The sequence below is a fragment of the Hyphomicrobiales bacterium genome, from assembly GCA_016125495.1.
Classification (GTDB): domain Bacteria; phylum Pseudomonadota; class Alphaproteobacteria; order Rhizobiales; family RI-29; genus RI-29.
Genome location: WGLQ01000007.1, coordinates 171060 through 228730, shown reverse-complemented (window position 1 = coordinate 228730; position 57671 = coordinate 171060). Strand labels below are relative to the sequence as shown.

The 57671-nt window shown below is 67.0% G+C and carries 41 protein-coding genes, 2 tRNA genes and 2 pseudogenes (2 of these 45 cut by a window edge); 20 read left to right on the top strand and 25 right to left on the bottom strand.

Annotation, left to right across the window (positions count from 1 at the left end):
• Nucleotides 1-1234, bottom strand: the 5' portion of a protein-coding gene (locus tag GC150_06470) for a 2Fe-2S iron-sulfur cluster binding domain-containing protein (GenBank protein ID MBI1384535.1). 479 nt of this gene lie to the left of the window's left edge; the window shows 1234 of its 1713 coding nt (coding positions 1-1234); the start codon lies at nucleotides 1232-1234; the stop codon falls past the left edge of the window.
• Between the two features lie 131 nt (nucleotides 1235-1365).
• On the opposite strand from GC150_06470, the gene GC150_06465 reads away from it, so the two are divergent.
• A complete protein-coding gene (locus tag GC150_06465) occupies nucleotides 1366-3375 on the top strand; it encodes an ATP-grasp domain-containing protein (protein ID MBI1384534.1) in 2010 nt (669 codons plus the stop codon).
• Complete coding sequence (locus tag GC150_06460) at nucleotides 3375-3830, top strand: DUF1489 family protein (protein MBI1384533.1); 456 nt, start codon at nucleotides 3375-3377, stop codon at nucleotides 3828-3830. Before GC150_06465 ends, GC150_06460 begins: the two co-directional genes overlap by 1 nt.
• A gap of 13 nt (nucleotides 3831-3843) precedes the next feature.
• Here the strand turns inward: GC150_06460 and GC150_06455 are convergent, their stop codons facing one another.
• Entirely contained in the window at nucleotides 3844-5871 is a 2028-nt protein-coding gene (locus GC150_06455) for a DUF839 domain-containing protein (GenBank protein MBI1384532.1), read from the bottom strand.
• Between the two features lie 343 nt (nucleotides 5872-6214).
• On the opposite strand from GC150_06455, the gene GC150_06450 reads away from it, so the two are divergent.
• Together GC150_06450 and GC150_06445 are read left to right on the top strand one after the other, a co-directional pair.
• Nucleotides 6215-7648, top strand: a complete 1434-nt coding sequence (locus tag GC150_06450) for an aldehyde dehydrogenase family protein (protein ID MBI1384531.1) — start codon at nucleotides 6215-6217, stop codon at nucleotides 7646-7648.
• Nucleotides 7645-9249 (top strand): AMP-binding protein, encoded by a 1605-nt coding sequence (locus tag GC150_06445; GenBank protein MBI1384530.1) that lies wholly within the window; start codon nucleotides 7645-7647, stop codon nucleotides 9247-9249. The genes GC150_06450 and GC150_06445 overlap by 4 nt, the downstream gene beginning before the upstream one ends.
• 52 nt (nucleotides 9250-9301) lie before the next feature.
• Here the strand turns inward: GC150_06445 and phnE are convergent, their stop codons facing one another.
• The 3 genes and pseudogenes from phnE to GC150_06430 form a co-directional block, all read right to left on the bottom strand.
• A complete protein-coding gene (gene phnE, locus GC150_06440) occupies nucleotides 9302-10093 on the bottom strand; it encodes a phosphonate ABC transporter, permease protein PhnE (protein ID MBI1384529.1) in 792 nt (263 codons plus the stop codon).
• A gap of 16 nt (nucleotides 10094-10109) precedes the next feature.
• A pseudogene (locus GC150_06435) lies at nucleotides 10110-11002 on the bottom strand (ATP-binding cassette domain-containing protein).
• A gap of 73 nt (nucleotides 11003-11075) precedes the next feature.
• The gene (locus GC150_06430) at nucleotides 11076-11876 is read right to left on the bottom strand and encodes a PhnD/SsuA/transferrin family substrate-binding protein (GenBank protein ID MBI1384528.1); all 801 of its coding nucleotides are present in this window, start codon (nucleotides 11874-11876) and stop codon (nucleotides 11076-11078) included.
• Nucleotides 11877-11995: 119 nt separating this feature from the next.
• Between GC150_06430 and GC150_06425 the strand changes: the two genes are divergently transcribed.
• Nucleotides 11996-13147 carry an alpha-D-ribose 1-methylphosphonate 5-triphosphate diphosphatase gene (locus GC150_06425; protein MBI1384527.1) on the top strand — a complete coding sequence of 384 codons (1152 nt, stop codon included), beginning with the start codon at nucleotides 11996-11998 and terminating at the stop codon, nucleotides 13145-13147.
• Between the two features lie 106 nt (nucleotides 13148-13253).
• On the opposite strand, the gene glnA is transcribed toward GC150_06425, so the two are convergent.
• Nucleotides 13254-14660: a type I glutamate--ammonia ligase gene (glnA, locus tag GC150_06420; GenBank protein ID MBI1384526.1), complete on the bottom strand. Its 1407-nt coding sequence runs from the start codon at nucleotides 14658-14660 to the stop codon at nucleotides 13254-13256.
• A 183-nt stretch (nucleotides 14661-14843) separates the two neighbouring features.
• On the bottom strand, nucleotides 14844-15182 hold the full coding sequence (locus GC150_06415; protein ID MBI1384525.1) for a P-II family nitrogen regulator: 339 nt from the start codon (nucleotides 15180-15182) through the stop codon (nucleotides 14844-14846).
• 239 nt (nucleotides 15183-15421) lie between these two features.
• On the opposite strand from GC150_06415, the gene GC150_06410 reads away from it, so the two are divergent.
• Entirely contained in the window at nucleotides 15422-17353 is a 1932-nt protein-coding gene (locus GC150_06410; GenBank protein MBI1384524.1) for an NAD(P)H-hydrate dehydratase, read from the top strand.
• A 30-nt stretch (nucleotides 17354-17383) separates the two neighbouring features.
• On the opposite strand, the gene GC150_06405 is transcribed toward GC150_06410, so the two are convergent.
• On the bottom strand, nucleotides 17384-18184 hold the full coding sequence (locus tag GC150_06405) for a hypothetical protein (GenBank protein MBI1384523.1): 801 nt from the start codon (nucleotides 18182-18184) through the stop codon (nucleotides 17384-17386).
• Here GC150_06405 and GC150_06400 point away from each other — a divergent pair.
• Complete coding sequence (locus tag GC150_06400; protein ID MBI1384522.1) at nucleotides 18117-19184, top strand: tartrate dehydrogenase; 1068 nt, start codon at nucleotides 18117-18119, stop codon at nucleotides 19182-19184. The two genes, GC150_06405 and GC150_06400, sit on opposite strands and share 68 nt — an antisense overlap.
• 19 nt (nucleotides 19185-19203) lie before the next feature.
• Here the strand turns inward: GC150_06400 and GC150_06395 are convergent, their stop codons facing one another.
• On the bottom strand, nucleotides 19204-20550 hold the full coding sequence (locus tag GC150_06395) for a glycoside hydrolase family 3 protein (protein ID MBI1384521.1): 1347 nt from the start codon (nucleotides 20548-20550) through the stop codon (nucleotides 19204-19206).
• A gap of 215 nt (nucleotides 20551-20765) precedes the next feature.
• Here GC150_06395 and GC150_06390 point away from each other — a divergent pair, with 215 nt between their 5' ends.
• From GC150_06390 to GC150_06380, 3 genes are all read left to right on the top strand, one after another.
• Entirely contained in the window at nucleotides 20766-22514 is a 1749-nt protein-coding gene (locus GC150_06390; GenBank protein MBI1384520.1) for a tetratricopeptide repeat protein, read from the top strand.
• A gap of 147 nt (nucleotides 22515-22661) precedes the next feature.
• Entirely contained in the window at nucleotides 22662-24134 is a 1473-nt protein-coding gene (locus tag GC150_06385) for a deoxyribodipyrimidine photo-lyase (GenBank protein ID MBI1384519.1), read from the top strand.
• Between the two features lie 140 nt (nucleotides 24135-24274).
• Complete coding sequence (locus GC150_06380; GenBank protein ID MBI1384518.1) at nucleotides 24275-24991, top strand: GNAT family N-acetyltransferase; 717 nt, start codon at nucleotides 24275-24277, stop codon at nucleotides 24989-24991.
• Nucleotides 24992-25024: 33 nt separating this feature from the next.
• Here the strand turns inward: GC150_06380 and GC150_06375 are convergent, their stop codons facing one another.
• From GC150_06375 to GC150_06365, 3 genes are all read right to left on the bottom strand, one after another.
• Nucleotides 25025-25492: a cyclic nucleotide-binding domain-containing protein gene (locus GC150_06375; protein ID MBI1384517.1), complete on the bottom strand. Its 468-nt coding sequence runs from the start codon at nucleotides 25490-25492 to the stop codon at nucleotides 25025-25027.
• Nucleotides 25493-25548: 56 nt separating this feature from the next.
• Nucleotides 25549-28305, bottom strand: coding sequence for an ABC transporter ATP-binding protein (locus tag GC150_06370; protein ID MBI1384516.1), 2757 nt, complete (start codon nucleotides 28303-28305; stop codon nucleotides 25549-25551).
• Between the two features lie 315 nt (nucleotides 28306-28620).
• On the bottom strand, nucleotides 28621-30345 hold the full coding sequence (locus GC150_06365) for a hypothetical protein (protein MBI1384515.1): 1725 nt from the start codon (nucleotides 30343-30345) through the stop codon (nucleotides 28621-28623).
• 914 nt (nucleotides 30346-31259) lie between these two features.
• Here GC150_06365 and GC150_06360 point away from each other — a divergent pair.
• From GC150_06360 to GC150_06350, 3 genes are all read left to right on the top strand, one after another.
• Nucleotides 31260-33206, top strand: coding sequence for a PrkA family serine protein kinase (locus GC150_06360; GenBank protein MBI1384514.1), 1947 nt, complete (start codon nucleotides 31260-31262; stop codon nucleotides 33204-33206).
• Nucleotides 33207-33308: 102 nt separating this feature from the next.
• Complete coding sequence (locus GC150_06355; protein MBI1384513.1) at nucleotides 33309-34607, top strand: DUF444 family protein; 1299 nt, start codon at nucleotides 33309-33311, stop codon at nucleotides 34605-34607.
• Nucleotides 34604-36169 carry a SpoVR family protein gene (locus GC150_06350; protein ID MBI1384512.1) on the top strand — a complete coding sequence of 522 codons (1566 nt, stop codon included), beginning with the start codon at nucleotides 34604-34606 and terminating at the stop codon, nucleotides 36167-36169. Before GC150_06355 ends, GC150_06350 begins: the two co-directional genes overlap by 4 nt.
• 430 nt (nucleotides 36170-36599) lie before the next feature.
• On the opposite strand, the gene GC150_06345 is transcribed toward GC150_06350, so the two are convergent.
• A tRNA-Asn gene (locus tag GC150_06345) sits at nucleotides 36600-36674 on the bottom strand.
• Between the two features lie 168 nt (nucleotides 36675-36842).
• Nucleotides 36843-36916, bottom strand: a tRNA-Cys gene (locus GC150_06340).
• Nucleotides 36917-37232: 316 nt separating this feature from the next.
• On the opposite strand from GC150_06340, the gene GC150_06335 reads away from it, so the two are divergent.
• Together GC150_06335 and GC150_06330 are read left to right on the top strand one after the other, a co-directional pair.
• Nucleotides 37233-37898 carry a protein-L-isoaspartate O-methyltransferase gene (locus GC150_06335; GenBank protein MBI1384511.1) on the top strand — a complete coding sequence of 222 codons (666 nt, stop codon included), beginning with the start codon at nucleotides 37233-37235 and terminating at the stop codon, nucleotides 37896-37898.
• Nucleotides 37899-38317: 419 nt separating this feature from the next.
• The gene (locus GC150_06330; GenBank protein MBI1384510.1) at nucleotides 38318-39826 is read left to right on the top strand and encodes a TolC family outer membrane protein; all 1509 of its coding nucleotides are present in this window, start codon (nucleotides 38318-38320) and stop codon (nucleotides 39824-39826) included.
• Between the two features lie 192 nt (nucleotides 39827-40018).
• Here GC150_06330 and GC150_06325 read toward each other — a convergent pair whose 3' ends face one another.
• The gene (locus GC150_06325) at nucleotides 40019-41113 is read right to left on the bottom strand and encodes a hypothetical protein (protein MBI1384509.1); all 1095 of its coding nucleotides are present in this window, start codon (nucleotides 41111-41113) and stop codon (nucleotides 40019-40021) included.
• Nucleotides 41091-42815 (bottom strand): dihydroxy-acid dehydratase, encoded by a 1725-nt coding sequence (gene ilvD, locus GC150_06320; GenBank protein MBI1384508.1) that lies wholly within the window; start codon nucleotides 42813-42815, stop codon nucleotides 41091-41093. The genes GC150_06325 and ilvD overlap by 23 nt, the downstream gene beginning before the upstream one ends.
• A 296-nt stretch (nucleotides 42816-43111) precedes the next feature.
• Between ilvD and GC150_06315 the strand changes: the two genes are divergently transcribed.
• The 3 genes from GC150_06315 (at nucleotide 43112) to GC150_06305 (ending at nucleotide 46013) form a co-directional block, all read left to right on the top strand.
• Complete coding sequence (locus tag GC150_06315) at nucleotides 43112-43306, top strand: hypothetical protein (GenBank protein MBI1384507.1); 195 nt, start codon at nucleotides 43112-43114, stop codon at nucleotides 43304-43306.
• Nucleotides 43307-43516: 210 nt separating this feature from the next.
• Nucleotides 43517-44860 (top strand): DUF898 family protein, encoded by a 1344-nt coding sequence (locus tag GC150_06310; protein MBI1384506.1) that lies wholly within the window; start codon nucleotides 43517-43519, stop codon nucleotides 44858-44860.
• A complete protein-coding gene (locus GC150_06305) occupies nucleotides 44847-46013 on the top strand; it encodes a M48 family metalloprotease (protein ID MBI1384505.1) in 1167 nt (388 codons plus the stop codon). The genes GC150_06310 and GC150_06305 overlap by 14 nt, the downstream gene beginning before the upstream one ends.
• 10 nt (nucleotides 46014-46023) lie before the next feature.
• Here the strand turns inward: GC150_06305 and GC150_06300 are convergent, their stop codons facing one another.
• From GC150_06300 to GC150_06260, 9 genes and pseudogenes are all read right to left on the bottom strand, one after another.
• The gene (locus GC150_06300; protein MBI1384504.1) at nucleotides 46024-46962 is read right to left on the bottom strand and encodes a helix-turn-helix domain-containing protein; all 939 of its coding nucleotides are present in this window, start codon (nucleotides 46960-46962) and stop codon (nucleotides 46024-46026) included.
• Between the two features lie 31 nt (nucleotides 46963-46993).
• The gene (locus tag GC150_06295) at nucleotides 46994-47455 is read right to left on the bottom strand and encodes an acyl-CoA thioesterase (GenBank protein MBI1384503.1); all 462 of its coding nucleotides are present in this window, start codon (nucleotides 47453-47455) and stop codon (nucleotides 46994-46996) included.
• 44 nt (nucleotides 47456-47499) lie between these two features.
• On the bottom strand, nucleotides 47500-48708 hold the full coding sequence (gene boxA, locus GC150_06290; protein MBI1384502.1) for a benzoyl-CoA 2,3-epoxidase subunit BoxA: 1209 nt from the start codon (nucleotides 48706-48708) through the stop codon (nucleotides 47500-47502).
• Nucleotides 48709-48800: 92 nt separating this feature from the next.
• A complete protein-coding gene (gene boxB, locus GC150_06285) occupies nucleotides 48801-50252 on the bottom strand; it encodes a benzoyl-CoA 2,3-epoxidase subunit BoxB (protein MBI1384501.1) in 1452 nt (483 codons plus the stop codon).
• A gap of 36 nt (nucleotides 50253-50288) precedes the next feature.
• Nucleotides 50289-50648: pseudogene (locus tag GC150_06280) on the bottom strand (cupin domain-containing protein).
• Nucleotides 50649-50684: 36 nt separating this feature from the next.
• Entirely contained in the window at nucleotides 50685-52340 is a 1656-nt protein-coding gene (locus GC150_06275; protein ID MBI1384500.1) for a benzoyl-CoA-dihydrodiol lyase, read from the bottom strand.
• Nucleotides 52341-52361: 21 nt separating this feature from the next.
• Entirely contained in the window at nucleotides 52362-52898 is a 537-nt protein-coding gene (locus GC150_06270) for a DUF309 domain-containing protein (protein MBI1384499.1), read from the bottom strand.
• Nucleotides 52899-53014: 116 nt separating this feature from the next.
• Nucleotides 53015-53815, bottom strand: a complete 801-nt coding sequence (locus GC150_06265) for an alpha/beta fold hydrolase (GenBank protein ID MBI1384498.1) — start codon at nucleotides 53813-53815, stop codon at nucleotides 53015-53017.
• 56 nt (nucleotides 53816-53871) lie between these two features.
• Nucleotides 53872-55482, bottom strand: a complete 1611-nt coding sequence (locus tag GC150_06260) for a benzoate-CoA ligase family protein (protein MBI1384497.1) — start codon at nucleotides 55480-55482, stop codon at nucleotides 53872-53874.
• A gap of 472 nt (nucleotides 55483-55954) precedes the next feature.
• Between GC150_06260 and GC150_06255 the strand changes: the two genes are divergently transcribed.
• Together GC150_06255 and GC150_06250 are read left to right on the top strand one after the other, a co-directional pair.
• Entirely contained in the window at nucleotides 55955-57076 is a 1122-nt protein-coding gene (locus GC150_06255; GenBank protein MBI1384496.1) for an ABC transporter substrate-binding protein, read from the top strand.
• A 131-nt stretch (nucleotides 57077-57207) separates the two neighbouring features.
• A protein-coding gene (locus tag GC150_06250) for a branched-chain amino acid ABC transporter permease (GenBank protein MBI1384495.1) crosses the window boundary here: on the top strand, nucleotides 57208-57671 show its 5' portion. 409 nt of this gene lie beyond the right edge of the window; the window shows 464 of its 873 coding nt (coding positions 1-464); its start codon is at nucleotides 57208-57210; its stop codon lies off the right edge, out of view.

Genomic DNA, 57671 nt, shown 5'->3' with positions numbered 1-57671 from the left:
CGTTGTGGGCGACGATCGCGCCACCCGCGGAAGAAAACAGTTCGTTCAGCAGATAGACCGTGTCGTAGGGTAGACGCCGTTCGCTCAAGGTCGTGAAGCCGCGCACGTCGAGGAACATCACCGCCAGGGAGCGCTCGACGCCCTGCTCCTCGCGCGACTGGGGTGAACTGGCCGCCCGCAGGCGGCTGCCGGCCGGCAGCAGCCGCGCGACGGTGACGGGTGAGCGCGGCCGGATCTGGCAGGCGAGGCGGACGCGGTCGGGAGAGCCGATGCTGCGCAAGGTCTCGTTCTCGGTCGGGCCGGGCTGGGGGAGCCCATCGAAACCTTCCTCGACCAGGACGCGGCAGGTCGAACAGCGGGCGCGGCCACCACAGACGGAGGCGTGCGGGACGCCGAAGCGCCGGCTGGTCTCGAGCAGCGTCGCCCCGATCGGTGCCTGGACCACCGGGCCGCCGACGTAACGGACCTCGACGCGGGGGCCGAGGAGATGGCGCAGGTAGCGGCCGGCGATGACGACGACGACCGTGAGTACAATGGCGATGCTCGCGAACTGGAAAACCTCGGAAAACCGGCTCAGTTCCCCGAACGCTTCGCCCGATGGCCAGTTCACCTCCTCGCGCAGTTCGGCAAAGCTCTCCTCGTCGTAGATCAGCTCGCGCGCGGCGCGGCCGCCGGCAACGAGACCGGCAAGCGCGCCGACCGGGATTGCGACGGCGACGGCGAGGGCGAACGGAAAGAGTCGCTCGTAGGTCCGTGTCAGGCGGAGCCAGAAATGGATGCCGATCGAGGCGTGTGTCCAGACGACAACGAGCAGTAGCGCCTGCGACCAGGCGACGGCAGGCCAGATCAAGTAGAGCTGGTAGAGATAGGTGGTCGAGACGCCGAACAACTCGTGGGCGACGCGGGAATAGGTCAGATGGGGGGCAACGAGGAAGGGCACGGCCAGGCCGCTCAAGATCTGCAGCAATTCCCAGGCCGGCATGCGCAGCGTGCTGCGGCGTGCCGTCTTGAAGAGGCCGAGGACGACATGGACGAGGGCCGCCGCGCAGAGCACCAGCGTACCGGGGATCGATCGGGTGACGGCGAGACGCCATTCCTGCACGCTCTCGGCCATGCTCAGACCGAAGAGGACCACGGCATGATTGAGCAAATGCATGAACACGAAAGTGAACAGAACGAGACCGGCGGTCAGGCGCAACCGTTGTAGCCATCCACCGCGAGCGAGCACGTACATCGGGGCACCCCACTATCCCATCGACCCGGAGCGTGACAGCATTGCCGCCGGGAGCGCAAGACCGCCCGCGGTCGCAACGACCTGTGGATGGGGCCATTGCCTGCTCGGCCCTGGCCGGAGATAACGCAGCCATGATCGAGAGCTTGCTCATCGCCAACCGCGGCGAGATCGCGGTACGCATCGCACGCACGTGCAAGGCGCTCGGCGTCAGGGTCGTTGCGGTCGTCTCGGATGCCGACCGCCATGCCCTTCATGCCGAACTCGCCGATGCCGTCGCGCACATCGGGCCGGCCGAGGCGAGCGCCAGCTACCTCGACGGTGCCGCGATCATTCGCGCCGCCCGCGAACATGGCGCGGAGGCGGTGCATCCGGGCTATGGCTTTCTTTCCGAGAACGCCGAGTTCGCGGACGCCTGTGCCGCTGCGGGTCTCGTCTTCGTCGGTCCTGACGGGGCGACGATGCGCCGTCTCGGCTTCAAGGACGAGGCCAAGGCGCTGGCGGAGGCGGCCGGCGTGCCCACGGTGCCCGGCTGGAGGGGCGACAGCACGGATGCGGCGGCGATGGCCCGCGCGGCCAAGAAGATCGGCTTTCCGCTGATGGTGAAGGCGGTTGCCGGCGGTGGCGGGCGCGGCATGCGCCTCGTGCGCGAGGCGGGCGAACTCGCCGGGGAGGTCGCGAGCGCGCGGCGCGAGGCTGAAGGGGCGTTCGGTGATGGCCGGCTTATGCTGGAAAGGCTCGTCGTCAGCCCGCGCCACATCGAGGTGCAGGTGTTCGGCGACGGGCGGGGCAACGTCGTCCATCTCTTCGAGCGCGACTGCTCGCTGCAGCGGCGTCACCAGAAGGTGATCGAGGAGGCGCCGGCGCCGGGGCTGTCGCCGGCCATGCGCGCGGCCATGACGGATGCCGCGGTGCGGCTTGCCGCATCGGTTTCGTACCGGGGGGCGGGAACGGTCGAGTTCCTGCTCGAGGAGGATGCCGAGGGTGGCGAACCGCGCTTCTACTTCATCGAAATGAACACGCGGCTCCAGGTCGAGCATCCGGTGACCGAGCTGGTGACGGGCCTCGACCTCGTCGAATGGCAATTGCGCATCGCCTCCGGCGAGGGATTGCCGCTCGCCCAGCAGGATATCCGCCTTTGCGGCCATGCCGTCGAGGCACGCATCTACGCCGAGGACCCGGCCCGGGATTTCGCTCCCCAAAGCGGCCCACTCCATCGGTTCGAACTGGCCGAAGGGGAGGGTATTCGCATCGACACGGGTGTGCGGGCGGGCGACGAGATCACGCCCTACTACGATCCGATGATCGCCAAGCTGATCGCCGGGGGAGGAGATCGGCGGGAGGCCTTCGGGCGGCTCGCGAGCGCGCTCGCGGCGAGCGAAATTCTCGGGCCGCGGGCGAACGCGCGGTTCCTCCTCGCCCTCGCCCGAAACGCGGATGTCCTCGAGGCACGGCTCGATACCGGGCTCATCGCGAGACAACTCGTTGCTCTGACGGCGGCGCCCGATCGAATGGAGGGGATCGCGGCGGGCGTCTCGGCGCTCTTGGCACCGAGGCGCGGGCTGGCGCGGTGCCTTGCCGGGCCCTGGGGCGCCTCGGACGGTTACGTGCCCGGCGCGAACGCCGGCGTGCCCTACACGTTCTCGGTCGACGGAAAGCCGATGCGACTCGAGGTGACGAGCGGTGGGGAGGGCGAACGGGTCCGCGAGGAGGGCGGTGCGTGGGTGCCAGCTCGAGGGGACGGTGTACCTGTCGTGCTGCTCGGACAGCCGCCGCACACCGCGCTGACCTATGCCGGGGCCGGGGTTCCTGTGCAGGTCGAGGTCGCCTTCCCGCGATGGGAGAGGGGGGACGCCCATGCCGGCGGTGACAATATCACGGCGCCGATCAATGGCCGGGTCGTTTCGATCGCCGTCGAAGTCGGGGCGACAGTCGCCAAGGGGGCGACGGTGGCGGTGGTCGAGGCGATGAAGATGGAGCACGTGCTCGTTTCGCCGCGCGACGGGCGGATCGCGAGCGTCGCGGCGGCGGTCGGCGATCAGGTGGGCACAGGGCAACTGCTCGTTGCCCTCGCGCCGCAGGCGGTTGGGGGCCGGGGCGAGGCTGCGGGAGCTGCGGGCGCCCAGCCCGAGGGAGCGGAATGATGGCTCTGCATCTCATCAAGCTCTGCGTCGGGGCGGATTCGATCGAGGATCTCGCGGTCTGGCAGGAAGGGCGGGAAAAGGTCCACCGCGAGGCCGGGCGTGTCGATGCGCAGGGTCGGGGGGAAATCTGGCACACGACGCGGATGTTTCCGCGCCGGCGCGAGGAGGTACTCGCCGGTGGCTCGCTCTACTGGGTGATCAAGCGCGTCGTGCAGGTGCGCCAGCGTATCCTGGATCTGCGTCCGGTCGCCGGCGACGACGGCATCGAGCGCTGCGAGATCGTGCTGGATCACGCGCTCGTGCCAGTTCGCGGCCAGCCGAGGCGCCCGTTCCAGGGCTGGCGCTACCTCAAGGGAGAGGACGCGCCGGCCGACTTGGGGGCGGGAGCCTCGCGAAGTGGGAAGGCCATCCCGCCGGCGATGGCGCGCGAGCTTTCCGAACTCGGGCTCATCTGACGGGGGCCGGCGGTCATCCGCCGACCGGACCCCCGTCCTCGCGCGTGACGACCACGACGGAGGGGCGCGGAGGAAGAGACGGATCGAAATCCGGCCAGCGCGTCACGGGATCGTCGAAGGTCGCGTTGCGCCCGAAACCCGGAAAGTCCTTCGTGCCGTCGACACCCGGGTGCTGAACGGCGAGAAAAAGGCTCGTGCCGTCCGGCGTGAAACACGGGCCGCAGACCTCGGCGCCGACGGGAGCGCGGAAGAAAAGCCGCGAGCGGCCTCGCTCTTCGCCAACCGTCCCTAGCGCATAGAGGCCGTCGGCGTGGCCCGTCGCCTTCCAGTTGCTGCCCTGATCCGTCGAAATCCAGAGGCGGCCCGCTGCATCGAAGGCGCAATTGTCGGGGCTGGCGAACCAGCCGTTCGCGGAGGTCGCGGGGTGCCACTCGGCTCCGACGTCGGCGATCGCGGGATCACCGCAGCGCACCAGCACCTCCCAATCGAAGACGTCGGCGGTATGGTCGCCGCCGGGTGCGCGCATCTCGATGACATGGCCGAAGGCGTTGGCCGGGCGGGGGTTGGCGGGGTCGGTCTCGTCCGGCTTGCGGTCGGCGTTGTTGGTCAGCATGACGTAAACGCGGCCATCGGCGGTCGGCTCGACGTCCTCGGGGCGGTCCATGCGCGTTGCTCCGAGCGCGTCGGCGGCGAGGCGCGCGTCGATGACGACGTCGGCCTGGTCGGCAAAGCCGTTCTCGGGCGTCAGCGGGCCGGTGCCATGGACCAGGGGCAGCCAGTGGACGCGGCCTTGCGCATCGAATCGGGCCACCGAAAGGGTGCCTTCGGTAAGGAGGCGCATATTGTGGGCGCGGTCACCTTCTCGGTAACGCTCGCGCGAGACGAAGCGGTAGACGTAGTCGAAGCGGGCATCGTCGCCGGAATAAACCACCACGCGGCCGTCCGGCGCGACGATGCTCTCGGCACCCTCGTGGCGGAAGCGGCCGAGTGCGGTGTGCTTGACCGGCATCGAGGCCGGGTCGAGCGGGTCGACCTCGACGATCCAGCCGAAGCGGTTGGCCTCGTTCGGCTCCTTGTCGAGGTTGAAACGCTCGTCGTAGCGGCCCCAATCGTACCACATGCCGGGCATGCCATAGCGCTTCCAGCTGCGGGCCTCGGGGCCGCCGAGGTCCTTTGCCGGTTTACCGTTCTCGAGGGTGTCGGTCCAGAAGTAGCCGTGGAAATTCTCCTCCGCCATGAGATAGGTGCCCCATGGCGTGATGCCGCCGGCGCAGTTGTTGAGGGTGCCTGTGACGCGCGTGCCTGAGGGGTCGCGACCGGTGCGCATGCGTGAGCTGCCGGCCGCCGGCCCGTCGATCGACATCTCGGTCTCGAGCGTGCTGATGCGGCGATTGTAACGGCCCGCGGGCACCGTCGCCCAGCGGCCATCGCGCCGTTCGATTTCGATGATGGTGCCGCCGTGCGCCGCCATCTCCACCATCGCCAGTTCCCGCGTCATGCCCTTGAAGCCGGAGCGGTCCTGGCGACCGAGGCCAGGGAACATCATCTCCTCGCTGGTGTACTCGTGATTGACGCAGAGGAGGCCGCGCGTGCCCTCGGCATCGAGCGGAACGAAGCCGACGTAATCACAGTTGTAGCCGAACTGGCGAAGCTGGCTTTCGGCGCTCTGGTTCCGGGGGTCGAAGGGCGGGGCGTCGGCGAAGACGGGATCGCCCCAGCGGATGAGGATGTCGGCGCGGTGGCCGCCGGCGACGTGGTGGCGCTCGTCGATGCCGGCGACGATCTCATCGAAACCAAAGGCCACTGGAGGGTTGGCGGCGGAGGCCTGCGCCATCGCGAGACCATTCTCCCAGAGGGCCGCGATCGCCGCGACGCCGAGCGCTCCTTGGATCACCGCGCGACGCGAATAGCGGGTCTCGATGACCTCGCCGAGCGTTGCCGCACCATCCGGCGAGAGGGGCACGTCGTCGGCTGCCTCGAACGCGGCGGCGCGGTTGGGGTAGGCTTCGAGCGGGACCGGGTAGCGGATGGGGCTCGACATGGCTCGTCTCCTCGGGTGCGGTGGCACGTCTCGGCAATTGGGGCTGGATACTGGCGGGTGGCGATGACTGGGGTGTGACCGGGCATGCGCCGTCTGCCCGGGATCGAGGGGGTTCGAGGGCGTTGCGCCAAGTATATCGACCCAGGTGATACAATCTGTCGATCCTGCGGGCGTCGGGCTGTCCGGGCCTCTAACGGATGTGCCATCATCGCCGGCAATCGGAAGGCTCGCAACTCCTGGTTCGCCATGGTCCGGTTCGCGCTGGTACAAGGATGGGGCCGCTAGGTCGCTCGACCCCGCCGTGAACAGGCGTAGGTGATAACGAGGAAGGGAAATGGCGCGGATGAAGGACGAGGCGGACGTGGATGCGACCGCCGAGGCGCGGGAAAACGTTCGCGTGCTTGTTGCCCGAGCGCGGGCGGCACAGGCCCTTTTCGAGGCGGGCGCCGATCAGTCGCGTTACGACCGGGCGGCGCTGGCGGCGGCCTGGACGCTGATGCAACCGGACCGCAATCGCGAACTCGCCGAGCAGGCGGTGCGCGAGACCGGGCTCGGCAACGTCGCTGACAAGATCACCAAGAACCACAGGAAGACGCTCGGTCTCCTGCGCGACATCCGGGACGTGCGCACCTGCGGCGTGATCGCCGAGCGGGGCGAGGACGGCATCACGGAAATCGCGCGCCCGCTCGGTGTGGTGGCGGCGGTGGTTCCCTCGACGAACCCGGTCGCAACGCCGGTCAACAACATCGTCAACGCGCTGAAATGCGGCAACGCTATCATCCTTTCGCCGTCGCCGGCAGGTGCGGGGGTCTGTGCGCGCCTTCTCGAGTTGATGGGAGAGGAATTCGCGCGTGCGGGCGTCGATCCCGACCTCGTGCAGATGCTCGGCCAGCCCTCCAGCAAGGCCGCGACGCAGGCGCTGATGGAGATGGCCGACGGGCTCGTCGTCACCGGCAGCCAGGACAACGTGCGCCGGGCGTATTCCTCCGGCACGCCGGCGATCGGGGTCGGCGCCGGCAACGTGGTGACGATCGTGGACGAGACGGCGGACGCCGGGGCGGCGGCGCGGCTCATCGCGGCCTCCAAGTGCTTCGACAACGCGACCTCCTGCTCGTCGGAAAACGCGCTCGTGGTGGTCGAGGAGGCCTGGCCCCGGCTCCATGCGGCGCTCGAGGCCGAGGGTGGCCGGCTGCTGACCGGTCCGGATCACGGGAAGCTCGTCGCCGGTCTCTTTCGAGCAGGCAAGCTCAACCGCGAGATGATCGCGCGTGATGCCGCGCGGGTGCTCGCGGTGGCCGGCATCGACCTCGGCGTGCGGGCCGCGGGCGCGCGCTTTCTCATGCTGGAGGCCAGTGGCGTCGGTGTGGACTATCCTCTCAGCGGGGAAAAACTCTCGCCCGTGCTCGCGGTCTACCGGGTTGCCAATTTCTCTGCGGGCGAGGCACTCGCCGGGCGCATCATGGCGCACCAGGGGGCGGGCCATTCCGTCGGCATCCACACGGGGCTCGACGAACGGGCGGTCGGGCTCGGGCTCGGGCTTCCAACCTGCCGTGTCATCGTCAACCAGGCGCACTGCTTTGCGACCGGCGGGTCATTCGACAACGCTATGCCGTTTTCCCTCTCCATGGGATGCGGAAGCTGGGGACGCAATTCCATCGACGACAACGTCCATTGGCGCCATTTCATGAACGTGACCAAGGTGGTGCGCAGGATCGCGCCGCGCGAGCCAGCGATCGAGGAGATCTTCGGCGGCTATTGGCGGGACGTCGGGCAATGAGGTGGGCGGGAGGTGGCACGTCGCAAGCGGAGGTTTTCGGCACGGGCGTTCTCGGCGCAGTCCCGGCGCCGACGGTGCGCGCGGTCATCGAGCACCTTGCCCTGACCGCGCCGGAGCGGCCATTCCTCCTCGATGCGGGTGAGGCAAGCGTGACGACCTTCGCGATGCTCAGGGGGCGGGTCGCCGGGTTGGCCCGCGCGGTCGCGGCCCGGGGTGTCGCAGCGGGCGAGAGCGTCGCCTACGCGATGGGCAACGGACCGCGCGCGGCCGAGGCGATCCTCGCGCTCATGTATGGAGGCTATCGCGCGACGGCCATCAATCTCGTTTCGGGTCCGGCCACGATCGCCCATGTCATGGAGCACTCCGGCTGCCGGCTGATCGTGGCGGACGACGACCAGCGCGGGCTGCTGGAGGCGGCGCTCGGCGAGCGAGTGAGGGGGATGGATATCGTGTCGGCGGAGCAACTGGCGCGATCCGTGGTGGCGCCTCGGGGCGCTGCGGCATCGGCGACCGGGGAGGGGCCGGGTCCGGCGCCCACGCCCGGTGACGATGCGCTCCTGATGTATACCTCCGGCACGACCGGGCTGCCGAAGGGGGTGCTGCTGAGCCATGCCAACGTGCTGGCAGGCGGCGCGAATGTCGTCGCGGCGCACCAGCTGACGCGTGACGACCGGGCGCTCTGCATCCTGCCGCTCTATCACATCAACGGGCTCTGCGTGACGATCATGGGGCCGCTCGTCTCGGGCGGTTCGGTGGTGCTGCCGAAGCGGTTCTCGGCGAGTGGCTTCTGGGGGCAGCTGACGACTGGGGAATGCACCTGGTTCAGTGCGGTGCCGACGCAACTTTCCTATCTCCTTCACGGCGAGGAGCCGGACGAGCGATCGCGGAGTGGGCTCGCGCGCGTGCGCTTTGCCCGCTCGGCATCGGCGCCGCTCGCACCCGAGGTCCAGAGCGCGTTCGAAGCGCGCTTTTCGATCCCTATCATCGAGACCATGGGGCTGACGGAGACGGCGGCACAGATCCTCTCCAATCCACTCCCTCCGGGCGTACGCAAGATCGGCTCGCCGGGGATCGCATACGGCAACGAGGTGACGATTGGGGATGGCGAACAGCGCGAGGTGGCGCGCGGCGCGGAAGGGGAAGTTCTGGTACGTGGCTGCAACGTGATGCGCGGCTACTACCGCAACCGGCAAGAGACCGAAAAGGCGTTGACGGCGGATGGCTGGCTGCGCACCGGCGATCTCGGGCGCATGGACGCGGATGGTTATGTCACGATCACCGGGCGGCTCAAGGAGCTCATCATCAAGGGTGGTGAGAACATCGCGCCGCGTGAGATCGACGAGGCGCTCTATGGTCATCCCGACGTGATCGAGGCGGCGGCGTTCGCGCGCCCCTGTCCGACCTATGGCCAGCGCGTCGAGGCCTGTGTCGCGGTGCGCGAGGCGAGCGTGGTGGACGAGGCGGGGCTGATCGCACTCTGTGCGGCCCGGGTCGGTGCGTTCAAGGCACCGGACCGCGTGCATTTTCTCGCCGAGTTGCCCAAGGGTCCGTCGGGCAAGATCCAGCGGCTGAAACTGGCCGGGATCGTCGACGAAAAATAGCCGGGCGGTGCGCCGGATTGCCGTCGAGCGTCGGGGTGCGAGGCGGTCCGCCTCAACCGATGCGGCGGCGCAACCAGTCTGTCAGTTGTTCCATCAGCAACACAACGGCGAAAATCGCGATCATGATCGTCGCGGCCTTTGGGTACTGGAAGAGTTCGAATGCGGCGGTCAGTTCCTGGCCGATCCCACCCGCGCCGACCAGCCCCAGAACGACCGAGGAGCGCACGGCCTTCTCGAGGGCAAAGAGCGCCGTGTTGATGAAGGAGGGGAGGGCGTCAGGCACGACGCTCGCAAACAGCACGTCGATGCGGCGTGCACCGATGGCCTCGAGTGCCTCCTGGGGACGCTTGTCGGCATCCTCCATCGCCTCGGCAAAGAAGCGTCCGCAAAAGCCGATGGTGTCGACGACGATGGTGAGAGTTCCGGCGACGGCCCCGAGCCCGACGGCGACCACGAAGACGAGTGCCCAGACGAGATCGGGTACGGTGCGAAAAAGGGAAATCAGCACGCGGGGGACGAAGCGGAAAGGACCGAGAGGGGAAAGGCCCTTGGCCGACAGCCAGGCGAGCGGAAAGCTCAGGGTGACGCCGATCACCGTTCCGGCGAGTGCGATCTGGAGCGTTTCGACGAGGCGCAGCGCCATGCGGGAGAGGAATGCGGGATCGAGGTCCGGCGGCCACATGCGATCGAGGAGACGGGTGACGCGCGGTGCGCTCGTCGAGAGCCGCTCGAGGGAGGGTGCGACCTCGGCGATGGAGGAGACAACGAGAGCTAGAACCGCAACGAGGAGGACGAACTGCATGGCCGAGAGCCGTTCGAACCGTGACGGCATGTTCGACGGCATGGCGGACGAGATGCGCTCAGTCACGGTAGATCGGCTCCAGATCGCGGTGAGAAAGGGTCCGCGTCGGGGCGTCGAGGACAACCGAGCCGGCCCTCAACGCGATGACACGGTCGGAGTAGGCGAGGGCATGGGCCATGTTGTGGGTCGTATAGACGATCGCCTGATCGCCGGTGTCCGTCAGCGCCCGGAAAAGCTCCATGACCTCGGTGCCGGCAGCCGGATCGAGGCTTGCGACGGGTTCGTCGGCGATGAGGAGGCGCGGCTTGTGGACGATGGCCCTGGCGATCGCGACGCGCTGGGATTGGCCGCCCGAAAGCTCACCCGCCCGGGTCAATGCACGATCCGCGAGTCCGACCCGGTCGAGCGCCGAGAGGGCCTCGGCCCTCAGCGTCGATGTCGCGAGCGCCTGGTGCCAGGAGCGCGGGCCGCCGCCACGTCCGAGCGCGCCGTGTACGACATTGGAGAGCGCGCTCAGGCGGGAGACGAGGCCGTGGAACTGGAAGACGAAGCCGAGCTGACTTCTGAGACGGCGGCGCTGACCGGCGTTCGGCTGGTGGGAAAACGCTCCCCGAGGATTTCCACCTCGCCCGCACTCAAAGGGAGGAGCCCGACGAGGCAGCGCAGGAGTGTCGATTTTCCTGCCCCATTGGCACCGATGAGGGCGACGGCGCGGTCGCCGGCGATGTCAACGGAGACATTCTCCAGCACCGTGCGGCCACCGGGGAACGACTTGGAGAGTCCGCGTGTCGTGATGATCGAAGAGCCGGGTGCTGTCCCCAAATGGCCGACGCTGCCGATCGCGTCTCCGGTTTCGGGGCAGACGCGCCAGCGCCCGAGGCCGCTGGCGTCGATCCCGTTCAAGGCGAATGGGGAGCCCTCGCGGACTCCCTTCTCCGGTATCCCGGTCATCGCACTGGCGATCTCAGTCGCCGACGAAGGCGGTGAACGTGTCGACGCCGATGTTCTTGTACATGGCGCGGACTTAGTCGTAGTCGCGATCCGCGAGATCGGTGATGAACGTGCCGCCGGTGTACTTCTTGTTATCGTCCCCCTGGAGCACCGCGGCCATCAGCGCGGGGCCCTGCTCGACGAAGGCCTTGCGCACCTTCTCGACGATTTCCTCCGGCACTTCGGCGCGTGCAACGAGGAGATCGTTCGGCAGATCGCGACCGCGGGCGATGACCGAAAAGGCCTCGTCGGGATAGGCCTCGCGGACCTTCTCGAGATGCGTCCTGTTCATGCCGACGCCCGCGATGTCTCCCCGAATGAGAGCCTCGACGGCGACGTTGCGCTTGATGATCTGGGCGGTGTAGTCGACGTTGTACGCGAGGCCGAGGTCGGCGAGCGACTGGGCTGGCCCGAGCTGCTGGGAGGTCGAGCCGATGGAACCGAATGCGACCGTCTTGCCGCGCAAGTCCTCGGGTGAGCGGATCGGGCCTTTCGCCATGACGACGATCTGACCGTAGTAGTCGGGGCGCTGCCAGCCTACCACGATGCGCGACTTGGTGAGTTCACGGATCACGACGTATTCGGCCGGGCCGGTGAGAACGAAATCCGCCTGGCCGGCGGTCATCCCCTCGACGGCTGCGGTGCGGCTGGAGACCGGAAAAAATTCCACCTCGAGGCCAGTGGCGCTCGCGAGCGCGTCACGGAAGGGTCCGAATTCCGTCTGCAGGGCCTCGAGGCCCTCGATGTCCGTGACGGCCAGGGTAATTTTGTCCATGGCCTGCGCCACCGACTGTCCGGTGACAACCGCGATCGCGGTCATGGCGGCGAGCGCCATCCTCCTGAGGAACCTCATGGACCCCCTCCCCCTTCATTCTCGCATGGACCAACGCGGCGTGTCCTGCTAACGACGCCGCGACCTGCAAGTAGGCTCCGAACGTTTCAGGGATGTGACAGATGGTCGAAGAGGAATTCGTGCTGGCGGGTGGTCGGGTCCTCGATGCAGGGGGGGCGTTCGGGGAGGGCGATCTGGCGATCGGTGACGGTCGCATCCTGGAACACGCCGGCTCACGGGCAAAGCGTATCGACGCGCGCGGCATGCTCGTCCTACCGGGCATCGTCGATGTGCATGGCGATGCCTTCGAGCGCGACCTGATGCCGAGGCCGGGCGTCGATGTCGCCGGGCCGGTCGCCCTGCAGGCGATCGATGGCGCGCTGGCGGCGAACGGCATCACCACGGCCTTCCATGGTCTGACCGTCAGCTGGGAGCCGGGGCTTCGAGGCATGGGGAGTGCCGCCGCGTTCATGGAGGCGCTGGCGGCGACGCGGCCGAGGCTGGCGGTCGACCACAGGGTGCAATTGCGCTGGGAGACGTTCGCTATGGATGCGGTGCCGCTCGTCGAGCGCTGGTTCGCGACGGAGCCGCGCCCCGCACTCGCGTTCAATGATCATGTCACCCCGATCGTTCCCAAGCTGACGGTGGGACAACTCCCCAAGCTGCGGCTCTGGGCCGAGCGCGCGGGCGTCTCCAGTGAGGACTATATCGCGCGCGTTGCCGCGATCTGGGAGCGCCGGGGGGAGGTGGAGGCGGGCATCCGGCGCATGGCCGCGTTGGCACGTGATCGGGGTATCGTTCTCCTTTCCCACGACGAGCGCACGCGCGAGGAGCGCGCGTTCTACCGCGACTTCGGAGTTGCGGCCGTCGAGTTTCCGATGGCCGAGGTCGTCGCACGCGAAGCTTCGGGCCGTGGGGAGGATATCATCCTCGGGGCGCCGAACGTCATGCGTGGCGGAAGCCACAATGGCGCTCTCGATGCCACCGCGGCGGTTCTCGACGGCTCCTGTACGGTGCTCGCCTCGGATTATTATTATCCGAGCCTGCTGCAGGCCGCGGCACGGCTGGCGGGGCGCCAAGGTACGGATTTGGCCTCGGTGTGGCCGCTCATCTCGACGAATGCGGCGCGTGCGATGCGGCTCGGCGATCGTGGCCGGCTGGCGCCCGGCGCCAGGGCCGATGTGGTCGTTCTGGATTGGAATGGAGGGGAGAACCCGGCCGTCCGGATGACGGTCGCGGGCGGGCGGATCGCGTACTGGCGGCCCTGGAAGTAACGGATGGCGTCAGCTGGTGCGCTTGGTGTCGGCTGCCGGCGAACGCCCGAGCAGAAACGAGAAAGGGAGCCGAAGCTCCCTTTCCGAGGTTGCGGTCCGGCCGATTTCAGGCCGAGTAGTACATGTCGTACTCGATCGGGTGCGGCGACATCTCGTAGCGCTCGCACTCCTCCATCTTCAGCTCGATGTAGCCATCGATCTGGTCGTCGGTGAAGACGTTGCCGGCCTTGAGATACTCGCGGTCCGCATCGACGCTCTCGCAGGCTTCGCGCAGCGTGCGGCAGACGGTCGGGATCTCCTGCAGTTCCTCCGGCGGCAGATCGTAGAGGTTCTTGTCCATCGCGTCGCCCGGATGGATCTTGTTCACAATGCCGTCGAGGCCCGCCATCAGCATGGCGGAAAATGCAAGGTATGGGTTCGCCGTCGGGTCGGGGAAGCGCACTTCGACGCGCTTGCCCTTCGGAGAGGCGACGAACGGGATGCGGCACGAGGCCGAGCGGTTCCTGGAGGAATATGCCAGCAGCACCGGCGCCTCGTAGCCCGGAACCAGACGCTTGAAGGAGTTGGTCGAGGGGTTGGTGAAGGCGTTGAGCGACTTGGCGTGCTTCAGGATGCCGCCGATGTAGTAGAGCGCCGTCTCCGAGAGATCGGCGTACTGCGAGCCGGCGAACATTGGCTGACCGTTCTTGAAGATCGACTGGTGGACGTGCATGCCGCTGCCGTTGTCGCCGAACACGGGCTTGGGCATGAAAGTCGCCGTCTTGCCCCAGGCGTGCGCCACGTTGTGGACCACGTACTTGTAGATCTGCATGTGGTCGGCCATCGTGACCATGTGGCCGAACTTGACGCCGAGCTCATGCTGGGCGGAGGCGACCTCGTGGTGGTGCTTCTCGACGACGACGCCCATCTCGGACATCACCGTCAGCATCTCGGAGCGCATGTCCTGGCAGCTGTCGACCGGCGGGACCGGGAAATATCCACCCTTGATGCGCGGGCGGTGGGCAAGGTTGCCCATCTCGTATTCGGTGTCGGAGTTGGAGGGCAACTCGCTCGAGTCGACACGGAAGGAGGAATTGTAGGTGTCGACGCGGAAGCGCACGTCGTCGAAGATGAAGAACTCGGCCTCGGGACCGAAATATGCGGTGTCGCCGATGCCGGTCGAGCGCAGGTAGGCCGCGGCGCGCTCTGCCGTGCTGCGCGGGTCGCGCTCATAGGCCTCGCCCGTCGTCGGCTCCACCACGTTGCAGAAGATCGCCATGGTGGTGTCGGCAAAGAAGGGGTCGATGTGAGCGGTGTCCGGCTGGGGAATGAGCGCCATGTCCGACTGCGAGATGTCCTTCCAGCCAGCGATGGACGAGCCATCGAACATGATGCCGTCCGTGAACACGCTCTCGTCGATGGTCGAGATGTCCTGCGTCACGTGGTGCATCTTGCCACGCGGATCGGTGAAACGCATGTCGACGAAGGCGACGTTGTCGTCCTTCAGCTTCTTGAGAAGTTCGTTGGCATCCATGGAAGACCCCTCTCTTTGACTGTCAAACCTGGTTCCGATATTTCATTCCTCGCGGACCGCCCGGGAAGAGCTCATTGGGCCCGGACAGGCCGGTAGGTTCACATGCTTGCGGCCGCGTCGGCTCGCGGGCGGAACCTGCCGCCATCGAGCCGCGAGCCATGGCCGCTCGTCATTCGTCGTTGCTCAGATCGCGTCGTTGCCCGTCTCGCCCGTCCTGATGCGGATTGCGTCCTCGACGTTCAGGATGAAGATCTTGCCATCGCCGATACGGCCGGTCTGGGCGGCGCCCTTGATCGCCTCGATGGCCTTCTCCACCATCTCGTCGGCGAGGACAACCTCGACTTTCACCTTGGGAAGGAAATCCACCACGTACTCAGCGCCCCGGTAGAGCTCGGTATGGCCCTTCTGGCGGCCGAAACCCTTGGCCTCGGTCACGGTGATGCCCTGCAGGCCGATCTCCTGGAGCGCCTCCTTCACCTCGTCGAGCTTGAAAGGCTTAATGATCGCCTCGATCTTCTTCATCACCATCCCTTTCTGGCCGGCTTGCGGCTATCGTTGCCGGACCATTAAGCATGATGCGTGCCAATTCGAGTCACGCGTGTGCGATATCGGGATCTGTTGGCAGATTCGTCGCGGCGGGCCGTGGGCCGGGCCTCGGAATATGTGGAATTGCTCGAATCTTGGGCGTCGTGCCTAATTCGTGAGCAGAAAATGGGCGGTTCGACCCGTGTCGCGACCGGTCGAGGGCGCAGCGGAGGCACATGATGGCAATCGAACGCCTGGACCACCTCGTGCTCACGGTGGCCTCCATCGAAGCGACGGTGGCGTTCTACGAGCACGCCATCGGCATGCGCGCGGAAGTCTTCGGCGCGGGGCGCCGCGCACTCACCTTCGGGGCCGGCCGGACACGCCAGAAGATCAACCTGCATGCCGCGGACCGCACGTTCGAGCCCAAGGCCGATCGGCCGACCCCGGGCTCGGGCGATCTCTGCTTCGTGGTTGACGACCTCGCGGCGGCCATGGCCCGTCTCGAGGCCGCTGGCGTGGCGATCATCGAAGGGCCGGTCGCACGCACCGGTGCGGCGGGGCCGATCCGCTCGGTTTATTGTCGCGATCCGGACGGCAATCTGATCGAGCTTTCACAGTATCCGGATGCGGGCGATGGAGCGCTCGTCGAGCGCCGCCCCGGCGAGACGGCCAACGAACTGCTGACCCCGGGCGAAATGGCGGCGGCGGACCGCGCGACGATCGCGGGCGGCACGTCGGGTTACGATCTCATGCTGAAGGCGGGCGCGGCGGTCGCGGCGCTCGCGCGCCTCCATGTCATGCCCGGCGGGCGGATCGTGGTGCTCGCCGGGCCCGGCAACAACGGCGGCGACGGCTTCGTAGCGGCCGCGAGGCTCGCGGAGGCGGGCTACCAGGTGTCGGTGCATCTGCTCGGCGAGCGATCGGCGCTCGTCGGGGATGCGGCGCGGGCAGCGAGTGACTGGAGCGGGCGGGTCGTTCCGATCGCGGCCGGGGATGCCGATCGCATGAGACCGCCGGAAGCCGACCTCTACATCGATGCCCTCTTCGGCGCCGGTCTCACGCGTGATCTTGCGCCGGGGCTCGTCGGGCTCGCCGATGCCATTGCCGCGACCGGGGTGCCGGTCATCGCGGTCGATGTGCCGAGTGGGCTCGACGGTGAGACAGGCCGCGTGCGTGGCGGCGCTTTCCGCGCGACGGCGACAGCGACGTTCTTTCGCCTGAAGCCGGGCCATCTGCTGATGCCGGGACGTGCCCTCTGCGGGCGGGTGCACTGCTTCGACATCTCCATTGCGGGCGACGTTCTGGCGGCGATCGGCCCACGGGTTTGGCGCAATGGGCCGGAGCTCTGGCGGCACGTTCTGCCCCCACCGCGCTCGGAGGCGCACAAATATGCGCGCGGCCATGCGGTCGTCGTCTCGGGTGGCGCGCTCTCGACGGGGGCGGCGCGTCTTGCTGCCGCCGGCGCCGCCCGGCTCGCCGGTCTCGTGACCGTCGCGAGCCCCCCGGATGCGGCCTTCGTCAACGCCGCGCACCTCACGGGCATCATGGTGCGCAAGGTGGCCGGCTGGGCCGGGCTGGCAGACATGCTCGCCGACCGCCGCCTCAATGCGGTGCTGGTCGGCCCTGGCGCCGGGGTCGGGGCCGAGACCCGCGGGATGGTGGCCGCCGCGCTCGCTGCAGGGCCCGCCGCCGTCCTCGATGCCGATGCCCTCACCAGTCACGCGGCGAACCTCGAAGCTCTCACACGCGCCATCCGCTCGACGGGCACCGGACCCGTGGTTCTGACGCCGCATGCCGGCGAGTTCTCCCGGCTCTGGCCCGAGATCGCGGCCGAGGCCGACATGGGCCGCCTGGAGCAGGCCCGCGCGGCGGCCCGCCAGTGCGGTGCGGTGGTCGTACTGAAAGGACCCGATACCGTCGTTGCGGCGCCGGACGGGCGCGCGTCGATCGCCGACAATGCTCCGCCGTGGCTCGCGACGGCGGGAAGCGGGGACGTGCTCGCCGGCCTCGTGCTCGGGTTGCTCGCGAACGGGTTGCCGGCGTTCGAGGCGGCCTCGGCGGCGGTCTGGCTGCACGGGGAGGCGGGAGCGCGGCTCGGTCCGGGGCTCATCGCCGATGAACTCGCCGGGGCACTGCCGGCGGTCCTCGCGGGTCTCTGGGAGTGATCGGGCTGAGCCCGCCCGAGCCCTTCGCCGTCAGGTGTCGCCACGCTGACCGGAGGCGGGTCTGATCTCGTCCTGGCGCGCGCGGGCGTGGTCTCGCAGCGCGTTGGCGCCCGCCGCGATGGTCTCGAGAGCCTCGTTGCGGGGTGGATGGTCGACGTCGACCCCGACGATGCGGATCAGTTCCTCGATTGCCACCATCCGTCGGGCGGCGCGATCGTAGATGCCGGTGGTCGCGATGGCGAGGCAGGCGAGTTCGCCCGCGCGAGGGCCGCGGTCGATGACGATGGCGTGCTCCATCTGCATGCTGGTCGCGTCCCAGCCGACGATGCGCGTCTCGAGGCGGATGCGGGTCCCGAGACGCAGTTCGCGGCGGTAGCGCACGGTGATGTTGGTGACCGTCGGCGTCCAGCGCGCGGCCCGCATCGCCTTCCAGATGCCGGAGCGCACCATGAGGTCGAGCCGGCCGAAGTCCATGAGGGCCAGATAGCGACCGTTGTTGACATGACCGAAGATGTCGAGGTCGAGCGGCCAGACGAGGAACCTCAGAACCGAGGCATCGAGCGGGTGGGCGAGCGGTGGACGACGCCAGTTGGTGAGCGCATAGAAGATGAGGCGGACCCAGAGGTTCATGTTCGGAACGGGCCTCGCCCGCCTCCCCTTGGATTGGCGAGCACGCAATGACACGCGGCCGGGGCGTGGTCCAGACGGGACTTTGTCGTGAGCTTCGTCCGGGCTATCAGTGAGCCGCAAATGGAGGGGCGTCATGACGACATACAGGATCGCGACGATCGCCGGGGACGGCATCGGCAACGAGGTGGTGCCGGAGGGCATCCGGGTTATGGAGGCGGTCGCCGCGCGGCACGGGTTTTCGCTTGCATGGGATGAATTCGATTGGAGCTGCGAGCGGTTCCACCGGACGGGCGCGATGATGCCGGCGGACGGTCTCGAGCAGATCCGCGGCCACGACGCCATCTTCCTCGGCGCCGTCGGCTATCCGGGCGTGCCGGACCACGTCTCGCTCTGGGGGCTCCTCATTCCGATACGCCGCACCTTCCAGCAGTACATCAATCTGCGGCCGGTGCGCCTATTCGAGGGGCTCGCCTCGCCTCTCGCCGGACGCAAACCGGGCGACATCGACTACGTGATCGTGCGCGAGAACAACGAGGGGGAATATTCCTCGATCGGTGGACGGATGTACGAGGGAACGGAATACGAGGCGGCGATCCAGCAGGCGGTGTTCACGCGGCGCGGCTGCGACAGGGTGATGCGCTATGCCTTCGAGCTGGCCATGAAGCGGCCACGACGGGAGGTGGTCTCGGCGACCAAGTCGAACGGCATCTCGATCTCGATGCCCTACTGGGACGAGCGCTTCGCGGCGATGGCAAAGCGCTATCCCGACATCAAGACGAGCCAGTTCCACATCGACATCCTCACCGCGCATCTGGTGCGCAATCCCCATTGGTTCGACGTCATCGTCGGATCGAACCTCTTCGGCGACATCCTCTCCGATCTCGGGCCGGCGACGACGGGGACGATCGCGATCGCGCCAGGCGGCAACATCAATCCGGAGCGTGAATTTCCCTCCATGTTCGAGCCGGTGCACGGCTCGGCGCCGGACATCGCTGGCAAGGGGATCGCAAATCCGATCGGTCAGATCTGGTCGGGCGCGATGATGCTGGAGCATCTCGGACAGCAGGCGGCGGCGACCGCGATCGTCGGGGCCATCGAGACGGTCATCCGCGAGCGCATCGCGCTGACGCCGGACATGGGGGGCAAGGCGACGACGGGCGAACTCGGCCGGGCGATCGCCGAGGCGGCGAGCGCGGCTTAGGCGTGAGCCGCGCGGCGCTTCAGCGGGCAGCCGCGAGGGCGCGCGCGGCGAGCCGCTCCTTCAGCCGGGCGATGCGACGGGCCGAGGCCTCGATGCGGGCAGCGCTCAGTCGTCCGCTGGCGAGTGCCCGCATGATGAGGGCATGGAGCCGCTCGCCGAGCCTGGGGTCGTTGGTCGAGCCGTTCGAAGCGAGCACGATGTCGGCCCCGGCTTCGATGGCGGCGAGCACGCTCTCGTCCAGCGTGCGCGAACGGCGGATCGCCGCCATCTCGAGGTCATCGGTGATCACCACGCCGGAAAAGCCGAGGTCCTGGCGCAGCCGGCCCTCGATCGCGCGCGCCGAGAGCGATGCCGGCTGGCGGCCCTCGGTCGCGAACTCCGGATGATAGAGATGGCCGATCATCACGCTGTCGACGAGGCCGGCGGCGATGAGCGCGCGGTAGGGCTCGAGTTCCTCCTCGTGCCAGCTGTCCGTGAGGTCGACGAGTTGCTCGTGGCTGTCCGTCCAACTCGAGCCGTGTCCAGGGAAATGCTTGAGTGAGGTCGCAACGCCCGCGGAGCGGTGGGCGCGCACGAAGGCGGCGGCATAGGCGGTGACGCGATCGGGGGCGGCGCCGTAGCTGCGCCTGCGAGCCGCGATGATGGGGTTGCGCCGGTTGCGGGCGAGGTCGACCACGGGGCCGAGGTTGAAGTTGATGCCGTGGCTGGCGAGGCCGCGTGCAAGGCGTGCATAGACCGTCTCGGCGTCCTCGGGCTTGGTGCGCGCGGCGACGGCGGCGGCCGAGGGATAGCGGCGATAGCCCGCAGCCGGTGCCAGTCGCTGCACCTCACCGCCCTCCTGATCGACCGCGATCAGCAACGTTCCATCACCGGCGGCCGCATGCAAACGCGCCGTCAGGGCGGCGAGTTCGTCGCTCGGGGCGATGTTGTGGCCCATCAGGATGACGCCGCCCACCTTGCCGTCGGCAATGGCCGAGGCAAGGCGGCGCACGCCCGGCGCGTTCTCAGTACGGCCACGAAAGCCGACCATGATCATACTGGCGACGGCCTTCGAGAGCGATGTGTCGGGCGTGGCGAGAGGTGTCGGTGTCGGGACGGCAGGTGTCGTGACCGGTGCCGGCGTGATGCGTGCGACCGTTCTGGCGGGCGGCGCGGCTGGTTTGCGTACGGGCGGGGCGACCGGTCCCATTCGGTTTTCGTAAACGGGCGCGTTGGTCGCGGGGTCGGAGAGGGCGGCGGCGGTCCGAGGTGGCAAGAACTCGGACTTTTCGGCGCGAACGGGCAGAGGCGCGGAAAGGACGATGGCCGCCAGGGTCAGCACGACCGGCAATCCGATGCGCACGTGACGTCTCGGCGGCTTCGGCATCGGGCTCCGGTCCAGTAGCGCGCCGCATGCCGTGGGTGGCGTCAGCGCTTTGCGATCGGGCGAGGAAACGTGCAGAATGTGGCGAACGCGTGTGATCGATTGACCCAAGTGCCTGATTCGCGCAACCTTTCGTGGCTCGAGGCCCGGTTCGAATCAGGGTGCCGTCCGATGGCGGCGCGATTTTCGGCGACGCGTACGGGCCAAGGAGGTTGGCGATGACGAAGGCAAGCGCACTCCTCGGTGTGGCCGTATCGGCCTTTCTCGTCCTCGGGGCCGAGGGTGCGATCGCCGCGAGCAAGGACGCAACGGCCAACGCGCGTGAGGCCAGCCTCTTGATGGCGCGCAAGGATTTCGGCGCCGCCATCAAGGTGCTCGACCTCGCGCTCGGTGACAGTGAACTCGAGAGCGAGCGGCGCGCGCTGCTGCTCAGCGACCGAGGTGTCGCGCATTGGCGGCTCGGTCAGGCGGCGGCGGCGATCAAGGATTTCAACGAGGCGATCACGCTCTTTCCGGAAAACGCGGCGTTCTACAACAACCGTGGCAACGTGCTCTATGCCATCGGGATGATGGACGAGGCGCTGAAGGATTTCGACCGGGCGCTGCTGCTCGCCCCTCGCAGCGCCGCGACATTCTCGAACCGGGCCGCCGTGCGGCTCGCGCTCGGCCAGACGGACGAGGGCATCGCCGACTTCAGCCGGGCGATCGCGGCCTCTCCAGAACTTCCAGTCGCCCACAACGGGCGCGGGCAGGCGCATCTCGATGCCGGTCGCCCCTATGCGGCGTTGCGGGATCTGTCACGCACCATCGATCTCGATCCCCAGTACGCAACGGGCTATCGCAACAGGGCGAAGGTGCGCATCAGCCTTGGCCAGTTCGACGAGGCGGTCGGCGATCTGACGCGGGCGGTCGAGCTGATGCCGGACGATCCGGCGATCTACATCACGCGGGCGCGGGCCTATCTCGATGCCGGCAACGCGCGTGCGGCGGTCAAGGACCTCGGCAAGGCCATCGCGCTGGCGCCCGACCTTTCGGAAGCCTACAGCGCCCGCGGCATGGCCTATGCCAGCGCCAAGGTGCACGAGCAGGCGCTCGCCGACTTTGCCGCCGCGCTCGAGCGCGATCCGCGTAACGTCGAGGCCTACGTCGGGCGGGCGCAGGCACACCATGACAAGGGCGTCGATGCGCTCTCGCTTCCCGACATCGAACGGGCGCTGCGGATCGATCCGAACCATGTGGCGGCCCTGAGGTTGCGTGGGCGCATCCTGGAGGCTGCCGGCCAGGCGGAGGGTGCCATAGCGGACTATCGCCAGGTCGCGCGCAACGATCCGAACGACAAGGTCGCGAGCGAGGCGCTGCTGCGGCTGACTGGCGAGGTGGTGGATGCCGGCGAGGCGCAATTGCAGAGCGGGCTCGCGGACTGGTCGCTCGTGCGCGAGCGCTCTGGACGGATCATTGCGACATACGCGCGCCAAAAGAACGTCACCGTGCCACTCGAGACATATGGCGGCAGCGTGCCGAAGCTCGTTGCCTGGGAGATCAAGGACGGGCTCTTCGAGGGCGTTGGCGTGCTCACATTCGAGGCCGGCGAGGCACCCGGTATCGACGGCGCGGCGCAGTTGACCATGGGCGCCATCGTCGATCTCTATCAGCGCAATGTTCCGGGTATCGAGCCCATCCGGCACGGCAGCAACGAGGCGCGCTGGGTCTGGCGTGAGGATGGCGTGGTCGCCGTGGCGGGCAGCGACGGTGTCGAGCGGACCTACAAGCTGCGCACACCGCGGGCCGCCGCACCGCCGCGCACCGCCAGGGTCGACGAGCGGCGAACCCGCCGGCCGGTCAATCATTGGGAATCGTTCTTCGGCAACGACGACCGCAGGTATACCCGGCGACAGGCGACGACGCGCCAGGGCCAGCGCCAGCGGCGACAGAAGCCCAAGAGCCTCTTCGAGTTGCTCTTCCAGTAGGGCTGTTTCTGGCGACCGACGAAACGCGATCCACCGCCTCGAGGGAGCGAGCGGGCCGCGTCGGCGATCCGCCGGGGCGAGCGGCACGTTCAGCCATCCAGAGCGGATCGTCGCGGTGGCGATCGCCGAGGCATGGGTGGGGGCGGAATGGCGGACAACGTAGCGATCCATTGGTTCCGCCGCGACTTGCGTCTCACCGACAACACGGCGCTGCTGGCCGCCGCAGATGGCGGGCGTGCTGTCGTTGCGGTCTACGTGCTCGAGCATGGTGCCGAAGGGGCGCGAACCGGTGGGCCGCGCGCCTTGGGTGGTGCGGCGCGCTGGTGGCTGCATCGAAGTCTCGGGTTGCTTGCCGGCGAACTGGAGGCGCTCGGGAGCAGACTGGTTCTGCGCCGTGGCAACGCCGCTGACCAGCTTGCCGAGGTCGCCAAGGCAACCGGTGCGCGGTGCGTGACTTTGACGCGCGGCCATTCTGCGGGGGAACGCGAGAGCGAGCGTGCCGTGCAGGCACGCCTCGCGGCGGAAGGCATCGAGGTGCGACGCTTCGGCGGCGCTCTCCTCAGGGAGCCCGAGACCGTCGCAACGCGCCAAGGTGATCCCTACAAGGTTTTCACGCCCTTCTATCGGGCGCACCTTGCCGGCGAGCCGCTGCGCCAGCCGCGTGCGGCGCCGAGCCGCCTTGCCGGACCGGAACGCTGGCCGGCCAGCCTCTGCCTCGACGAGCTGGATCTCGAGCCGCGCAGGCCCGACTGGGCGGGCGGTCTTCGCGCGGCCTGGTCGCCCGGGGCAAGGGCCGCCCGCCGGCAGCTCGATGAATTCCTGCGAGCGGCGGTCGCCAGCTATCCGGAGGGCCGCGACCGTCCGGACATCGCCGGCACTTCTCGCCTCTCGCCGCATCTCCACTGGGGGGAACTGAGTCCGTTCGAGGTCTGGCATGCCGCCATGGCGGTCCAGGCATCCGCGAAGGGCCGTGACGCCGGCGTCGAGGCGTTCCTGCGAGAATTGATCTGGCGCGAATTCAGCCATCACCTCCTCTTTCACTGGCCGGACCTGGCGACATCGCCATTCCGCCCCGAATTCGAGCGCTTTGCCTGGCGCGAGGATGCAGAGCTCCTGGCGGCCTGGCAGCGGGGGGGAACCGGCTATCCGCTGGTCGATGCCGGCATGCGCGAACTCTGGCGGACGGGGTGGATGCACAACCGTGTGCGCATGGTGGTGGCCTCGTTCCTCGTCAAGCATCTCCTGGTGCCGTGGCAGAAGGGAGAGGAATGGTTCTGGGACACCCTGGTCGATGCCGACGAGGCGAACAATGCGGCGAGCTGGCAGTGGGTGGCGGGCTCAGGGGCCGATGCCGCGCCCTATTTCCGGATTTTCAATCCGGTCTCACAGGGGCGCAAGTTCGATGCGGCGGGCAACTACGTGCGCCGCTACGTGCCGGAGGTCGGGAGGCTGCCCGACGAGCACCTCCACGCCCCCTGGCTCGCACCGCGCGAGGTTCTGGAGCACGCGGGACTGCGGCTCGGGTTCGATTATCCCTTGCCGGTCGTCGATCACGCGATGGCCAGGGAGCGGGCGCTCTCGGCCTATGCGGAGCTGAAGGCGGCCAGCCGGAGCGCCTGATCCGATGCCCGAACGACCTATGATCGGGACTGTCGGACGTGATCGTTTCGTGGCAATGGAGGCGAATAAGCGTGCGAAGGCGACGCGTCGCAAGGGTGTTCAGGACGGCCCCTGTGGTGCGAGGTGGAAAGGTTCCGGTCATGGCGATCACGACGAACGGACTGCCGGTCGGTGAGCCCATCGAAGGCTGGACGCCGCGTCCTCGCCCACCGCGCACGGCGATCGAAGGACGGTATTGCCGCATCGAGCCGCTCGATCCCGTTCGACATACGGGGGAGCTGCATCGCGCGAACATGGCGGATCGGGAGGGTGTCATCTGGACCTATCTGCCCTATGGCCCGTTCGCCAGCGAACGGGACTACGGGGCTTGGGTGGAAAAGGTGGCGGGCGCTGACGATCCGCTCTTTCATGCCATCATCGATCTGACCACAGGCCTGCCGGGCGGCGTTGCGAGCCTCATGCGCATCACACCCGAGGCCGGGACGATCGAGGTCGGCCACATCTGCTATTCGCCGTCACTCCAGGGGACGCGGGCGGCGAGCGAGGCGATGTTCCTCCTCATGCGGCGGGCTTTTCAGGAACTCGGCTATCGGCGCTACGAATGGAAGTGCGATGCGCTCAATCGTCCCTCACGGGTGGCGGCCGAACGGCTCGGCTTCTCGTTCGAGGGAATTTTCCGGCAGTCGACGGTGGTCAAGGGCCGCAACCGGGACACGGCCTGGTATGCGATGATCGACAAGGAATGGCCGCGCATCGAAGAGGCGTTCGAGAGTTATCTCGATCCCGCCAATTTCGATGCGGCCGGTCGCCAGCGTCGCGCGCTTTCGGCCCTCACTTGGGCGGCGCTCAAGGGCTGAGAGCGGGGCGCTCGCGCACCCCGGCCGGAGCCCTCATGCCGCGCCCAATTCGCGCAGGCGGTTACGGGCATTCGTCAGTTCGGCCGTGGTATCGGCGAGGCGCTGGGCCAGCTCACGCATGACGCCGCGCGCGGTCGAGGGCGATTCCTCGAGCAGCTTGAGAAAATGCTCCTTGGAGATTTTCAGCACCGTGAGCGGTTCGCGGGCCGTGATCGTCGCTGTGCGCCCGACATCGCAGAGCAGGCCTATCTCACCGACGAGGGCATTGCGCTGGATCATGGCGACGGTGACCGGACCGGCTGGTGTTTCGACGATGACGTCGGCCGAGCCATCGACCACGACGTAGGCGTGATCGGCTTCCTCACCCTGGCGAAAGAGCGACTGGCCGACCGAGTACTGCAGCCGTTCGGAGGAGAAGGCGAGCAGCTTCAGCTTGCCGGTGTCGATCTGCGCGAAGAGGGGGATGCGGCGCAGCATCGAAACGTCGTCCAGGATGCTCATCGCGGTGCTCCTTCGGTGTGCTTGTCGTTATGCCACAATGCTGCGGCCCCTCCCTGTCATGCCAGCATCTTGGCATAACGGCTCTCCTTGCGCGACTTGAGCTCCTGCGGCGTGCCCTGCTCGAGTACGCGACCTTCCCCGAACAGCAGAACCCGGTCGAAAGCCTCCGTCAGGCTCGGGTTGGACAGCACCCAGAAGGTCGAAAAGCCGCTCGCGGGCTCATCCGGGCCGGTGGCCCCGTCGGGCGCTGGTGGTCCGCTCGCGCGCCCGAGCGCGACAACGCGATCCGCGATCTGGCGCTGGCCGGCGACGCTGAAGGAGGCAAAGGCACGGTTGACGATCAGCAGATCGGGCCGCTTCAGGAGTGCGCGGGCAAGGGCGAGCTTCTGGCGCTGCTGCTGGGTGAGACGTTTGCCGCCGCTGCCGACTTCGAACGACAGCCCGGCATCGAACACGACGTCGCGCATCCCCAGCTCGTCCAGGATCTCGGCGATCGCTTGACGCACGCGCCGCGGCCCTTCCGCAATGCCGTAGCGAACGCGGCCGAAGAGGATGTTGTCCTCGAGCGAGGCGCCGATGTTGTAGGCTTCGGGATCGTAGAAAGCGACGTTGCGCCCGGGAAGGGCGGCGAGCCGATCGCGGATGTCGCCGCGCGCCTCGATGATTTCGCGCTCGAGCTGGGCGTCGAGGAGGCCAAGGCGATGGCGCGGCTCGATGTAGGCGAGCGCGAGATGGCGCAGGCGCGCGCGCCGGGATTGCGATACGTCGCGGTACTCGAGTGGCTGCACCCGCTGGAGAAGTGAAGCGTAAGCCGGGATATCGTCGGCCGTCATGAAGGTGAGCTGCTCGAAGAACGGCGTCCCGGGCGGGAGGTCGGCGAACAGTTCGACGACGGTCTCGGCGATGTTGCGGCCGACGAGGTAGAGCCGTTCGTCGAGGCCGTGTGCCTCGAGGATCGCGAGCAGGGTCTGATTGGCGGACAACTCGGCGGGTGCGAAGGAATTGGAGAGCGCTGTGCCGAACAGCAGGTTCTCGCCGATTGTCGCTTCCTTGGAGTAACTTGCGGGATCGAAGGGCTCGACGAGGTCGGCCATATCGGACGAGGCGAGGCGGCGTGCGAGGGCTGCCCGCGCCGCGAGGACGCGGGGCGAAGCGTGTTCGGCGGCTTTGGCCGTCAGTTGGCCGCGCAGCCCGAGGTCGAAGACGTCCTGCCCGAGATCGGCGGTGGCGAGAACCTCGAGGAGGCGATCGCGGATGGCCTCGGGTCCCGCGATGCCGGCGGCTTCGTAGTCGATCCAATCGGCTTCGACGTCGAGGTCGATATTGCCGGCGCGGCGACTCTCGGCGGCGGCTGCGGCATGAGTAGCGGCCTCGCTTTCGCTTCGCACGTGCGGGACGATCGGGACATGGCGCAGTCCGTAGAGGAGGGCGCTTTCGAGCGAGGTGTTGGGCAGATAGGTTTCCGGCCCGAGATAGGCGATGCGGCGCCCGGTCAGGGCTTCCGGCAAATCGTCCAGCCGCTTGTCGGCGATGCGGATGCGACCCGAGGTGAGCGGGACCAGGCGCGCGAGGGCTTCGGCGGTGGTCTCGGCCCCCGCGTTGACGTCGCCGAGAGCCGCGACCTGTTCACCCGGTGCGAACGTGAAGGTCACACCTTCGAGCAATTTGGCGCCTGTGTCGTCGCTGATCGCGACCGCGTTCGCTTCGACGGGGCCCTTCAGGCGCAGCGGCGGCGTGGCGATCGGGGCCTGGAGTTCCGGCGCCATGGTGTTCTGGACGTCGAACTGGTCGATCACCTGGATGTACTTGACCTGCACGTCGATGCGCTGCTGGTCCCAGTCGATCAATTCCTTGATGGGGCTCGGAAGGTCCTTGTAGGCGGCGATCACGGCGACGAGCTGGCCGATGTCGAGTTGGCCGCGCAGGGCGAAATAGCCGCCGACGAGGTAGAAGAGGAAGGGGGTGATCTGGGCGAGGAAGTTGTTCAGGAACTTGATGAAGAACTTGCGCTGGTAGAGCTCGAAGCGGATCGCGAATATGCGGCCGAGCAGGCTGGAGATCTGCGCCCGCTCGTAGTTGGAGGTGTCGTTGGTGCGCACCTCCGTGATGCCGTCCACGACCTCGCCGACGCGGCCGGCGAGCATGCGGGCGGTGAGCTGACGCTGCTTGCCGAGTTCGATCAGGCGGCGCCGCAGGCGCGGGATGAGGAACGCCTGAACGAGGACGATGAAGGCCGCCATCATGCCCAACCAGAAGCTCTGGACGATGATGAACAGCATGGCGGTGATCGCCTGACCGCCGAGGAAGATCGGCTGGACGAAGGCATCGCCGATGAAGCCGCCGAGCGGCTCGACCTCGTCCTTGATCATGGTGGCGACTTCCGGCGGCTTCACACGCCGGAAATGGGGAAGCGGAAAGCGGAGCAGGCGGTCGAGCAGTTCGAAGCGCAGACGGCGCAGCATCCGCTCTCCGAGGCGACCCTTGAAGGTGTTGATGTAGAACTTGAAAAGTCCATTGACGCAGACGAGGGACAGGAACATCAGGCTGAGCGCGACGAGCATCTCGAGGCGTGTCAGCTGGAAGCCCCCGAACAATTCGAAGCCGCCGAGCCAGTCCGGCAGCTCGATGCGCAGCCAAGTCTGGGTGGTGTCGTACGAGTCGAAGCCGGCGCCCTGGATCGGTCCGTTGACGATCCGCTTTGGCAGATCGAGCGAGAGGAAATAGACGGGCATGGCCAGCAGCACGACCGCCAGGATCCAGAGTTGCTCGCGCCGCGTGTTCGTCCAGACGTAGCGAAATAGATTGCGTTCCATGGCAAGCCGTCCCCCAACCGCATCCGCCGCAATGCTGCGGCGGATCGCACGGCCAACCGTCAGAGCCCGATCCAACGCCCCTGCCTCAGGGCGACGGTCGGTTGCGGTTCTGACGCCGGGGAAACTCTATCGCCTCGGAAGGAAGCTGTTAAGTCGCGGTGTGGGGCGATGCGTGTCCGGGGTTGGCCAGCACACGGCGTCGAGCGGTGAGGCCGTTGCCGTAAGGCTGCCCTCAAGTCACGTGCTGGCGGTCGGGTGCTCCGAGCGCGCGGGTTGCGATGGCCAAACTTCGAGCAGGTTCGGTCTGTCGGCCTTTCACCGATCGCCCCTGGGTGTGAAGACGCGGGTCACCCAGGCCCTGCGGGCCCGAACGCGCTTGGCGCGCTGCGTCTGGTTGGCGCGGACGGCGCGCACGGCGCCGAGCCCATAGCGCTGACCCCAGGCGCGCTTGCGGGCCTCGCGTGCGGCGATGGCCTTGCGCACGGCCGCGATCCGGCGCGCCTCGCCTTCGCTGATGTTCGAGCGCCGGGCGGCCGGTCGCGAAACGGGCTGCTCGGCATCGGCCAGGAGGGAGCGGGCCGCCTCACCGGTGCGCCGATCGACCGTCGCTGCCGGAGCGCTCTGCCAGTCGTCGCCGGAGCCGGCTCTTCGCAGAGCGGCGGCTATGCGCCGCTCCTCGGCTGCCGCGCGCTGGCGGCGGATTTGCTCCCATTCGTGGAGGCGGCGCGTATTCTCCTCGTCGAATTCACGCAAGGGGCCGCGAGAACCGGGGCCTTGCAGGCCGCGCGCGTCATCGCCATCGGCAAAGAGGAACGCCTCTTCCTCATCGCCATAGGCACCATCGTCCGGCAAATCATCGGCTGCGGGTTCGCCCAGGAGCGCCAACTGGTGGCGATGCTCGGCCGCGGGCACAGGCAAATGGGCGAGCGGCAGGCGAACCAGGGTGTCCTCCGTCTCAAGAGCCTTGGCCAGGGTGGTGGTCCCGGCGGCAGGTTCTCGCCTCGATCCGCCGTCCGCTCGAAGGACGACCTGCCCACCGGTCGCGCGTGCCAAGCGAATGCGGTTCTGAGAGGGCAGCGGCATGGCGCCCGTGGCCTCGGTTTCGGCCAGCACGGTCCCTTCGGCGGCACGGCGGCGGGCCGCCTCTGTCTGACGCCGGATGAGTTCGGCAATCGGGTCCTCGTTCGGCGTGCGCGTCGGGACTTCGACGGTCGTCTCGAGGCTCGGCTGTCGCGGGGAGCTCGAGGCAACGGCCGCAGGGGTGGGCGGGGGCGGCACCGCGGACTCCACGACGTCCCGCGCCCGCGCCACCTCGGTGGCGGAACCTCGGGTCGTGGTGTCGGCGCTTTCTCCCTCGGCCACCGCATTGGAACGATCCGTGCCCTGCCCGCCGATCGGCCCCTCGCGGCGCGTGGAATCGGCATCATCGCCGGGGGCGGCACCGGTCAGACCGCTCTCGAACCAAGAAAGCAGCCCGGCCAACGTGAAGCGACCTTCATCCGCGGGTGGTGGCGCCGGCGTCGACAACTGACCGGCGGCCGTCGTGGTGACGTGTCCCCGAGCATCGCCGGCGCCTGTGGCATGGTCTGTCGTGGCATGCGCGAGACCGGTGGCGTCATCGAGCGCTTCGGACTGGACCTCGGCCTCGTCGATCGCTGCCTTGCGCGTTTCGCCATCGGCGGCCGCCAAGCCTCGGGACTGACGGGCTGCCGCGCCGTCCGCACCGGATGGCGCCGGAGCGAAGGTTTCCTGCGCCAAGTCGGACCGCTCCGAGCCCTTCGAGGGCGCGCGGGCGGGCAGTGGCGGCGGTTCTACGGGTTCGGGCGCGGGGCCAGCAAAGAGGGGGGCGTTGCCCGAGAACGCTCGCGGCGCACGCAGCGCCGCGTCAATCTCGTCGGCGACGGTTGCCAAGCTATCGCCACCACTCGAGCCGCTGCCGGCCGAGGGTTCGCCGACATCAGGGGCCAGCCAACTCGTGGCCAGCTGATAGCCGGTGAGGGCGAGCCCTGAAACCAGCAGCAGGCGGAACAGCCAACCCATGACTCGTACTCCAACCACGCTGCAACCCACAATTGCGGGCATTGTGCCGCAATCGGCCGCCGCGTGCAAATCCCGAGGGTTGAAATGCGCCCCTGCGGGTGATCGGGCAAGCCGCCTGTCACGTTGCTACAACACGCGTTCAGGCGCGAAATACATGTTCCGGATCAGAGGCAAGCCGAAGCAGGGTGCGATCTACGGCCATCATGTGAGGACATGGCGACCATGAGGGTGCGCGACAAGGTCTCACTTCAACGTATTGTGACATCGTGCGAGACGGTGTGGCGATGTGGCGGCGGCGCGCATGGCGAATCGCCGTGGAGCCGCATGACTCGGCGCGGTGAATTGCCGTGCGTGGGGCGGTAATCGTGCCCATCGACCACGATAGCAAGGCAAATTGCCACCCCACTGCGACATTGATGCCACTCTCGAGCATCACCATATCGAGCGCGTGGAGCAACGGATGTGGTTTCCCACCGGGAACCCCTTTACACTCCATCGGGACGCGCCCTCGCTGGAAGGGGCAGGCTGTTCGATGCTTCGGACGGCAACGGCTAGTATATGTCAGATTTCACAGCCACTTCCAGATTTTTCACCATTCCGGTCATAAGTTGACCACAGTGGTTCGCAAGTATTCTTCCTGACTGGTTGATTGACCGATAGGTTGTCCGCGCGAGATGTTGCTCGCATATGCTGGGTGTGCCCCCGGCGGTGGTTTCGAGACCAAGTGGAAGGGCACGCAACTCGCTGTTTTCGGATGTATCGGTCGTTCGGTGGAGGTGGAGGACGAGATGGCGTGGGCAGGCGATCACCCCAGGGCGGGGGCCTCGCCCGGGCGCAGAGGACGTCAGGCGGCGTAGCGGTCCGGAGCCTGGTCTCCGGCGGCTTGGCCGAAGCAGGGAGCTGACAGGTGAGCCATGACTGACCAAAAGGATGTCTTCGACCTCTTCACGGAAGCCTACGACCGCGAAAAGAAGGTCGCTTACTCGCTGAAGGACTATCTCGAGGCGTGCAGGGAGGATCCATCCTTCTATGCGAGCGCGGCAGAGCGGATGGTGCGCGCGATCGGCGAGCCCGAATTCGTCGATACCGCCAAGGACCCGCGTCTCGGTCGGATCTTCATGAACCGCACGGTCAAGGTCTATCCGACTTTCAGCGACTTCTTCGGCCTCGAGGAGACGATCGAACGGGTCGTCGGTTATTTCCGCCATGCCGCGCAGGGGCTCGAGGAGCGCAAGCAGATCCTCTACCTCCTCGGACCGGTCGGTGGCGGCAAATCGTCACTCGCCGAGCGACTGAAGGAGCTGATGCAGCGCCACCCGGTCTATGTGCTGGCGGCCGGCGACGAGGTGAGCCCGATCTTCGAGAGCCCGCTCGGGCTGTTCGACCGCCAGACCATGGCGCCGATGCTGCAGGAGCGTTACGGCATCCCGCTGCGAGCGCTGCCGGGCCACATGTCGCCTTGGGCGGTCAAACGGCTCGACGAGTTCGGGGGAGATATCTCCAAATTCTCGGTGGTTCGCGTCGTGCCGTCGAAGCTGCGTCAGGTGTGCATCGCAAAGACCGAGCCGGGCGACGAGAACAACCAGGACATTTCCGCTCTCGTCGGAAAGGTCGACATCCGCAAGCTGGAGTTTTTCGGCCAAGACGATGCCGATGCGTATTCCTACTCGGGCGGGCTCAATCGCACGACGCAGGGGCTCCTGGAATTCGTCGAGATGTTCAAGGCGCCGATCAAGATGCTGCATCCGCTCCTTACGGCGACGCAAGACGGAAATTACGTCGGCACGGAGAACGTCGGCGCGATGCCCTACAACGGCATCATCATCGCCCACTCCAACGAGAGCGAGTGGCAGAGCTTCAAGTCGAACCGCACGAACGAGGCCTTCCTCGACCGCATTTGCGTGGTCAAGGTGCCCTATTGCCTGCGGGTGAGTGAGGAGACGCAGATCTACCGAAAGCTGCTGAGGAACAGCGAGCTGACGGATGCGCCCTGCGCACCGGACACGCTCGGAATGCTGGCCCGGTTTTCCGTCCTGACGCGCCTCAAGGAGCACGAGAATTCCTCGCTCTATTCCAAGATGCGGGTCTACGACGGCGAGAGCCTCAAGGACACCGACCCGCATGCCAAGAGCATCCAGGAGTATCGCGACACCGCCGGCGTGACGGAGGGAATGGACGGAATCTCGACGCGCTTCGCCTTCAAGATCCTGTCGGAGACGTTCAACTTCGACAGCAGCGAGGTGGCGGCAGACCCGGTGCATCTCATGTACGTGCTCGAGCAGGCCGTCAAACGCGAGCAGCTTTCGGAGGAGATGGAGCAGCGCTATCTCGAGTTCATCAAGGAGGAATTGGCGCCGCGCTATGCCGAGTTCGTCGGCAACGAGGTGCAGAAGGCCTACCTCGAGAGCTACCACAACTATGGCCAGAACCTCTTCGACCGCTACGTCGCCTATGCCGATGCCTGGATCGAGGATCAGGATTTCAAGGACCCCGACACCGGTCAGCTGATGAGCCGCGACGTGCTGGCCGACGAACTCGCCAAGATCGAGCGTGCGGCATCGATCGCGAACCCGAAGGACTTCCGCTACGAGGTGGTCAAGTTCGCGCTCCGGGCACGGGCCAAGAACAACGGGCGCAACCCGTCGTGGACGTCCTATGAGAAAATCCGCGACGTCATCGAGAAGCGGATGTTCAGTCAGGTGGAAGATCTCCTGCCGGTCATCAGCTTCGGCGCCAAGGCCGACAGCGACGCGGAGCAAAAGCACGGCGAATTCGTCTCGCGCATGGTGGCGCGCGGCTACACCGAACGTCAGGTCCGCAGGCTGGTGGAGTGGTACATGCGGGTCAGCAAGGCCGGTTGACGGGGCGGCGGGCTCGACCCGCCGCATCCGGGCGCCGGAACATTCGGCCGTGGGCCGGGCGGCAACCTCGGCTGCCGCTCCCGACAAGGAAAGAAACAGGCGATGCACATCGTCGACCGGCGCCTCAATCCGAAATCCAAGAGCCTCGGCAATCGGCAACGGTTCATGCGCCGGGCCAAGGCTCACATCCGCGAGGCGGTGCACGAGGCGCTGAAGCGGCGCAAGATCTCCGATGTCGAAGGCGCCGAGCAGATTTCCATCTCCGGGCGCGACGTACGAGAACCGGCCTTCAATCACGATCGTGGAACGGGAAAGCGCGAGCACGTGCTGCCCGGCAACAGCGATTTCCGTCCCGGTGACCACATCAGGAAGCCGCCGCGCGGCGAGGGCAAGTCGGGTCGCGAAGGCTCGCCCGATGGGGAAGGCGAGGACGCATTCGCCTTCACGCTGACGCGCGAGGAATTCCTCGACATCTTCTTCGAGGACCTGGCGCTGCCCAATCTCGCCAAGCAGAAGCTGAAGAAGGAGGCCTCACCGCTGCGGGCCCGGGCGGGTTTTTCCACGGAGGGCTCGCCGGTCAGGCTGAACAAGGTCGAGACGATGCGGCGCAGCCTTGCCCGGCGCATCGCGCTGGCGCGGCCGCGCGGACACCAGATGGCAAGACTCGAGGCCGAGATCAAGGAGGCGGAGGCGCGTGGCGACGAGGCGGTCGTCACGGCCCTGCGCGCCGAGCTCGAGCGGATGCGCATTCGCATGCGCGCGGTCGCCTATCTCGATCCGATCGACATCCGCTACAACCGCTTCGATCGCAAGCCCCGGCCGACGGCGCAGGCGGTGATGTTCTGCCTGATGGACGCCTCGGCCTCGATGACGCAGGACCTCAAGGACCTCGCCAAGCGCTTCTTCATGCTCCTGCACGTCTTTCTCGCGCGGCACTACCGCGAGGTCGATGTCGTTTTCATCCGCCACACGACGAGCGCGCAAGAGGTCGACGAGGAGACCTTCTTTCATGGTCGGGCAACGGGTGGCACCGTTGTCTCGAGCGCGCTCGAGGAGATGATCCGGATCGTTCAGCAACGCTACCCGGTCGACGACTGGAACATCTACGCTGCGCAGGCCTCTGACGGTCACAATTTCACCGACGACATGGCGCGCTGCACGGAAATGATCGAGAACGAGATCATGGGCATGGTGCAGTATTTCGCCTACATCGAGGTCGGCGACTCGACATTCGCCTCGGTCCCATCCGACAGCGTTCTGTGGACCGGTTACCAGCGGCTGCTCGCGCGTCAGCGCCACTTCGCAATGCGCCAGGTGATGCGACCGGAGGATATCTATCCGGTGTTCCGCGAACTGTTCACGTCCGCCGAGGCCAGCGAGCGCAAGGGAGGGGCGAAATGACGGCGAAGGCGGGGCCGGCCGGCGGCCGGGGCGCGGGCCTCCTCTTCGAGGGGGCGGAGTGGAATTTCGACCTCCTGCGACGGGTGCACGACGGCATCGAGGAGGTCGCGCTCGGCGAACTCGGGCTCGACGTCTATCGCAACCAGATCGAGGTGATCACGGCCGAGCAGATGCTGGACGCCTATGCTTCCGTCGGCATGCCGCTGATGTACCGGCACTGGTCGTTCGGCAAGCATTTCGTGCGAGAGGAGACGCTTTATCGCAAGGGAGCGCAGGCTCTCGCCTACGAACTCGTCATCAACTCCAACCCTTGTGTCTGCTACGTGATGGAAGAGAACACCATCACCATGCAGGCGCTGGTGATCGCGCACGCCGCCTTCGGCCACAACCACTTCTTCAAGAACAACTACCTCTTCAAGCAGTGGACCGATGCCGACACCGTGCTCGACGAACTCGCGCACGCCAAGCGCTTCGTGCAACACTGCGAGGACCGCTACGGCATCGATGCGGTGGAGTCGGTTCTGGACGCGGCGCACGCGCTGATGCGCCATGGCGTCAGCCGCTATGCGCCGAGCCGCCAGCGCGACGAACGCGATGCCGCCGGCAAGGCCCGTGCACGCGCCGTGCACGAGGAGGCGACATACAACGATCTTTGGCGGACGGTGCCCAAGAAGCCGTCCGGCGAGCCGGTCGAGGAGGCCGATTCCGAGAACGGGGGAGACGGGCCGGAACTCGGACTTCCGGAGGAAAACCTCTTGCTGTTCCTCGAGCGCTTTGCGCCCAAGCTCGAGAACTGGCAGCGCGAACTCATCGCGATCGTGCGGCGCAACGCCCAGTATTTCTATCCGCAGCGCCAGACCAAGCTGATGAACGAGGGGTGCGCGACGTTCGTGCACTACGAGATCCTCAACCGGCTCTACGAGGCCGGGCGGATCGGGGAAGGCTCGATCCTCGAATTCCTGCACTCGCATTCCTCGGTCGTCACGCAGCCCGATTTCGACGACCGGCGTTTTTCCGGCATAAACCCCTATGCTCTCGGCTTTGCCATGATGCGCGACATCCAGCGCATCTGCGAGGAGCCGACGGCGGAGGACCGCGACTGGTTCCCGGGCATCGCCGGCAACGGGGACGCGCTCGCAACGCTGCGTAGTGCGTGGGCGGACTATCGTGACGAGAGCTTCGTGCTGCAGTACCTCAGCCCGAAGGTGATCCGCGACTTCCGCATGTTCGCGCTCTCGGACGACACGACCAGCACCTTCATGCGGGTCGATGCGATCCACGAAGAAGAGGGCTATCGCGATGTCCGCCGGGCACTGGCGCGCCAGTACGATCCCGGCCACCAGGACCCGGACATCCAGGTCGTGGAAGCCAACCTCAAAGGCAGTCGCCGGCTGGTGCTGAAGCACGTCGTTCGCGATGGCAAACGCCTCGAGCGCAAGGAGGCCGAGCGTGTACTGGCGCACGTGGCGCGGCTCTGGGGTTACCGTGTGCGGTTGATCGAGGTCGATGCCGAAACCGGCACCACGTACGAGGGCCTCGAGGCACTGGCAATGCCCTGGTAGGGCACTCGGCACGAAGCCGCCTCCCGGCCGGCGCAATGGCGTTGCCGGCCGAGCCTGCCGATTTCAACGAAAAAAAGCCCCGACGCCGATCGCTCGGGCCGGGGCCAGTTGGAATGGGAGGAAACGCCATGTGACGTTTCGAGAGCCAATTTCGACCCGCCGCCGTCCGACAGCAAGGGGTTTTGTTGCGTCGCACAATCTTTGTGCGTTGCGCCATGCCGGGAGGCACTAAGTGTTGCCGCCTTGGGCAAGTGGCGCATGCGGAGAGGCCGAGCTGGGGGCCAATTCGACGGTTCGGGCGCGTCGGGAGGCCGCCAAATGGTGGCAATCGATGGGGTGAGCGTCGCGATTGGCCTGCCCAGCGGGAACCATGTGTCCCGCAGCGGGAGCCAGGGTGCGGTCCGCCGTGCTGTGCCGCCTTGCGAAGTGGTGGCTCCCCGGGCCGGATTCGAACCAGCGACCAATCGGTTAACAGCCGATTGCTCTACCACTGAGCTACCGGGGAATACGGTGTGCCGCAGTGCGCCGCAGCAAGGGCGAGCCCGGCTTATAGGTGATGGCCGATCGGAAATCCAGCCCCTTTGCGCCGGGCTGTGGCGATCTCGGAGCAGTCGCGCCCTGAGCCAACGCGCCGGGCGCTGTCGGTCGGCAAACGACCATCGGTTGGAAGTCGTGGAGGCCACGCCCGGAATCGAACCGGGGTATACGGATTTGCAGTCCGCTGCGTCACCACTCCGCCACGTGGCCTTCCGCGCGCCGCGCCAGCCGCGCGCCAGGGCTGCGGCCGGAAGGTGATGCACGGCGGACCCTCATAAAGGACGTCCCCCCGGCGATGTCAACGGTGATCGCTGGCATGGTGCGCATGTCATGAACGGCTGGTCGCATCGTTCGGTGCGCTCGACGCACCGGCGAGCGATGCGGTCGAATGCGGTGTTCGGCTGTGGGCGACAATCGTCAGGGTTGCCGCAGGGGGTGGCTTGGGGCTATCGCCGTGGCGTTGGATGACGCTTCCTGCCAAGCCGGCGGGATAGCGAACGGGGCCGCCCGGATACGAGGGACCACGATGATCGACAGTGCCGTGCAGCGCGAGAACATGGTCGAATCTCAGGTGCGGACTTACGACGTCACCGACCGGCGGGTCATCCGCGCGATGCAGGAGGTGGCTCGCGAGCAGTTCGTGCCGGCGGCGATGAAGTCGCTGGCCTACATGGACGAGGAACTGGTGGTGGCGGGCAGCGGCTCGTCCGCGAGGGCGCTGCCGAGGCCGATGGTGCATGCTCGCCTCATCCAACTCGCCGGTGTGGAGGCGGACGATCTGGTGCTCGAGGTCGGTACGCTCACCGGCTACGGGGCGGCATTGCTCGCTCGAATCGCGGGCGGGGTCGTCAGTCTCGAGGTGGATGCCGAGCTATCGGCCACGGCGAACGAGGCTCTGGCGCGGATCGGGGCGCTCTCGGTCTCCACGGTCACCGGGCCGTTGGAGGACGGCTATGCGGCCGGCGGGCCGTACGATGCCATTATTTTCAATGGCTGCGTGGAGTTCGTGCCGGAAACCTTCGCCGCGCAGCTCAAGCCCGGCGCACGGCTTGTTGCCATCGTCGGCGAGGGTGGGGCCGGTCGCGCGACGGTATTCGAGGCAGCCGGCGGGCGATTGAGCGGACGGGCCGTGTTTTCCTGTTCGGGGCCTGTGTTGCCGGGCTTTCGCAGGCCGCGCGGGTTCGTTTTCTAAATCCGTTTCCGAAGGGCGGCCGGGCGTCGATGCACGCGGTCCGGTCCTGCGCTGCTCCAGCCGTGCCCCGTATCGATACTCTCGATCAGTGATCGACCGCCCGCCCGGCGTTCGCTGCGGCCCTCTCGGCTGGGCTCGGCACGCGCGCTCGCTCGCTCGTGCACCATGCCGTCCCGCGATGGAGCATGGGTTCACGATCTCTTAACCGGTTCACCCCACCCTGACGGTATCGGCGCCATAGCGGGCCCGCCGTTGGGCTCCAACAGCTGTTGCTGGATTGCGCTAGGGCGCGATGAACGGGGGGAGGTCGCCGCCCCCCTGTTGATAATGGCACTCAACCATGGCTTCCATGGATGGGCGAGCTGTTGGATTCGCTAACAAAACGCTGTTCCGAGCAAAACGACAGGACGCGACAAGGCATGTGGAAAGCACCGGCGACGATCGACCCCAGGAGGGGGCGCTGGACGACTGCTCGGTGCAGCCGCGTCTTCAGAGCCGCGCTGCTCGCAGGCGTCGCGGTGGTGTCTTCGTTGCCGCTCGCGGTAGGGTCGGCCGAGGCCGTCACCCTCAAGGAGGCGCTTTCGGCCGCCTATTCCAACAACCCGATCCTCAAGGGCGAGCGCGCCCGACTGCGCGGCACGGACGAGGAGGTGGCAAGGGCCCGCTCCGGCTATCGCCCGACCGTTTCGGCGAACGGCGAGATCGAGTGGCAGTGGACCGATACCAATCCCTCGTCGCCGAGCGACGGCACGATCAATCCGAAGTCGTACTCGCTGACGGTGACGCAACCGATCTTCCGGGGCTACCGCACGGTGAACGCGGTGCGGGAGGCGGAACTCACCGTGAAGGCCGCTCGCGAGCGCCTCAGGCTGACCGAGCAGGACCTGCTCTTGTCGGCGGTCACGGTCTACATGAACGTTCTGCGCGACCAGGCTATCGTGCAGTTGCGCGAGAACAACGTGGTGGTGCTGCGGCGCGAGGAGGCGGCAACGCAGGACCGCTTCGCGGTCGGCGAAGTGACCCGCACAGACGTTTCGCAGGCCAAAGCGCGCGCGGCCCTCGCCCGCTCGCAGCTCGAGCTCGCGAACGCCAATCTGAAGTCGAGCCGCGCCGCCTTCGAGCGGGTCGTCGGCTTCCCGCCTGGCAACCTCAGGGCCGCAACGCCGATCGAAAGCCTCATTCCGCACAGTCTCGACGAGGCCGTCGAGATCGCCATGGGCGAGAGCCCGACGGTCACGTCCGCGGTGTTCGTCGAGCAGGCGGCGCAGCGCACCGTCGACCGCATCTATGGTGAGTTTCTGCCGGAGGTGAACCTCGAGGCCAACTACTCGCAGACGTTCGATCCCTCCAGGACGATCAACGACCGAGAGGTGGCGACGCTGACCGGCCGTGTCCGGGTGCCGATCTATCAGGCGGGCGAGGTTTCGGCACGGGTGAGGCAGGCGCGCCAGAATGCCGACGGGCGCTTCATGGACATCGAGCAGGCGCGTCTCTTGGCGCGCTCGGAAGTCATCGCGGCGTGGTCGCAATTGCAGTCGTTCCGGGCCCAGCTCGAATCGGATCTGATCCGCGTCGAGGCGAACCAGACAGCGCTCACGGGCGTGCGGGAAGAGCAGAGGGTCGGCCAGCGGACGCTCCTCGACGTGCTCGACGCCGAGCAGGAACTGCTCGATGCACAAGTGGCGATCGTCGGGACACGCCGGGATCTGGTGGTGTCCTCCTACGCGCTGCTGGCTGCCATAGGACGGCTTTCGGCAGCCGATCTCTCGCTCGGTGTGCAACTCCACGACAGCGAGGAATACCTCGAGCTGGTGCGCGAGAAGTGGTGGGGCACGACGGTGGTCGAAGAGGTCGTCGTGGACGATACAGGAGCCGTGCCGACCGGCAGCGGCGGCTGGACCGTGGAGATCGAGACGCGCTCGGAGTGATATCGAAGGGGGTGGGGGCGAGCGCCTTGGAGGGCGCTCGACGATGACCCTGACCGGCTCGGTGCCGACAGCCCGACCTTCGGGGCGAGCCTTGCGACATCGCGACGCGCCACACGGCGCCCGAGCCGCGCGCCGTACGCCAGCCCTCACAATGCTCGGGGCATGCACTGCCGAGTGTGAGGCGATCGCTGGCTAGTCGCCACCGCCGATATAGCCATCCAGCGAGGGAATGAAACCACGCAGCGGCGAGCGCTGCGGCGAAGCCGGTTCCAGGTTCGTTTCGCCCTCGCTCGTCAGGCCCATCAACGGCGGCAGTGGGCGCGCCGGAACCACACCCTCGCTCGAGGATGGCACATGGCTGCCAGGCACGCTGCCGGCGGGGGGGCCGGCAACCCGCGAGCCGTCGTCACAAAAGCGCACGAAATGGCCGACGACGAAGCCATCGTCGTCCTTGCGGCTCGAAAGGGGCAGACGGCGGCGGTAGCGCTCGCGCCAGGCGAGCACGCGCTTGCTGGCGGCCGCGCGCGCTTCGGGCGCCATGCTGCAGAAAATCTGGTGGTGCCGCTCACTGAGCCAAACCGTGTCGGCACTCCCGGCATTGTCGAGCGCAATGGTGATCAACATCAGCGCGCCGACCGGGTTCGCGGAGGTATGCTCACCGCGCCAGAGCAGGTCGGCGAGATGAGCCTGAGCCTCGATGAATCCGTCGCGCGAGAGCTGCTTGAGCCAAGAGAGGCCGGCTTGAACATCGCCCTGCCCGCCCTGACCGGCGAGCAGCATCTTGGCCAGCTCGAATTGGGCGTAGGGATCGCCAAAGACCGTGGCGCCACGCTCGAACATGAAGCGCGCGGTGACAGGGTCCGACTCGAGACGGCCCGAAGGAATGCCGTCGCGCATGTAAAGGGCCGCCCGGAACAGGGCGCGAGCGACCAGCGGGATGCGGTCGTCGTTGCTCCAGACATCGATATCGGAGAACAGCGCAGCGATCTCGGAATAGAACTGGAACGCGCGGGGATGGTCGACATGCGGGCCGACGCCTGTCCCGAGGACGTGCGCCAGCAGGTACTTGGCGCGAAGGTGGCCGCGCCCGGCGGCGAACTCCAGGGCCGGGATCGCGAGATCCGGCTCCCGGTGGTCGACGGCGCTCGCGCCGGCGCGGAACGCGATCTCGGCGTTCGGGAACACCAGGCCGTCACCCAGACTCTGGGCAACGGCCGGGGCCGCAAAGAACAGGCTGGTGGCGGCGCAGAGCGCCGCCAGGGCCTTAGATGTCCGCGTAGCACTCAACTTCCGCCTGGCCTCCGCCATGGGTGACCGCGCCATAACGGGCGGGGCCGACCTGCTCGGCGTACTTGCGAAGCACGCCGCTCTGATAGGGATTGGCGGGGGCCTTCCAGGCCTTCCGCCGTTTTTCGAGTTCCGCCGCATCGAGCGCCACGTCGATGGTGCCCGCCTCGGCGTCGATGGTGATGGTGTCGCCGTCGCGCAGCAGGCCGATCGGCCCGCCCACGGCCGCTTCCGGACCGACGTGGCCGATACAGAAGCCGCGTGTTGCGCCGGAAAAACGTCCGTCCGTCACGAGCGCCACCTTGTCGCCCATGCCGCGACCGTAGAGTGCGGCCGTCGTCGAGAGCATTTCGCGCATGCCGGGGCCGCCCCTGGGCCCTTCGTAGCGGATCACGATGACCTCGCCGGCCTTGATCCGGTCCGCTTCGACCGCCGCGAACGCGTCCTCCTCGCAGTTGAAGCAGCGCGCGGGACCGCTGAAGCGCAGGTTCTTCATGCCCGCGACCTTGACGATCGCACCTTCCGGCGCGAGCGAGCCGCGAAGCCCGACAACGCCGCCCGTCGGCGACAGCGCCTTGGAGACCGGATAGATGACATCCTGGTCGTGGTTGAAGGCGACGTCGGCGATGTTCTCCTTGATCGTCTTGCCGCTGACCGTGATGCAATCCTCGTGCAGATAGCCGCCATCGAGCAATGCGCGCAGGATCATGGAGACGCCACCGGCCTCGAAGACGTCCTTGGCGACGTACTTTCCGCCGGGTTTGAGGTCGGCGATGTAGGGCGTGCGCTTGAAGATCTCCGCGACGTCGAAGAGATCGAAAACGATGCCCGCCTCGTGCGCGATCGCCGGCAGGTGGAGAGCAGCGTTCGTCGAGCCGCCGGTGGCGGCAACGATGGTCGCGGCATTCTCGAGCGCCTTGCGCGTGACGATGTCGCGCGGGCGGATGCCGCTGGCGAGCAGTCGCATCACCGCCTTGCCGCTCTCGAGGGCGTATTCGTCGCGGCTCTCGTAGGGTGCGGGCGCGCCGGCCGAGCCGGGCAGCGCAAGACCGATCGCCTCGGAAACGCAGGCCATGGTGTTGGCGGTGAATTGGCCGCCACAAGCCCCGGCACTCGGGCAGGCGATACACTCGAGTTCGTGGAGATCGGCGTCGGAATACTCGCCCGACGAGTGCTTGCCGACGGCCTCGAAGACGTCGACCACGGTGACGTCACGGCCGCGGAAGCGGCCCGGCAGGATCGAGCCGCCATACATGAAGACCGACGGCACGTTGAGGCGCACCATGCTCATCATGATGCCCGGCAGCGACTTGTCGCAGCCCGCAAGGCCAACCATGGCGTCGTAGCAGTGGCCACGCATGGTCAATTCGACGGAATCGGCGATGACATCGCGCGAGACGAGCGACGACTTCATGCCCTGGTGGCCCATGGCGATACCGTCGGTCACGGTGATGGTGCAGAACTCGCGCGGGGTGCCGCCACTCTCGGCGACGCCCGCCTTGACCGACTGCGCCTGCCGCATCAACGCGATATTGCACGGGGCGGCCTCGTTCCAGCAGGAAACGACGCCGACGAACGGCTGGTGGATTTGCTGTTCGGTGAGCCCCATCGCGTAATAGTAGGAGCGGTGTGGCGCACGCTCGGGTCCCTCCGTGACGTGGCGGCTCGGCAGCTTCGACTTGTCGAACGTCCTGGCGTTCATAATATCCCTCGGTCGGCGTTGTCATGATGTCGGACGACGGCGCAGTGCCGCCTCGCCCACTCTATGACCGGACCGATCCAAATTCTCAATGTTGCCGGGCAATTGCCGTGCCGCACCCCGCAGCACCGGCGAGTCGCGAGGCCGCACCCGATAGCTGCTGCAACTGTTGAACCGGTTTATGGCGCAAAAGCGGCGTTGGTCCCGTGGTTTGTGACGGACCCGCAACAGATTGCCAATCTGCAACAGTGCCGCCCCGCAGTGTCACGAGAACGCCGGTATGGGCAGTCCGAGGCGCTGTGCGACATAGGCGCCGGCGCCGACCAGCACGAGCAGCCCGGCGGCGGCGATGCCCTGCCAGCCAACGAGCCGGCAGGCCCGCTCGACCACCATGCTCGCCATGTAAACGAGGGCGGGCGCCAGAAGGGCCGCGATCACCGCGCCCGACTGGCCGAGGACGACGAGATTCTGCCGGACGTGTTCGGCATCATTGAGATTGGCAGCACCGATCGTCGTGACGACGAAGCCGGTGCCAAGGACGATGAACATCATTCCCAAGAGCAGTCGCATGGGGTACCCAACCGCTGGAATTGCAACACTTCGTTTCAGCCAGGATGGGATATTCGGGGAAGCGGGCTGGCACTTGGCGGTGATGGGGCAATTTCCTGGCGGCGAGTGGAGATCGCCGGGCCTCGGGCGAATGGATGCCGCAGCGCGTGCATTGCGGCCTCTCGGGGTTCCAGAATACGGGTAGCTGTTTCAGCACATGCCGGCGCTGGCCGGGGCCTGGGCATCCGGCTCGGGCGGATCGCTCGGAAAAGGCGAAGGAGGAGTCGATGGGGGATCCGTCGCTCGAGACGATCGGACCTTGGAACAGGGAACGTGACGGTCAACCGGCAGCGCCGGCCGGCGTTGCGACCTCCGAGGGCGCCGGTGCGGGTTCCGGCCCGACCGAGGCGGAGCGCGGCGAACCGGTCGTCTTCACCTGGCGCGGCAAGTCGAGCGATCTCATCGTCCTCAGCCTCCTCAATTTCGCGCTCATGGTGCTGACGGTGGGCATCTACTATTTCTGGGGCAAGGCCGAGGTGCGGCGGCGCATCTGGGCGTCGGTGCGCATCAACGATGAACCGCTCGTCTATACCGGGACGGGGCGCGAGCTCTTCTACGGCATGCTCATCGTCATCGGACTTTTTTTCCTGCCTGTCGCGCTGGCGATGTTCGGGCTGCAGATCTACCTCGGGCCGAACTCGCCCTGGGTGATCCTCGCCACCGTCGTCCTCTACATCGTCATTTTCTTCCTGATCGGCGTCGCCGTCTATCGCGCCCGGCGCTACCGGCTGTCGCGCACCATGTTCCGCGGCATCCGGGGAACCATGGAGGGCTCGGCGCTCACCTATGGGCTGTCGCAATTCTGGTCGACGCTGGCGATGCCGTTCACCATGGGTTGGCTGGTGCCCTGGCAGACCAACTACCTCAATCGGATCCTGACCAACGAAATGGTCTTCGGGGACAAGCGCTTCACCTACACGGGCAAGGCCGGGCCGCTCTATCCGCGCTTCACGGTCCTCTGGATCGGGGTGATCGTGCTCTACTTCGTCGCGATCGCGGCCTTCGCGGGGATGGCGGCTTTCCTGGCGCAAGGTGATCCCGAGCGCATGGAAAAGACGTTCGAGGCTCCCGACGGGATCGCGATCGGCGCATTCATCGCGATCGGGCTTTTCATCTATCTCTGCTATGCGATCCTCAGCGCCCTCTACAATGCCAAGGTTTTCCGCTATTTCGCGGAACAGACGACGTTCATGGGCGCAAAATTGCGGCTGGACGTGCACGCCCTCGGGCTGGTCTGGATCGTGGTCAGCAATTTCCTGCTCGTCGTGTTCTCGCTGACGATCCTGAGGCCCGTCGCGCAGGCGCGATTGATGCGCTACTTCGTCGAGCGGTTCAGCGTCGAGGGGCCGATCGACTTTTCATCCATCGTACAGAACAAGCGTGTCCTCGACCGGACAGGCGAGGGACTGGCGGAGGCATTCGACATTGACCCGTTCTGATCTCAAGACCTACACGGCCCGTCTCAGCGACGGCAAGACGGCCGCCAGCTATCAGGCGCGTGTCAGTTTTGCCGCGAACGGCATCCGGGTGGCGCGTGGCGATACCGGTCGCGAGGAAGTCTGGCCGATCGATTCGGTCTGGACCTCGGCGCCGGTGCGGCGCCACCACCTCGACGTGTTGTTGCATTCCAGGACATCTCCGGGCACCGCGCTTTTCATCGAGGACGACGATTTCGCCGAGGCCCTTCTCGCGCGGATGCCGCACGTCGGGCGCAAGGCTCACCTCTGGCGGTTTGCGCGGCCGGGGCTGGCGGTGGCTGCCGGGGTCGCGGTCGTCGCGGGTGTCTTCTGGGCCTTCGATCTTTCACCGGCGCGCGCGCTCGCCAACCTGATGCCGTCGAGTTTTCGGGAGAAGGCGGGTGAGAGCGTGTTCCTGGCGGTGGCGAGCGAGCGAAAGATCTGTGACACGACGGAGGGAAACGCGGCCGTCGAGCGCCTCGTCTCGCGTCTGACCGAGAACGCCGGGCCGATGCAGCGTTTCGACGTGGACGTTGTCGACTGGAACATCAACAATGCCTTCGCGCTGCCCGGCGGACGCGTGGTGCTGACCAAGGGCCTCGTGACGAACGCGCAGTCGCCGGACGAAGTGGCCGGTGTTCTCGCCCACGAGATCGGACATGCGGTTCATCTGCACCCCGAGACCGCCATGGTGCGCGCGCTCGGGCTGACCGTCGCGGCCAAGATCGTCTTTGCGGGCGGCTCGGACACCTTGGCTTCGGCCGGGGCGCTGCTCCTACAACTGCGCTACTCGCGCGATGCCGAGCGTGAGGCGGACGAGGAGGGCCTTCGTCTCCTCAGGGCGGCGGGTATCTCACCGGCACCGCTCGGCGATTTCTTCGAGCGCATCACGAAGGACACCGGGGAGGCCGGAAACTCAACGCTCGCGAGCGGGCTCGAACTGTTGAGCACGCATCCGGCGGTTGCCGAACGCATTGTCGCGATCCGCGATCAGGGGGCCTACGAGGCGCGTCCCGCACTCGAGGAGGCGGATTGGAAGGCGCTGAGGGCGATCTGTGGGGTTGCCGACCTCGATGATGGTGCCGGCCAGGGAAAGGGGTTGAAATCCTCGCGCGGCAAGGGGGGCAAGAACTGAAACGGACCGCTCAACGCGGTCCGGAGATGCCGAGCGCCGAGATCACGTCGAGGGTGTCCGCCAGGGTCCGCTCGACGGTGCGGCCGCTGGTCTCGACGACGGCGCGCGCGCGCGCATAGAGCGCCTCGCGGCTGCGCAGGATGTCCTGGAGTTCGGCGAGGGGAGCCGCGCTCTCGGCCATCGGGCGCTCGTCGCCCTGGCCGCGGACCCGCTCGAGATGGTCGGTCGGGGCGGCGCGCAGCCAGATGGCATGGAAATTCTTCAAGAGGAAATCGAAGGTTTCGGGCTCGGAGACGATGCCTCCCGCAACCGCCAGGACGACGCGGTCGTGGGTCGCCGCGATCTGCTCGATCGCCTGGCGCTCGAGGCGCCGGTAGCCCTCCTGTCCGTAGAGGGCGAAAATCTCCTGAACCGGCATGCCGCCGACCAGTTCGATCTCGGCGTTGAGTTCGTGAAACGGTGCATCGAGGCGGGCGGCACAGAGCTGTCCGATCGTCGATTTTCCCGCTCCCCTCAAGCCGATGAAGGCGATGCGGCGGGCCCGGGGATCACCGGCGAGGGCCGGATCGAGAATCTGCTGGACCTTGCGCCTCTGGGCGGGGCTCGCATGACGGTAGAGGGCGAGGATGGCGTGGGTGTCCGAGAGCCAGGGATCCTCCTCGGCGAGCAGCCACTCGATCGGCACGTCGAGTGCCAGTGAGATGCGCCTCAGGAGGGAAATCGAGATGTTACCGGCGCCTGCCTCGAGTTGGGCGAGGTAGCGCTCGGAGACGGCCGACTTCTGGGAGAGCGTGCGCCGGGAAAGGCCCTTTCGCGTCCGGCACGCATGGACGCGCTCGCCGACCGCGGTGAGGAAGGCGCCGACGCCGTCGTCCGCCCCGCCATCCTCGCCGGTCTCGTCCCGTGCGACGCCATGGAGGTTCAAGACGTTTGCCCTTGGCCTGCCCATCTCAGAACTCCATGCCTCTCCAAACTCGCGGTCAGTCCAGCCGGCCGGTGATGGGGGAGGGGGCGGCGCACGTGGCGGCGATCCTCTCCCTCAGGCGCGGCGGGATGGCGATCTTCGTGAAGGTGCCCGCTTCGACAAAGGCCGAGACGAGGCGCGCTTGAAAGCAAGGGGCTTGCGCCTGTCGGCCGGTCACATCGTATGTCACGGAGGAATTGCCGATCCGCGCAACGCCGACGATGCACTCGAGCGGGTGGCGGGGCGTTACGGGTGAGCGAAAGTCGAAGCTCATGTGGACGAAGGGCGTGCCGATGCCATACTCGAGGTTGAGGCGGTAGAAATCGGCGCCCGTGACGGCGGTCCACCATGCGTCGATCGCGGTGATCGCGAGGCGGGGCATCGTGCCGGTGTAGACGATCTGGGCGACGTCGCATTCCGCCCATCCGATGGTCTGGACGTGGCGCCAAGGGCCGACCGGGGGAGGTTCGGCGGGCATCGGAAAGTCGCCGGCCGGCGGTGGCATGCGCATGCCCTTGGCCATCAATAGGTCTCCACATGGTAGCGGCCCTGACGGCGCATCGCGGCTTTGAGATCGCCCCAGTCCCGGCCGGCGGCCTGGGCAACGCCCGAGAGGGCGGCGTCGACGCCCGCCTCCATGGCCTTGAGGCCGCAGATGTAGATGTGCGTTCCGGGATCGGCAAGCAGCGGGCCGAGCCGTCCGGCCTCACGCGCGATGCGATCCTGGACGTATTCCTTCTCATGCCCCGGAACGCGCGAGAAAACCAGGTGGCGATCCATGACGTCGGCGGGAATCTTGTTGAGGGGACCGAAATAGGGCAGGCTCTCGGGGGTGCGGGCGCCGAAGTAGAGATGGAGGCGACCGCGCGCGTCCGGCTGCGTGCGGCGGTGGCGCATGGTGAAGGCGCGCATCGGGGCCGAACCAGTCCCGGTACAGATCATGACGAGGCGGGCGGCTGGGTCGTCTGGCATCAGGAAGGTTGCGCCAAATGGCCCTGTCAGGCGGACCTCGTCGCCCTTGGCGAGGTCGCAGAGGAAGTTCGAGCAGACCCCGCCCGGCTCGCGCTTCACCGTCAGGGAGAGATTGTTGGTGTTCGGCCGTTCGCCGTCGCGTGGGCTCGAGACGGAATAGAGGCGGATGCGATGCGGCTCGCCATTGCCATCGAGACCCGGCGCGAGCACGCCGACGCTCTGGCCCTCGAGGACGGGAAAGACCTGCTGGCCGAGGTCGAGAATGATGTGGCGGACGTCACTGTCGGCGGCCTCACCGGTGAGGCGATAATTTCCCTGGACGACGGCTATGGCGGGGTGGGTGCGGCTGTAAAGGTTGACCGTGGCCTTGGAGGCGGACGCAGGGGCGCGTGCCGGCCCGCCCGCGCCGGCGTGAGCTTCGGAGAGGAGCCGCTCGATTTCCCCTTCGAGCGCTTCGATCGTGCCCGGAGCGTCGCCGCTGCCATCGGGGGCGGCGAGCGTTTCCTGGGCCGGCAACTCGCTCCACGAGAGCTGCTCTTCGAGCGAATAGGGGGAGAGGACGACGCGCCAGTTGTCGATCGATCCGGTCGGGCACGGCGCGATGCACGCCATGCAGTACTCGCACTTGGTGGCGTCGACGACGACGTTCTGGTCGTCGTGCGTGATGGCGCCAACCGGGCACGCCTCCTCACAGGTGTGGCAGCGGATGCAAATCTCGGGGTCGATCAGGTGCTGTTTGATGGGGCTGTGCGTCGTCATCGTCCCGTTTCAATCCCTTTGCGTCATGCCAGGCAGGGGGGCGGCGCCCCAGCATCCGACCGCAGGGGTGGACGCCGGGGCAGAGGTGCCAATCAGGCCATGTGGAGCTTCACGTACTCGAAATCGCCGGGCTTGTTGTCGATGCCGACGCGGGGTGGGGCGATCCAACCGGCATACTTGCCGGGCTCCCATTGCGGCTTCATGAGCGACTGGATGAAGTCGCCGTCGGCCTTGGAGGGAAGCCACTCGTCGCGCCGCGCATTCCACTCCTCGGTTCCGAGAACCGTACCCTCGGGGGTGATCGGCGCGCGCGTAAAGGCGCCGATCTGCCGGTGAAAGCCCTCGTGCGGCAATTTGAGCTCGAAGGCGATGCCGGACTTTTCGATGATCTGGTTCCAGCGCTTGACGCCGCCGCCGGCATCGCGGCTGTAGTCGTCGCGCAGCCGCATATTGATCGCCGAGAGCGCGGGCATGTCCTCGGCGATGATCGCGCCATCCTTCAAGAGGCGCACGGGATAGGTCGCACCGGAGAGCCGATGATCGTCGTCGAGACGCGCCTCCTGGTAGCGGCCCTTGATGCCGGCGTTGAAGGCGTTTGCCGCATTCGTCGAGACCTCCGAGCCGAAGAGGTCGAGGGAAAGAGTATAGTGCAGGTTCGCCTTTTTCTGGATGGTGGGCAGGTCGATGACGCCGAGAGCGCGAACGGCCGCGATGTCGTAGGGGTCCTCGATGCCGGCCTCATTCATCGCCTCGCAGGTCCGCTGGATGGTGCGCCCGACGCCCGTCTCTCCGACGAACATGTGATGCGCCTCCTCGGTCAGCATGAAGCGGCAGGTGCGCGAGAGGGGATCGAAACCCGACTGGGCGAGGGCCTCGAGCTGCATCTTGCCGTCGCGGTCGGTGAAATAGGTGAACATGAAGAAGGAGAGCCAATCGGGCGTCTCCTCGTTGAAGGCCCCGAGCATGCGGGGCGCTTCGGCCGAGCCGGACTGGCGGCGCAGCAACTCATCGGCCTCTTCGCGTCCGTCGGCACCGAAGTACTTGTGGAGGAGGTAAACCATGGCCCAGAGGTGACGGCCCTCCTCGACGTTCACCTGGAAGAGATTGCGCATGTCGTAGAGGGAGGGAGCGGTCTTGCCGAGATGGCGCTGCTGCTCGACGGAGGCGGGCTCGGTGTCGCCCTGGATGACGATGAGCCGGCGCAGCATGGCGCGATATTCTCCCGGCACCTCCTGCCAGGCGGGCTCGCCGAGGTGCTCGCCGCAAGGCACGCGCCGGTCCTCGACCTGCGGTGCCAGCAGCACGCCCCAGCGGTACTCGGGCATGCGGACATAATCGAACTTCGCCCAGCCCTTGGGGTCGACACTGACGGCCGTGCGCAAATAGACGAGGCTCTCCTGGAAGCCTTCGGGGCCCATGTCGTTCCACCAGTTGATGTAACCGGGGTGCCACTTCTCCAGCGCTTTCAGAACCCGCCGGTCGCTCGAGAGGCTGACGTTGTTCGGGATCAGCGTGTCGTAACTGACGTTGATGAGGTCATGCATCGCTCGTTCCTCTCTCGTTCGGCCGGCGGGCGGCACTCAGATACGCGTCTTGACGGCAGCCGCACGCTCGGTGCTGTCGCCAGTGTTGGGTTCTCCCGCGATCTCGATCAGCAGCACGTGCGCCTCCTCGTCGGCGACCGGGCGGTGGCGGACACCCCTGGGGACAACGTAGAGTCCTCCCTTCTCGAGGTGTACGTCACCCGCCTCCGTCTCGATGCGCATGCGGCCCTCGAGAACGAGGAAAAAATCATCGGTGTTCTCGTGGGCATGCCAGACGTATTCGCCCTTCAGCTTGACGACCATGATGTCGTGGCCATTGAAGGCCGAGACGATCTTCGGGGACTAGTGTTCGCTGAATGAGGCGAGCTTTGCTGCAAGATCGATGGCCTCGGGCATTCCTCTCCTCCGTGGTTTCGTCGCGGCCTCGACTTCTCAGACCCGGCGCATGTCGTATTCGCCGCGAACGCCCGTTCCGTAGCGCTTCAGTGCGCCCTTCTCTCCGACGGCGTTGGGGCGCTGGAAGACCCAGTTCTGCCAGGCGGTGAGGCGGCCGAAGATTCGCGTTTCCATGGTCTCGGGGCCGGCAAAGCGCAAATTCGCCTCCATCGCCGTCATGGCGTCGGGGGAAAAGCTGGCGCGTTCCTCGAGGAAAATGCGCGTCTCGTCGGCCCAGTCGATGTCGTCGAAGGCGAAGGTGACGAGGCCGGCCTCGCGGGCCGCATCGCCATCGAGGGTATCGCCCATCGCCTTTCGCGCGGCCTCGATGCGCTCGGGCTCGCCGAGGAAGCGCGTCTCGAGGCGCGAGAGGCCGTTCGACATCGGGAAGGGACCGAAATTAGCCGGCGAGAGTGTGAGCGTCGCTGCCGGCCGGTTGTCGCCCTCGAATTCGCCACTCGCCATGTAGCTGCGGTCGGCGGCGAAGGTGAGTTCGGCGAGCACGCCCGCAAAGCAGGAGCCCGGCTCGATGAACGTCGCGATCGAGCGCGCGGTGAGATCGACGCGCTTCAGGACCCGCCGCCAGAGGTGGCGCACCTCGTTGGCCAACCAATGCTCGGGATGGCCGAGGACGACGGCTTCGTGAGCGAGGACGGCGGCCGGATCGCCGACGGTGCGGATGACGAGGAGGCCGATCTCGAGCTCGTTGAGGCGCAAGTGCAGGATTGCGTCGTCGAGTTCGCGCGCGGCGCGGATGATCCAGCTGCCGGCGCCCTCCTCGGCGAGCGCGTCGGGTGAGGCGGGGGCTGCATCGATGGGGCCATGTATCGTGAGGCTGGCGCGGCGGGCCGCCCGATCGATGGCGACTTCTACGCTCGAATAGGTGATCGTATCGGCGCCGATGGTGCGCTCGAGCGGGGTGAGGGCAACGCCCTTCGCGCCGGCCGGGCGGCTCGAGCGGGTGGCGAACTCGCGTGCCCGTTCGGCGACGATCTCCTCGAAGCGTGAGTTCGGGACGATTTCATCGACGAGGCGCCATTCCACCGCGCGGCGCCCCTTGATGCCCTCCTCGATGGAACAGAAAACATCCGCGAGGTCACGGCGCACCTTGCGCTTGTCGGTGACGCGGGTGAGGCCGCCCGTGCCGGGCAGGACGGCGAGCAGCGGGACCTCCGGGAGTGCCACGGACGAGGCGCCGTCGTCGGCGAGGATGATGTGGTCACACGCGAGGGCGAGTTCGTAGCCGCCGCCCGCGCACGCGCCCCTGATGGCTGCAATGTAGGTCTGGCCCGAGGCCGACCCGTTCTCCTCGAGCGCGATGCGCGTCTCGTTGGTGAACTTGCAGAAGTTGACCTTGTGGGCGTGGTCGGCGGCCGCCAGCATGCGGATGTTGGCGCCAGCACAGAAGACGCGCTCCTTGCCCGAGCGGATGACGACGCAGCGCACCTGTGGATACTCGAAGCGCAAGCGCTGCACCGCGTCCGCCAGTTCGATGTCGACGCCGAGGTCGTACGAATTGAGCTTCAACTCGTAGCCGCCGAGCAACCCGCCATCTTCGGCGACGTCCATGACGAGATGGGCGACGTCGCCATCCAGCTCGATGCGCCAGTGGCGGTAGCGTGAGGGATCGGTCTGGAAGTCGATGAAGGTCACGCGGGCTCTCCCTCTGTCGGATCAGGTATTATAATGCAGTTGCTGTGCGGGTGGCAACGCGATCTGCGCGGTTACCTCGTGCAGGGCGGCGTCAACTTGTGCGCTATTGTGCATTATAATGCAAGTCAACTCGTCATGGAGCGCCTGGAGAATCTGCCCTGCGTCGGCTGCGGTTTCGGTCGTGCCGGAGCCTTGGGAGGCGATCCGCGCGGCCAGCGAGGCGAGTTCCTTGGAGATCGGTCCGACCAGAACTCCGAGAAGGGGCTCTTTCGATCCGGACGGGTCGGCATCGCGAAAGCGGTCGGCCGCGAGCAGGGCGAGGCGCTTGCCGGCGCCGAGGCGACCCATGGACAATTTGAGTGCGGCGTTGGCCACCTGGATGAGGCCCTGCACGAGGGCGCGCTCGCGGCTGTTCGGCCGGCTCGCCATCCAGACGGCTTCCCAGACTTCGTGCGCCTCCCAATGGAAGCCGGCGCGCAGCAGGGCGTGGCCGTAGAGGTAGGGGTGGTTGCTGCTCCAGTCGGCTTCGGTCGGGGCCGACGTGACGCGCCGCGCCATGCGGCTGGCCGGGTGGTCGGCGTCGGGACGGGCGGTCGAGCCCGGCCGGTGCGGTGTGTTGGGGAGGGCCGGCCAGGGTAGCGGTCCACCGAGCCCTGTACCGGTTCGCGCGCGCGTCATGGCTTCGACTCGCGATGGGTTGCCACCAACGGGCGTGCGCCTTGGCCGGCGAAGCGTTCGGCGAAGCCCGCGACCAAGGTCATCAACCGCTCGGGCTGCTCGATGTGGCAGGCGTGGCGGCAATCCTCCAGCACCGCGAGTTCGACCGGGCCACGCGCCAGCTCGCGGACGATCTCGATCTGGGCGAGGGTGCCGTACTGGTCCCCTCGTCCCTGGATGGCGAGGACGGGGCGGTCGATGCGCGAGAGCGGTTCGGTGATTTGCCAGGAGGCGAAATCGGGGTGAAGCCAGACGTCGTTCCAGCCGCGAAAGGCGGCATCGACATGGTCGTGGTAGCGGGCGAGGCGGGTGCGCAGGTCACCGTGGTCGAATGCCTGCCGGGCCTTCGCGATCTCGGCGAGGCCCATCGGCTCGGTGAAGAAATGCGGGGCGATTAGAACGATGCCCGTCACTCGGGGATCGGCAACGGTTCCGGCATGGATGGCGGCGATCGAGGCGCCGTCGCTGTGCCCGACGATGAGGCCGCGCCGAAAGCCGATCGCATCGAGCACCCGGGGCAGGACGTCGACCGCCTCGTGCGTCATGAAATCGAGCGGGCGGGGGAGCGCGCAGGCGTCCGAGCGGCCATAGCCCAAGCGGGAAAAGGCGAACACGCCGTGCCCGGTCGCCTCGGCCAGACGGTTCGGGAAGTCCCGCCAGAGCGCCATGGAGCCGAGTCCTTCGTGCAGGAGCACGATGGTCGGAGCCTCGTGCGGCGGCGGGCCCCAAGCCCTGCATTCGAGTCGGGCACCGTCCATGTCGAGTGTCGGCGCTTCGATCGATCGCCAGTTCTGCCAGCTCACGCCCTGCCCGTTCACTTGGGGCGCTCCTCGAGCTCGCGCAGCTTGAAGCGTTGGATCTTGCCTGTCGCCGTCTTCGGCAATTCGGAGACGAATTCGATCCAGCGCGGATATTTCCATTTGCCGACGGCGGCCTGGACGTGTGCCTTCAGTTCCTCGGCGAGGTCGCGCGAGCTTTCGCCCGCCTTGAGGACGACGAATGCCTTGGGCTTCAACAGGTGCTCGGCGTCTTCGCTGGCGATGACGGCGGCTTCGAGCACGCTGGGGTGGGAGATCAGCGCTTGCTCGACCTCGAAGGGCGAGACCCAGATGCCCCCGACCTTGAACATGTCGTCGGTGCGACCGCAATAGACGTAGCGTCCATCCGCACGGCGTTCGTATTTGTCGCCGGTGCGGGTCCAGTGTCCCTCGAAGGTGCTGCGGCTCTTGGCGCGCTGATTCCAATAACCCTCCGATGCCGAAGGACCCTTGACCAGCAATTCGCCGACCTCACCGTCCGCGACGTCCTCGTTCGCCTCGTCGACGAGCCTCAGGTCATAGCCGGGGACCGCAATTCCGGAAGTGCCGTAGACGACGTTGCCGGGTGCGTTCGAGAGGAAAATGTGGAGCATCTCGGTCGAACCGACACCGTCGAGGATGTCGGCTCCGGTCAGCGCCTTCCAGCGCTTGCCGATGTCCTCCGGCAGCGCCTCGCCGGCCGAGGCGCAGAGGCGCAAGCGCTCGAGGCCCGCGGGCCGCGCGCCGCCAGCCGCCGCCAGGAGAGCGGCATAGAGGGTCGGTACGCCGAAGAATATGGTCGGCCGATAGCGCGCGAAGGTGGCAAAGACGCTGTCGGGTGTCGGGCGGGTGGGCAGCAGCGCCGTGGTGGCGCCGACCGACATCGGGAACGTCATGCTGTTGCCGAGACCATAGGCAAAGAACAGCTTGGCTGCCGAATAGACGGTGTCGTCCTTGCGGATGGCGAGCACCTGGGCGCCATACGTGTCGGCAGTGGCCGCGAGGCTCTCGTGAACGTGGCGCACGCCCTTCGGCCAACCCGTCGAGCCGGAGGAGTAGAGCCAGAAGGCGCAGTCGTCGGGGGACGCCTCGACCATCGTGCCGGGGGTGGCACGGGCGAGTTCGCTCGCAAAGTCGAGGTGGCCGTCGGCGCGCGCGGTGGCTTGAGTGCCGCGCCCCCAGAAGCTTCGACGGGCCGGTGCGCTGGGGCCGGGGCCGGCGGCGATGACGAACACCTGTTCGAGATCGGCGAGGCGGCCGAGGATGGGGGCGACCGTCGCCAGCAGGGCCTCGGAAACGAAGAGCGCGCGGGCGCGGCTGTCCTGCAAGATGAACTCGTAATAGTCGCGCGAGAGCAGCGTGTTGAGCGGCACCGGCACGACCCCGGCCTTGATCGCGCCCCAGAAGATGACGGGAAACTCGATGGTGTCGAGCACCAGCATGGCGACCCGCTGCTCGCGACGAATGCCGTGCCGGGCGAGCAGCCCCACCATGAGGTCGCTCTGGCGGGCGAGGTCCCCGTAACTCAGCGTGCGCTCGCCTTCGAGGAATGCAGACCTGTCGCCGCGCCCTTCGCTCACGTGGCGGTCGACGAAATATCGTGCCGCATTGCCGTTCGTGTCATTCAACTTGGCGTCCTCCCTGACACGGGGCACGGCACGGCAATCAGCCGTCGATGCCCGCAAACCCTGCTCTTGCCGCCGCGGCGGCTGGCGAGTGGCCTGGAGCCGGGGCGCGACGACGGCAGGTTGATATGCACTATATTGCATCATCCTCCGAGGTCAGCAAGAGGCTTCGATGGTGATCCTGGCGTCCCGTGGCAGGGTCATCACGGTGGGTTCGGTGCCGGGGCTGGGTGTCACGAGACGGGTGTGGTTGACGGTCCGATCCGGGAGTGCTGCCTGTCGGAGCGTGCGTCGGTTCGATGGGGGCGCCCACCATGGATCATGAATTATAATGCTTGATTTGCGGCGAGCGCTGTCCTAGCGTCGCGCGAACGTGGCCCATCAGGATCGCGCCAACCATCAACGAGTTGGGAGGAAACGTATGAGGAAGTCATTGCAGGCGCTGGCGGCCGGGCTGCTGGTGGCGACCACGGCGATGGCCGTGGTTCCCGCGGAGGCCAAGAGCGTCAAGGTCGGGCTGCTGCTGCCCTATTCGAGCGTCTTTGCCGCGCTCGGCAAGGAGATCGACGAGGGCTTCGCGCTCGCGCTCGAGCGGCATGGTGCGGAGGCCGGCGCGACCTTCGAGATCGTGCGCGAAGACACCGAGGTCAAGCCGCCGGTCGGGCTCGCCAAGGCCAAGAAGATGGTGCTCGAGGACAAGGTCGACGTGATGGTCGGCATCGTCTCGTCCGGCGTGCTGGCGGCGATCCGTGACTTCATCGACCAGTCCAAAATGCCGCTGATTGTCGCCAATGCCGGCAACGACGACGCCACGGGTGAGAACTGCAGCCGCTATATCGTGCGCGTTTCCTTCTCAAACGGTCAGGTCAACCGGCCGATGGGCTCCTGGCTCTACAGCCAGGGCGTGCGTAAGATCTACACGCTCGCGGCCGACTACGCCGCCGGTCACCAGATGATCGAAACGTTCAGCAAGGAGTTCACCAAAGTCGGCGGCGAGATCGTCGGCAGTGACTGGACCCCGTTCCGCCAGACCAAGGATTTCGGGCCCTACCTGACGAAGGCGATGAACTCCGGCGCGGATGGCATTTTCGTCTTCTATGCGGGCGGTGAGGCGATCGCGTTCGTCAAGCAGTACGCCGAATTCGGTGTCAAAGGGAAAATGAAGCTCTACGGCTCGGGCTTCCTGACCTCCCCGCTCTACGTCAACGCGCAAGGGCCGGCGGCCGAGGGTGTGATCGCCTCGCTCCATTACGTGCCGACGATCGATACGCCGGCGAACAAGGAGTTCGTCGAGGTCTTCAAGGCCAAGTACAACCGGGTGCCGTCGGAGTATGCGGTGCAGGGCTACGACGCCGGCCGTGCGCTCGTCGAGGCGCTCAAGACCAACCCCGGCGACAGTGAGGCGCTCGCGCGTGCCCTCTCGGCGGTCAAGTTCGAGGGGCCCCGTGGTCCCTTCCAGATCGATCCGGCGACCAACAACATCGTCCAGAACATCTACATCTTCGAGACCGTCGCAGGTGAGGGCGGGCTCACGCAGAAGGTGGTGGGCGTCGTCGAGAACGTCCGTGACGAACCGATGGGCTGCAAGCTGCAGTAGCAGCGGCGATCAATCGACCGGGAGGCGATGAAGGCCGCCTCCCGGCTCGTGATCGCTCCGGCTCCGGCGCGTTGGCGAGCGCGGCTCGACGTTTATTCTTTCCTTCCGATCGGGACCGGACGAGCGCGCGGATGACAACCGAAGCCAGCTTCTGGATCGTGCAGACGCTCAACGCGCTGCAGCTCTCGATGCTCTATTTTCTCCTGTCGATCGGCCTGACGGTGATCTTCGGGCTCCTGCACTTCGTCAACCTGGCGCACGGTGCCTTCTATGCGCTCGGCGCTTTCATCGGCTTCAGCATCGCGGGTGCGACCGGCAACTACTGGGCGGCATTCCTTCTCGCCCCGCTCGCGGTCACCGTGGTCGGCGCCCTGCTCTATCTCGGCCTCGTGCGCCACATGCGTCAGCTCGGCCCGATGAACCAGGTGCTGGTGACATTCGGGCTGATCTTCGTCTTCCTCGACATCTTCCGCATGGGCTGGGGGGACATCGCGCTGAGCTTTTCCGCACCGGAGGTTTTCTCGGGCCGTGTTTCGATCCTCGGTAATCCCTACCCCGCATACCGGCTTTTCGTCATCGTCCTCGGCCTGATGGT

What these genes read in the sequence shown, in the direction of transcription:
- GC150_06465 (MBI1384534.1), top strand. Translation starts at nt 1,366, where the DNA reads ATGATCGAGAGCTTGCTCATCGCCAACCGCGGCGAGATCGCGGTACGC.
- GC150_06460 (MBI1384533.1), top strand. Translation starts at nt 3,375, where the DNA reads ATGGCTCTGCATCTCATCAAGCTCTGCGTCGGGGCGGATTCGATCGAG.
- GC150_06455 (MBI1384532.1), bottom strand. Translation starts at nt 5,871, where the DNA reads ATGTCGAGCCCCATCCGCTACCCGGTCCCGCTCGAAGCCTACCCCAAC.
- GC150_06450 (MBI1384531.1), top strand. Translation starts at nt 6,215, where the DNA reads ATGAAGGACGAGGCGGACGTGGATGCGACCGCCGAGGCGCGGGAAAAC.
- GC150_06445 (MBI1384530.1), top strand. Translation starts at nt 7,645, where the DNA reads ATGAGGTGGGCGGGAGGTGGCACGTCGCAAGCGGAGGTTTTCGGCACG.
- phnE (MBI1384529.1), bottom strand. Translation starts at nt 10,093, where the DNA reads ATGCCGTCGAACATGCCGTCACGGTTCGAACGGCTCTCGGCCATGCAG.
- GC150_06430 (MBI1384528.1), bottom strand. Translation starts at nt 11,876, where the DNA reads ATGGCGCTCGCCGCCATGACCGCGATCGCGGTTGTCACCGGACAGTCG.
- GC150_06425 (MBI1384527.1), top strand. Translation starts at nt 11,996, where the DNA reads ATGGTCGAAGAGGAATTCGTGCTGGCGGGTGGTCGGGTCCTCGATGCA.
- glnA (MBI1384526.1), bottom strand. Translation starts at nt 14,660, where the DNA reads ATGGATGCCAACGAACTTCTCAAGAAGCTGAAGGACGACAACGTCGCC.
- GC150_06415 (MBI1384525.1), bottom strand. Translation starts at nt 15,182, where the DNA reads ATGAAGAAGATCGAGGCGATCATTAAGCCTTTCAAGCTCGACGAGGTG.
- GC150_06410 (MBI1384524.1), top strand. Translation starts at nt 15,422, where the DNA reads ATGATGGCAATCGAACGCCTGGACCACCTCGTGCTCACGGTGGCCTCC.
- GC150_06400 (MBI1384522.1), top strand. Translation starts at nt 18,117, where the DNA reads ATGACGACATACAGGATCGCGACGATCGCCGGGGACGGCATCGGCAAC.
- GC150_06405 (MBI1384523.1), bottom strand. Translation starts at nt 18,184, where the DNA reads ATGCCCTCCGGCACCACCTCGTTGCCGATGCCGTCCCCGGCGATCGTC.
- GC150_06395 (MBI1384521.1), bottom strand. Translation starts at nt 20,550, where the DNA reads ATGCCGAAGCCGCCGAGACGTCACGTGCGCATCGGATTGCCGGTCGTG.
- GC150_06390 (MBI1384520.1), top strand. Translation starts at nt 20,766, where the DNA reads ATGACGAAGGCAAGCGCACTCCTCGGTGTGGCCGTATCGGCCTTTCTC.
- GC150_06385 (MBI1384519.1), top strand. Translation starts at nt 22,662, where the DNA reads ATGGCGGACAACGTAGCGATCCATTGGTTCCGCCGCGACTTGCGTCTC.
- GC150_06380 (MBI1384518.1), top strand. Translation starts at nt 24,275, where the DNA reads ATGGCGATCACGACGAACGGACTGCCGGTCGGTGAGCCCATCGAAGGC.
- GC150_06375 (MBI1384517.1), bottom strand. Translation starts at nt 25,492, where the DNA reads ATGAGCATCCTGGACGACGTTTCGATGCTGCGCCGCATCCCCCTCTTC.
- GC150_06370 (MBI1384516.1), bottom strand. Translation starts at nt 28,305, where the DNA reads ATGGAACGCAATCTATTTCGCTACGTCTGGACGAACACGCGGCGCGAG.
- GC150_06365 (MBI1384515.1), bottom strand. Translation starts at nt 30,345, where the DNA reads ATGGGTTGGCTGTTCCGCCTGCTGCTGGTTTCAGGGCTCGCCCTCACC.
- GC150_06360 (MBI1384514.1), top strand. Translation starts at nt 31,260, where the DNA reads ATGACTGACCAAAAGGATGTCTTCGACCTCTTCACGGAAGCCTACGAC.
- GC150_06355 (MBI1384513.1), top strand. Translation starts at nt 33,309, where the DNA reads ATGCACATCGTCGACCGGCGCCTCAATCCGAAATCCAAGAGCCTCGGC.
- GC150_06350 (MBI1384512.1), top strand. Translation starts at nt 34,604, where the DNA reads ATGACGGCGAAGGCGGGGCCGGCCGGCGGCCGGGGCGCGGGCCTCCTC.
- GC150_06335 (MBI1384511.1), top strand. Translation starts at nt 37,233, where the DNA reads ATGATCGACAGTGCCGTGCAGCGCGAGAACATGGTCGAATCTCAGGTG.
- GC150_06330 (MBI1384510.1), top strand. Translation starts at nt 38,318, where the DNA reads ATGTGGAAAGCACCGGCGACGATCGACCCCAGGAGGGGGCGCTGGACG.
- ilvD (MBI1384508.1), bottom strand. Translation starts at nt 42,815, where the DNA reads ATGAACGCCAGGACGTTCGACAAGTCGAAGCTGCCGAGCCGCCACGTC.
- GC150_06310 (MBI1384506.1), top strand. Translation starts at nt 43,517, where the DNA reads ATGCCGCAGCGCGTGCATTGCGGCCTCTCGGGGTTCCAGAATACGGGT.
- GC150_06300 (MBI1384504.1), bottom strand. Translation starts at nt 46,962, where the DNA reads ATGGGCAGGCCAAGGGCAAACGTCTTGAACCTCCATGGCGTCGCACGG.
- GC150_06295 (MBI1384503.1), bottom strand. Translation starts at nt 47,455, where the DNA reads ATGCCCGCCGAACCTCCCCCGGTCGGCCCTTGGCGCCACGTCCAGACC.
- boxA (MBI1384502.1), bottom strand. Translation starts at nt 48,708, where the DNA reads ATGACGACGCACAGCCCCATCAAACAGCACCTGATCGACCCCGAGATT.
- boxB (MBI1384501.1), bottom strand. Translation starts at nt 50,252, where the DNA reads ATGCATGACCTCATCAACGTCAGTTACGACACGCTGATCCCGAACAAC.
- GC150_06270 (MBI1384499.1), bottom strand. Translation starts at nt 52,898, where the DNA reads ATGGCGCGGCGCGTCACGTCGGCCCCGACCGAAGCCGACTGGAGCAGC.
- GC150_06265 (MBI1384498.1), bottom strand. Translation starts at nt 53,815, where the DNA reads ATGGACGGTGCCCGACTCGAATGCAGGGCTTGGGGCCCGCCGCCGCAC.
- GC150_06255 (MBI1384496.1), top strand. Translation starts at nt 55,955, where the DNA reads ATGGCCGTGGTTCCCGCGGAGGCCAAGAGCGTCAAGGTCGGGCTGCTG.